The organism is Oligoflexia bacterium, assembly GCA_035326705.1.
Taxonomy (GTDB): Bacteria; Bdellovibrionota_G; JALEGL01; order JALEGL01; family JALEGL01; genus JALEGL01.
This window is the reverse complement of record DAOLES010000002.1, coordinates 126,950-171,659: the sequence shown is the minus strand read 5'-3', so window position 1 is coordinate 171,659 and position 44,710 is coordinate 126,950. Positions and strand designations below refer to the sequence as shown.

Annotated in this window: 41 protein-coding genes (1 of these 41 only partly in view); 21 read left to right on the top strand and 20 right to left on the bottom strand. The window is 34.7% G+C overall.

The annotated features are described in order from the left end of the window. Positions 1-70 precede the first annotated feature (70 nt). Complete coding sequence (gene mltG, locus PKC21_03925) at positions 71-1,084, top strand: endolytic transglycosylase MltG (protein HMR24486.1); 1,014 nt, start codon at positions 71-73, stop codon at positions 1,082-1,084. 133 nt (positions 1,085-1,217) lie between these two features. Continuing rightward, positions 1,218-2,039 carry a hypothetical protein gene (locus PKC21_03920; protein ID HMR24485.1) on the top strand — a complete coding sequence of 274 codons (822 nt, stop codon included), beginning with the start codon at positions 1,218-1,220 and terminating at the stop codon, positions 2,037-2,039. A gap of 100 nt (positions 2,040-2,139) precedes the next feature. Here PKC21_03920 and rimO read toward each other — a convergent pair whose 3' ends face one another. The 3 genes from rimO to PKC21_03905 form a co-directional block, all read right to left on the bottom strand. Beyond that, the gene (gene rimO / locus PKC21_03915) at positions 2,140-3,492 is read right to left on the bottom strand and encodes a 30S ribosomal protein S12 methylthiotransferase RimO (protein ID HMR24484.1); all 1,353 of its coding nucleotides are present in this window, start codon (positions 3,490-3,492) and stop codon (positions 2,140-2,142) included. Between the two features lie 104 nt (positions 3,493-3,596). Next, a complete protein-coding gene (gene lolA / locus PKC21_03910; GenBank protein ID HMR24483.1) occupies positions 3,597-4,448 on the bottom strand; it encodes an outer membrane lipoprotein chaperone LolA in 852 nt (283 codons plus the stop codon). Between the two features lie 46 nt (positions 4,449-4,494). After that, positions 4,495-6,927, bottom strand: a complete 2,433-nt coding sequence (locus PKC21_03905; GenBank protein HMR24482.1) for a DNA translocase FtsK 4TM domain-containing protein — start codon at positions 6,925-6,927, stop codon at positions 4,495-4,497. A gap of 145 nt (positions 6,928-7,072) precedes the next feature. On the opposite strand from PKC21_03905, the gene PKC21_03900 reads away from it, so the two are divergent. Beyond that, positions 7,073-8,311 carry a putative DNA modification/repair radical SAM protein gene (locus PKC21_03900; protein HMR24481.1) on the top strand — a complete coding sequence of 413 codons (1,239 nt, stop codon included), beginning with the start codon at positions 7,073-7,075 and terminating at the stop codon, positions 8,309-8,311. 1 nt (position 8,312) lies between these two features. Next, positions 8,313-9,095 (top strand): TIGR03915 family putative DNA repair protein, encoded by a 783-nt coding sequence (locus PKC21_03895; protein ID HMR24480.1) that lies wholly within the window; start codon positions 8,313-8,315, stop codon positions 9,093-9,095. A 15-nt stretch (positions 9,096-9,110) separates the two neighbouring features. Here the strand turns inward: PKC21_03895 and PKC21_03890 are convergent, their stop codons facing one another. The 6 genes from PKC21_03890 to PKC21_03865 form a co-directional block, all read right to left on the bottom strand. Continuing rightward, positions 9,111-10,778, bottom strand: coding sequence for a ribonuclease J (locus PKC21_03890; protein ID HMR24479.1), 1,668 nt, complete (start codon positions 10,776-10,778; stop codon positions 9,111-9,113). Then, on the bottom strand, positions 10,775-11,752 hold the full coding sequence (locus PKC21_03885) for an ABC transporter ATP-binding protein (GenBank protein ID HMR24478.1): 978 nt from the start codon (positions 11,750-11,752) through the stop codon (positions 10,775-10,777). The genes PKC21_03890 and PKC21_03885 overlap by 4 nt, the downstream gene beginning before the upstream one ends. A 57-nt stretch (positions 11,753-11,809) precedes the next feature. Further along, positions 11,810-12,586, bottom strand: coding sequence for a hypothetical protein (locus tag PKC21_03880; protein HMR24477.1), 777 nt, complete (start codon positions 12,584-12,586; stop codon positions 11,810-11,812). Beyond that, entirely contained in the window at positions 12,540-14,246 is a 1,707-nt protein-coding gene (locus PKC21_03875; GenBank protein ID HMR24476.1) for a tetratricopeptide repeat protein, read from the bottom strand. The genes PKC21_03880 and PKC21_03875 overlap by 47 nt, the downstream gene beginning before the upstream one ends. Positions 14,247-14,392: 146 nt before the next feature. After that, positions 14,393-15,133 (bottom strand): RsmE family RNA methyltransferase, encoded by a 741-nt coding sequence (locus PKC21_03870; protein HMR24475.1) that lies wholly within the window; start codon positions 15,131-15,133, stop codon positions 14,393-14,395. A 3-nt stretch (positions 15,134-15,136) separates the two neighbouring features. Next, positions 15,137-15,970, bottom strand: a complete 834-nt coding sequence (locus tag PKC21_03865) for an FHA domain-containing protein (GenBank protein HMR24474.1) — start codon at positions 15,968-15,970, stop codon at positions 15,137-15,139. A gap of 45 nt (positions 15,971-16,015) precedes the next feature. Between PKC21_03865 and PKC21_03860 the strand changes: the two genes are divergently transcribed. From PKC21_03860 to rpe, 9 genes are all read left to right on the top strand, one after another. Beyond that, positions 16,016-17,212, top strand: coding sequence for an anhydro-N-acetylmuramic acid kinase (locus PKC21_03860; protein ID HMR24473.1), 1,197 nt, complete (start codon positions 16,016-16,018; stop codon positions 17,210-17,212). A 31-nt stretch (positions 17,213-17,243) separates the two neighbouring features. Further along, positions 17,244-19,052: a TIGR03663 family protein gene (locus PKC21_03855; protein ID HMR24472.1), complete on the top strand. Its 1,809-nt coding sequence runs from the start codon at positions 17,244-17,246 to the stop codon at positions 19,050-19,052. Further along, on the top strand, positions 19,033-20,220 hold the full coding sequence (hemW, locus tag PKC21_03850) for a radical SAM family heme chaperone HemW (protein HMR24471.1): 1,188 nt from the start codon (positions 19,033-19,035) through the stop codon (positions 20,218-20,220). The genes PKC21_03855 and hemW overlap by 20 nt, the downstream gene beginning before the upstream one ends. A 101-nt stretch (positions 20,221-20,321) precedes the next feature. Next, positions 20,322-20,729, top strand: coding sequence for a hypothetical protein (locus PKC21_03845; protein ID HMR24470.1), 408 nt, complete (start codon positions 20,322-20,324; stop codon positions 20,727-20,729). Positions 20,730-20,894: 165 nt separating this feature from the next. Continuing rightward, positions 20,895-21,293, top strand: a complete 399-nt coding sequence (locus PKC21_03840) for a hypothetical protein (protein HMR24469.1) — start codon at positions 20,895-20,897, stop codon at positions 21,291-21,293. Positions 21,294-21,506: 213 nt separating this feature from the next. Continuing rightward, positions 21,507-22,190 carry a PilZ domain-containing protein gene (locus PKC21_03835; protein HMR24468.1) on the top strand — a complete coding sequence of 228 codons (684 nt, stop codon included), beginning with the start codon at positions 21,507-21,509 and terminating at the stop codon, positions 22,188-22,190. 80 nt (positions 22,191-22,270) lie between these two features. Next, positions 22,271-22,771, top strand: a complete 501-nt coding sequence (def, locus tag PKC21_03830) for a peptide deformylase (protein ID HMR24467.1) — start codon at positions 22,271-22,273, stop codon at positions 22,769-22,771. A 4-nt stretch (positions 22,772-22,775) separates the two neighbouring features. After that, entirely contained in the window at positions 22,776-23,732 is a 957-nt protein-coding gene (gene fmt / locus PKC21_03825; GenBank protein HMR24466.1) for a methionyl-tRNA formyltransferase, read from the top strand. Between the two features lie 69 nt (positions 23,733-23,801). Beyond that, the gene (rpe, locus tag PKC21_03820; GenBank protein HMR24465.1) at positions 23,802-24,461 is read left to right on the top strand and encodes a ribulose-phosphate 3-epimerase; all 660 of its coding nucleotides are present in this window, start codon (positions 23,802-23,804) and stop codon (positions 24,459-24,461) included. Between the two features lie 6 nt (positions 24,462-24,467). Here the strand turns inward: rpe and PKC21_03815 are convergent, their stop codons facing one another. From PKC21_03815 to PKC21_03790, 6 genes are all read right to left on the bottom strand, one after another. Continuing rightward, the gene (locus tag PKC21_03815; protein HMR24464.1) at positions 24,468-24,899 is read right to left on the bottom strand and encodes a hypothetical protein; all 432 of its coding nucleotides are present in this window, start codon (positions 24,897-24,899) and stop codon (positions 24,468-24,470) included. A gap of 96 nt (positions 24,900-24,995) precedes the next feature. Then, positions 24,996-25,994 (bottom strand): hypothetical protein, encoded by a 999-nt coding sequence (locus PKC21_03810; GenBank protein ID HMR24463.1) that lies wholly within the window; start codon positions 25,992-25,994, stop codon positions 24,996-24,998. Between the two features lie 49 nt (positions 25,995-26,043). Further along, the gene (locus tag PKC21_03805) at positions 26,044-27,018 is read right to left on the bottom strand and encodes a hypothetical protein (protein ID HMR24462.1); all 975 of its coding nucleotides are present in this window, start codon (positions 27,016-27,018) and stop codon (positions 26,044-26,046) included. 98 nt (positions 27,019-27,116) lie between these two features. Continuing rightward, on the bottom strand, positions 27,117-27,482 hold the full coding sequence (locus PKC21_03800) for a response regulator (protein HMR24461.1): 366 nt from the start codon (positions 27,480-27,482) through the stop codon (positions 27,117-27,119). Further along, complete coding sequence (locus tag PKC21_03795) at positions 27,475-28,893, bottom strand: HAMP domain-containing sensor histidine kinase (GenBank protein ID HMR24460.1); 1,419 nt, start codon at positions 28,891-28,893, stop codon at positions 27,475-27,477. Before PKC21_03795 ends, PKC21_03800 begins: the two co-directional genes overlap by 8 nt. A 44-nt stretch (positions 28,894-28,937) precedes the next feature. Next, the gene (locus tag PKC21_03790) at positions 28,938-29,678 is read right to left on the bottom strand and encodes an aspartyl/asparaginyl beta-hydroxylase domain-containing protein (GenBank protein HMR24459.1); all 741 of its coding nucleotides are present in this window, start codon (positions 29,676-29,678) and stop codon (positions 28,938-28,940) included. 154 nt (positions 29,679-29,832) lie between these two features. Here PKC21_03790 and PKC21_03785 point away from each other — a divergent pair, with 154 nt between their 5' ends. Next, entirely contained in the window at positions 29,833-31,023 is a 1,191-nt protein-coding gene (locus tag PKC21_03785; GenBank protein ID HMR24458.1) for a pyridoxal phosphate-dependent aminotransferase family protein, read from the top strand. Here the strand turns inward: PKC21_03785 and PKC21_03780 are convergent. Genes PKC21_03780 through PKC21_03770 form a run of 3 tightly spaced genes read right to left on the bottom strand, consistent with a single transcriptional unit; the run spans position 31,009 to position 34,134 of the window. Then, positions 31,009-31,986, bottom strand: a complete 978-nt coding sequence (locus PKC21_03780) for a lysylphosphatidylglycerol synthase transmembrane domain-containing protein (GenBank protein HMR24457.1) — start codon at positions 31,984-31,986, stop codon at positions 31,009-31,011. The genes PKC21_03785 and PKC21_03780 overlap by 15 nt on opposite strands. A gap of 10 nt (positions 31,987-31,996) precedes the next feature. Next, the gene (locus PKC21_03775; GenBank protein ID HMR24456.1) at positions 31,997-33,175 is read right to left on the bottom strand and encodes a GNAT family N-acetyltransferase; all 1,179 of its coding nucleotides are present in this window, start codon (positions 33,173-33,175) and stop codon (positions 31,997-31,999) included. Next, entirely contained in the window at positions 33,145-34,134 is a 990-nt protein-coding gene (locus PKC21_03770) for an NAD(P)-dependent oxidoreductase (protein HMR24455.1), read from the bottom strand. Before PKC21_03770 ends, PKC21_03775 begins: the two co-directional genes overlap by 31 nt. A gap of 77 nt (positions 34,135-34,211) precedes the next feature. On the opposite strand from PKC21_03770, the gene PKC21_03765 reads away from it, so the two are divergent. The 5 genes from PKC21_03765 (at position 34,212) to PKC21_03745 (ending at position 38,377) form a co-directional block, all read left to right on the top strand. Then, a complete protein-coding gene (locus PKC21_03765) occupies positions 34,212-34,454 on the top strand; it encodes a hypothetical protein (protein ID HMR24454.1) in 243 nt (80 codons plus the stop codon). After that, positions 34,451-35,956, top strand: a complete 1,506-nt coding sequence (locus PKC21_03760; GenBank protein ID HMR24453.1) for a capsule assembly Wzi family protein — start codon at positions 34,451-34,453, stop codon at positions 35,954-35,956. The genes PKC21_03765 and PKC21_03760 overlap by 4 nt, the downstream gene beginning before the upstream one ends. Before the next feature lie 55 nt (positions 35,957-36,011). Next, positions 36,012-36,695 carry a VWA domain-containing protein gene (locus PKC21_03755; GenBank protein ID HMR24452.1) on the top strand — a complete coding sequence of 228 codons (684 nt, stop codon included), beginning with the start codon at positions 36,012-36,014 and terminating at the stop codon, positions 36,693-36,695. Positions 36,696-36,718: 23 nt separating this feature from the next. Then, entirely contained in the window at positions 36,719-37,921 is a 1,203-nt protein-coding gene (locus PKC21_03750) for an ankyrin repeat domain-containing protein (protein HMR24451.1), read from the top strand. 102 nt (positions 37,922-38,023) lie between these two features. Continuing rightward, positions 38,024-38,377: a diacylglycerol kinase gene (locus tag PKC21_03745; GenBank protein HMR24450.1), complete on the top strand. Its 354-nt coding sequence runs from the start codon at positions 38,024-38,026 to the stop codon at positions 38,375-38,377. Between the two features lie 41 nt (positions 38,378-38,418). On the opposite strand, the gene PKC21_03740 is transcribed toward PKC21_03745, so the two are convergent. Then, positions 38,419-40,332, bottom strand: a complete 1,914-nt coding sequence (locus tag PKC21_03740) for an LTA synthase family protein (GenBank protein HMR24449.1) — start codon at positions 40,330-40,332, stop codon at positions 38,419-38,421. Between the two features lie 159 nt (positions 40,333-40,491). Here PKC21_03740 and PKC21_03735 point away from each other — a divergent pair, with 159 nt between their 5' ends. Together PKC21_03735 and PKC21_03730 are read left to right on the top strand one after the other, a co-directional pair. Beyond that, complete coding sequence (locus tag PKC21_03735) at positions 40,492-42,207, top strand: hypothetical protein (protein HMR24448.1); 1,716 nt, start codon at positions 40,492-40,494, stop codon at positions 42,205-42,207. 117 nt (positions 42,208-42,324) lie between these two features. Beyond that, positions 42,325-44,664, top strand: a complete 2,340-nt coding sequence (locus PKC21_03730) for an MMPL family transporter (GenBank protein ID HMR24447.1) — start codon at positions 42,325-42,327, stop codon at positions 44,662-44,664. 31 nt (positions 44,665-44,695) lie between these two features. Here the strand turns inward: PKC21_03730 and PKC21_03725 are convergent, their stop codons facing one another. Beyond that, positions 44,696-44,710 carry the final stretch of a glycosyltransferase family 4 protein gene (locus PKC21_03725; protein ID HMR24446.1) on the bottom strand. It continues 1,143 nt past the right edge of the window, so the window shows 15 of its 1,158 coding nt (coding positions 1,144-1,158); its start codon lies off the right edge, out of view — the gene reads right to left on this strand; its stop codon occupies positions 44,696-44,698.

The following is a 44,710-nucleotide window of genomic DNA, read 5'->3' as shown; positions in this document are numbered from 1 at the left end:
AAAGTTCTATAAGTTATCATCAACCCAAAACTGGCTAATTTTTCCTTTTTAATCTAATAGTATTCTACTGATGATGAAATTTTTTCAGTTGGCTGTTGGGGCTGTTGTTTTTGTTTGCGGTTTATGGTTTTTACAACTCATTTATTTATCTCCAGCACATCAAAAAAAACAAACGGTTACTGTTCCAAAAAATGCCTCTGCAAAAAGCATTAGTTATTTATTGGCTGAAAAGAATATTACATCCCATCCAAAATTATTTTATGCTTACTTACGCCTAAACAATATTGCTAAAAAACTTAAACCGGGAGAATATGAGTTTAAAGAACGTGAAAGCTTTCAAAAACTCAAAGATGCTTTACTTAAAGGTTCAGTCAAACTTTACAGTGTCACCATTACTGAAGGTTTAAACTCGTACGAAATCGCTGATATTTTAGAAAGAAATCAAATTGTCAGTAAAAAAGACTTTTTAGATGCCGTTTTTGATCCAGATTTATGCAAAATTTTTTCTATTCCAGGTCAAAGCTTTGAAGGGTTTTTATTCCCTGACACCTATCTGTTTGAAAAAAACACTCCCGTCAACAAAGTCCTGCACACCATGCACGACCAATTCAAACTCAACTTGCCTATACCTGACCAAGTCAAAGCCAAGCGCCTAGGATTATCCCTTTTAGAATGGATTACCTTAGCCTCAATCATTGAAAAAGAATCCAGCAATATACCTGAACAACCTATTATTTCTTCTGTTTTTCACAATCGACTTAAACTAAATATGCCCTTACAGACTGACCCAACCGTTATTTATGGAATTAAAGGTTTTGATGGCAACTTAACTCGCAAGCATTTAAAAACACTAACACCTTACAATACTTATATGATCAAAGGTTTACCTCCTGGTCCTATTGCTAATCCTGGCCTTACTGCAATCAAGGCAGCGGTGAACCCCGCAAAAACTGATTACTTGTATTTTGTGGCCATGGGCAATCAAAACCAGCATTATTTTTCAAAAACCTACCAGCAACATTTACATGCCGTAAAATACTATCAACTGAAAAAAGGTGCCCCTCCTCCACAAAATAATCTTTAAATTTCAATAACTTATCTTGAAATTGAAGGTTGACTTTAAAAAAAATAACATGTTATAATGCACTTTGTTTGTTGCGATAAACGCTGCATACTTATTTCACTAATCAAAATCTAAATGTAGGGGAAAAGAAAAAATGAATACTCATCTTTTAAAATTAAAACTTATACTACTTAGCTCTATATTGAGCATCACCTTAATAAGCAATATCGGTTATGCTCAGCAAGAAATCAGCTTGGATATGCGCGATGAATGCGTAAAACTGATCAGACCTTTTTATGGTGAAGCTTATAAATTATTTGTTTCTGGAACGTATAGAGACAATGACTTAGAAAGCTTACGTGGCTATTATAATCATTATCTTGAAACCTACAAAAAAACCGACTTTTCTAGTCTATACTCTGATGTGCTTCAAAAACTGCATGAATATACGGCAAAAACTCACAGACTGCATTATGACATATCAAACTTTCAAAACACTGATTCAAGATATTACCCCCTTCTTGACCGAACAGACTACAGAAAACCAGATATTACTGGTTTTAAAAGAGAAGAAGTAACCGATGATGCAGAAAGTGCCCATGGCGAACATGCACTTAATCTCCTTTGTGCTAACCGTCTAAATGTAGAAAAGATCCGTGTTTATTCAATCAAACGTGAAAATCTAGAAAAATATACTAGTGTAAAAATCAAGGGTGGAAATAGAGAAAGCAACTTTCTACACAAACATTCATTTGATTACATGTCTTCTGTTTACAGACTTTACCACCAAGCAAAAACAGATTTAACTGCTCAAAAAAATGAGCTTCAAAGTCATGTAGACTACATTAATAAACCTGAATATCAATCCTATTTAGAAAAAAATGATATTGATTTATCTGGTTTACTAAACTTCATGAACGCTAGAATTTCTGAACTGACTTCTGCTATCAATGAATTAACTGAGCTTGGTTACTAAAAAACACTTTATCAAAAATAGCGCTTAAGCTAATTATTGATTGATAAGTCAAATCATAAAAACCTCTTTTCAAGTATTACGAAGAGAGGTTTTTTTTTACTTATGCATACAAATCGTATTCACTGACTGCTTCTACTTCTACTTCTACAAAACTGCCAATGGGGTGACGTTTGCTGACAAAAACTTCACCATCAATATCCAAAGCCTGACTCTCTGCCCTACCCGCAGACAAATGCATGCTTTCTTGCGGTAAGTGCTTATCAATTAAGACTTTGATTTTTTTACCCAACATGGCTTCATTTTTTTTAGCCGAAATCCCTTGTTGTAAAGTCATGAGTTGATGCTTACGCTCTTGTTTAATGGCTTCATCAATTTGATTCTTCATTAAGTAGGCGCCAGTGTTTTCTTCTAAAGAATAGGTAAAAACTCCCAAACGATCAAATTCAAACTCTTCTACAAAGTTATACAGTTTTTGAAACTGAGCTTGAGTCTCACCTGGAAAACCAACAATCAGGGTTGTTCTTAGTGTTAAGTTGGGAATACGGTCTTGAAGCTTTTTCAGCAAATCACGTGTGGCTTGCTCATCTACTTTACGGCGCATGGTTGCCAACAATTCTGAATCTATATGCTGTAAAGGCATATCCAAATAGTTACAAATGCGTTTGGACTGAGCAATTAAATCAATCAAATCATCAGATATATGCTGAGGGTAGGCATACATTAAACGTATCCATTCTAAACCATCAATCTGGTCTAATTCTTTTAGCAAGCCATACAAACTGGTGCCATCGTTTCTATCAATCCCGTAAGCTGTTAAATCTTGTGCTAACAAGTGAATCTCTTTGGTTCCTCGCTCTGCTAAACCTTGGACTTCTTTAACCACAGAATCAATAGAACGGCTCTGTCCAGGTCCACGCAGTCTTGGAATGATACAAAAGCTACAGGTACGCGAACAGCCTTCAGCAATTTTGACGTAAGCAGTATGCTTGGGCAAAACCGCAACTCTGGGTGTTGCATAATCATAGGTGAATTTAGGTTTTGTGACCAGTGACCTAGCCATGGGTAACTCATCATCATTGGGCACAACAGCTTGAGCAGAACCAACAAAGTTTGCAATGCTTTCAAACTCACCCGTGCCTAAAAAGTGATCTACCTCAGGCATTTCTTGTTCAAGATCTTTGGCATAACGCTGAGATAAACAACCAGCCACAATCAGCTTTTTGAGTTTACCTTTGCTTTTTAACTGAGCCACATCCAAAATGGTTTCAATGGATTCTTGTTTTGAATCTTCAATAAATGAACAGGTGTTGACCACCATCACATCTGCATCATCTTGATTATCTGTAATTTCCCAGCCTTTATTTTTAAGATGCCCCAACATGACTTCTGAATCTACAAGATTCTTTGGGCAGCCTAAACTTATCATGCCTACTTTTTTAGTCTCTTTGCTCACAGCTCGCTTCTACTTGATTTACAAGACATTTGCAATGCTTGTTTAATGGAATAGTTATATATCCAATACCACTGTTAAAAAAATATTTTTTTGAATGACATTATTTATAAAGATAAATTATCTGTACTGACAATTTTTGCATTTTTTGGTTTTTTAAATTCAAAAACACTTGCACCAAGTTTAATATTGTTTTTTATATTGTTAAAGCGCATGGTGTTTTCGCCACCAAAAACATCTATCACTTTGCTTTCTTTAATAGTGTAAACCGAACCTCTTTCTAAAACCATTTGAATTTGCTCAATATTAGGAACAGATTCTTTGGGTGTTAGTTTTAAAGTTACAGTTTTTTTATCTTCTTTAATCATTTCTATATTAAACATACTGCTGGCATTTTTCTGCCCAAAAAGCAGTGCTAAACCTAGTGGTGCTTGATCTGGACTGGATTGTTTGCTTTGCATCACTTGCTTAAACTTTGGGTCATATAAGCTTAAGTGTTCACCATCCGCTAAAAAAAATTTTCCTTTTGGATCTGCATACTCCCATTTCATTTTACCGGGGCGAGAGATATAAACTTTTCCTTTAGCGGACTGCTCTTTTAAGCCCGCAATATATTCTTGTTCAAAATCTGCTTGCATGGTTTTGACTTGCTCATATGCTTGCTCTAATTTTTGGGCATACAGTTTACTTTTTTGGTTTATCTGTGAAGTTTGTTTTGTTTTTATAGCAACAGGCTCTGCTTTAACTTTTTTTCCTTGATCGTGAGTAGCTTTAAGTCCTGAACTTTTAATTAAAAGTTCAGTTTTCTTTTTTTGTGCCTCATCACTACATTCCACTTGCTTTGACTCAATAGAACATTTGGGTAGCTCTTGCGCTCCAGACAACATTACAAAAACAATACTGCTTAATAACACACAAAAAATACATCTTAAAACCATTGTTTCATTCCTTTTCTTCATTATGTACTTTCCAAACCATACTATCTAACTTTTCTTTTTGCTTATCTCAAACCATTCCTTCAAAACGGTTCATATTGAGTTCTTTTGGTTTTCCTGTATCTCCAGGGACCAAGTAACCTTCTTCTTCCATACGTTCAATTAAACGTGCCGCTCTGTTATAGCCTATTCTTAAGCGCCTTTGTATCATAGAGATCGAACCTGAACCGTGCCTTAACACCAATTCCAAGGCTTTGGGATATAGTTCATCATCTGGATCACTACCTTCATTCTCAGACTGTAGTATGCTTTCCTCAGCTGCTTGCAAAATTTCTTCTTTGTATTGTGGTTTTGCCTGCGCTTTCCAAAAATTAGTGACGCGTTCCACCTCTTTATCAGAAACAAATGCCCCATGAATACGCTGCAGTTTTGATGTTCCAGGTGGCAAATACAACATATCTCCTGAACCCAATAACATTTCCGCACCATTGCTATCAATAATGGTTCTTGAATCAATTTTTGAAGAAACCTGAAAGGATATACGTGAAGGCATATTGGCCTTAATTACACCGGTAATAACATCAACCGATGGTCGTTGCGTTGCTAACAATAGATGAATACCCGCTGCACGTGCCATTTGCGCTAAGCGGATAATAGACTCCTCAACTTCACGACTGGATACCATCATTAAGTCTGCCAGTTCATCAATCACAATTACAATAAACGGCAAAGTTCCTTTATGCTCTTGTTCCTTTTTTTCATAGACCGTATGATTGCTCTCATCAGCATCTCTATACGCTTGTTTTTCTTCTTCAATTCTTTTTTGCTCTTCAATAATATCCCAAACTTTTGCATTATATCCTTCAAGGTTTCTAACCCCGATATCTGCCATCAAACGATAGCGCCTTTCCATTTCAGCCACTGCCCAGCGTAAGGCGGCAGAAGCTTTTCTTGGATCTGTCACTACCGGTAGCAATAAATGAGGAATTTTATCATACAAAGACAACTCTAACATTTTAGGGTCCACCAAAATCATTCTGACTTGATCTGGGGTTGCTTTATACAGTATGGAAGTAATCATGGAGTTAACTGCAACAGATTTACCTGAACCCGTAGCCCCTGCCACCAACAAATGTGGCATTTTTCTCAAGTCTGCTGTAAACGCATTACCAGAAATATCTTTTCCTAAGGTCATGGTCAGCAGGCTTTGATTTTTCTGGAAAACATCTTCTTTGACAATGTCTTTTAAATAAACGGTTTGTCTTTTACTGTTGGCAACTTCAATACCCACCGCTGCTTTTCCAGGAAGCATATTAATTCTTACCGAAAGGGCTTTTAAAGCTAAGGTTAAATCGTCATTTAAGCGGATAATCTGATTCACCTTAACACCTGGAGCTGGTTCAAACTCATACATGGTAACCACTGGTCCCGGTTGAACTTCTATCACTTTACCTTTAACCCCAAAATCATTCAGCTTTGCTTCTAAGATTCTAGCATTTCTTAACAGCTCTTCTTTATCAATAACAAGTTCTTGATCATCCTCTTTGGGTGCCTCTAATAAGTTAAGATCAGGCAAGGTATACTTAATAGGATCTTCAGTTGCTTTAAAAACTACCGCTGACTTATCATCATAAAAGTCATCTTCTATGGGTACTTGATCATTTTCTTGTGTGTCTTCTTTATTTGATTTTTTAATTACAATAGGAATGTCTTCATCTAATTCCATTACTGCTAGGTCGGAAGCTTGTTTGGCTACATCCTGTAAAGTAATTTTTTTGCCCATCAATTTATTTTGATCAAAACGATCTTTATACTCTGGTTTTTGTTTTAATTTACTTTGACCACGTTTAAATAGTTGTCCTAATGTTAAAATCAATTTTTGACTCATAGACAAAACCGTTTGAACTGAAAAAACAATGCCATTTTTACACTGTAAAAAAAACTGCTTTACACTTAAACCGGTTATAAAAAAGATTGATGCAAAAAATGTAACCCCTACCAACAAGGCTGTTCCTGCAATACCTAAAAAAGATTGCCCATATTGGGCAGCCCAAAAACCTAAAGCCCCTCCCCAAGAGGATGGATAAGTTGTATCTTTATCAAAAAGACTTAAACATATGGCTGTGCTTAGCAAAAGTCCACAAGCTGAAAATACTTTTCTTTTTTGTAAAATTTTATTTTCTGTAAAGACCAATAAAATTGAAGCTAAAAAAAACAAGGCAATTAAAAGATATGAAGCATAACCCAAGGCTTGAATATACATATCCGCCAAATAGCTACCCACAAGACCACCAAAATTGTAGATACTGTGCTGACCTTCCACAATGGTTGTTAAAGAAGGGTCAACAGGATTATAACTAACGACAGCAATCAATGAAAATACTGCAAAGGTAAACAAAGAAAAGGCCCAAAACTCTCTTACTGCCCAATGGCTAGCATGATCATCTTTGGTCACAGATTTTACAGTTTTAATTTTTGCATTTTTGGTTTTTTTCTTAGGCATTGCTGGCCAAGTATAACGCTTGATTCGCAATGCAGCAAGCCATGTTTTGATAAATAAAAAAAGTCTTGATGAATTTCATCATTAATCTTTATTAAAAAATTTGATTTCTGTACATTTTTCAAATTATTTTTTAACTTATTTTATTATGGATCATAATAAAATTAAAAAAAAGCTCAAAATTTTAGCTGATGCTGCCAAATATGATGCTTCTTGTGCTAGTAGCGGCTCAAACAGACCAAAAAAACAAGATAGCGCTTCTATTGGTAATACGCAAGGCATGGGAATCTGTCATAGTTATACACCGGATGGGCGCTGTATTTCACTATTAAAAATTTTAATGACCAACTATTGCATTTACGACTGTAAATTTTGCATTAATCGAGTGTCTAGCAATGTTCAACGCGCACGTTTTTCCCCACAAGAAGTTGTAGAACTCACTCTATCTTTTTACAAACGCAACTATATTGAAGGACTTTTTTTAAGTTCAGGAATTATTAGAAGTTCAAATTATACCATGGAATGTTTGTTAGAAATTGTTAAATCTTTGCGGACCAAACACCATTTCAATGGTTATATCCACCTTAAAGTAATCCCAGAAGCTTCTCAAGCACTGATCCAACAAGCTGGTTTGTATGCTGACCGACTCAGTGCCAATATTGAGCTTCCAAGTAAACAGGACATCAAACTACTTGCTCCTGAGAAGAACATAACAACACTTAAACAGCAAATATCTGGCATACGTGATCATATTACTGAATCAAAACATGATTATAAAACCAAAAAAAAATACAAGCTTCCCATGTTTGCTCCCGGCGGTCAAAGCACTCAAATGATTGTTGGCGCCACACAAAGCAATGATCGTTCCATACTAAAAACATCTTCTTCCATGTATAAAAATTATAAAATGCGCCGGGTATATTACTCTGCATTTAGCCCCATTCCTGATGCCCACAGTTTGTTAAAATTGAAAAAACCACCGTTGATTCGCGAACACCGACTGTATCAAGCAGACTGGTTATTAAGATTTTATGGTTTTGATGTTGATGAAATTGTTCCCGAAAATATTCCTGACCTTGATCTTGATCTAGATCCAAAAACAGCCTGGGCATTAAACCACAGAGATATTTTTCCCATTGATATCAATAAAGCAGATAAAGAACTTTTGCTTAGAATTCCGGGTATTGGTTTAAGAAGCGTTCAAAAAATAATGCTTATCCGTAAACATCACCAACTTAGACATGATGATTTGAAAAAGCTGGGACTTGCTTATAATCGAGCAAAGCACTTTGTTAAAACCTATGACCATTCAAAATTTATCCTGCTTGATCATGAACACCTTAAACACCATCTAAGCACAGACTCTAAACAGTTGGAGCTTTGGTAAAATGTACCACGTCAACAATATCAATGATTATGACCAATGGAAAAGGCTTGCTCGTAGTTTTATTTTTAACAAGATTCAACCAAGAGATATCCTCTGGAATCATACTGGTCAACAAGCTCTGTGGTCCAACTCTAATTTATTGGAACCGGCAGAAAAAATTACGGTACCCAAACATTTTATTGATTTAGCAAAAACCCTTGCTTGCCATAAAGATCCTGAAAAATGGGGCTTGCTGTATAGAATACTTTATCGCATACAGTTTGAAAAAAAACATCTGTTAAAAATGCATCATGATCCAGATGTAAAAAAACTTTTTCTTATGCTTAAGGCCATTGCTAGAGATTGTCATAAAATGAAAGCCTTTGTCCGCTTTAAAGAAATCAAAGAAAAGTCTAATTTTTACATCAGTTGGTATGAACCTGATCATTATATTTTAGAACGTACTGCATCTTTTTTTAAAAACCGCTTTTCTAATATGCATTGGTTGATTTTAACTCCTTATAAAAGTGTTGCCTGGAATAGAACCCATCTATCCTGGGGAGGGCCTGGTAATGCAGAACTCTATACTCAGCTAACTGATCAAACTGAAGAGCTATGGGATATATTTTATTGCTCAATTTTTAACCCTAACAGGTTAAAAATCAAAATGATGAAATCAGAAATGCCTATACGTTTTTGGAAAAACTTACCGGAGAGTAAAAATATTCTGTCGCTTATTCGCAATGCTCAACATGAAAGTTTTAAAATGCTTGAAAGATCAAAAAAAACCGCAGCTAACCCTTAGCTCTTTGTTTTAAAATTACACCTGTAAAATAATAGGAATAACTTGTGGTTTTCTACCAAGATTTAAATCTACAAACTTTTTTGCGGCTCTTTCAATACTTTGCATAGCATTAAAACGCTTTTGCTTTTTTAAATCATCAAAATAACGATTCTCTATGTACGCTGCCATTTTATGTTTCATCTCTTTTTCTTGTTCTTTAAAAAAGACGCCAGGTGCCTGAATATCTAAATCGCTTTTCCACATCCAGTTTTTTTGATCCACCACCAAAGACAAGACAATCATCCCGCAATAGGCCATTTTACGGCGTGTTTTACAAAAACTTTCACCCATTTGACTGAGTTGTTTATTCATAACCAAGATAGGTTCTAATGATTCAATGCGCTCAACATGACTATTATTTTCTGTGATATGCGCACACTCACCATTTTCTACTACCAAAGCACTTTTAACGCCTTGTTCACGAGCCAAGTCTGCATGCTTGAGTAAATGTCTATACTCGCCATGGATTGGAATAAAATGTTTGGGCTTAATAAGATCTAAAGCCAACCTTAAATCTTCTTTGTACGCATGCCCAGATACATGAATGTCTGAACCTTGGTTGGTATGAACATTGGCCCCGGTTCTATGCAACTCATTGATAATTTCGTAAATTGCTTTTTCATTGCCTGGTATAAAACGAGAAGACATCACCACGTCATCTTTTTCTTGTAAAAGGTAGCTTCTATGTTCATCATAAGCCATTTTTGCCAGTGCTGCTCTGGGCTCACCTTGTGTGCCCGTAGATAATAATGTTAATTTTTTCCGTGGCAAAAGCACAGCTTCATCTTCATCTACTAAGGTATTATCTTCAAACTGTAAATAACCTAAGTCTTTAGCCAAATGTACATTATGCACCATCGATCGACCAATCACTGCTACTTTACGACCATGAGCTTCACTTAAATCAATCACTTGTTGTATTCTAGGAATGTGTGAGGCAAACGATGCCACAACAAACCAACCCTGACACTCTTTCATTAGACTGCTTAAGCCATCTTTAACACTACTTTCAGATTTACTTTTTCCTGGTACTTCCACATTGGTGCTATCTGAAAGCATTAATAAAACACCTTCTTGACCCAGCTGGCCAAATCTTTCTATATTGGTTTTTGACCGTGGATCTGATTCATCAATCTTAAAGTCTCCGGTATGAACCAACTTACCCATGGGCGTATCAATGGCCAAAGCAAATGCATCTACAATAGAATGGCTTACTTCAATAAACTCAATATTAAATGGACCCAAATCATAAAAATCCCCATTTTTTACTTGGTGAAGCTTGTGTTGCTTTAAATCCAAGCCGTGCTCTAAATATTTTTTCTTTAACAATTCCAAGGTAAACCTAGAACCAATAACAGGTAAATTTATATTTTTTTGTACAAAAGGAACAGCACCAATATGATCTTCATGACCATGTGTTGCAACAATACCATGCACTTTTATGTCACTTTTAAATAAAGGTAAAAATGGTGGTAAAATTAAATCAATGCCAGGGTAATATTCATCAGGGAACATAACACCGGCATCAATGATAATAGCATCTTGTTCATGTTGTATGACCAACATATTCATGCCTATTTCACCTAGTCCTCCTAAAGCATAAATTTGAATTGCAGAGGATGAATTATTTTTTATCGTTTTCATTGGGCCTTGATACATCTTGCCCAATGATTTTCATTCAGTACAACTTTTTTCATATCATAACTTAAACAACTTGCTTCACTTTGACGACAACGCTCATAAAAACGACAATGCTCTGGATAATCTTTTAATGACGGCACAGTTCCTGAAATAAAAGGCAGTTTTTTTCCTTTGTGTTCATTTTCTAAGTTTAAAACTGATGCGATCAGTGCCTTAGTATAGGGATGTTTAGGGTTTTTCATTAGAGTTTGTATATCCGCATACTCAACCATTTGTCCGGCATACATAACTGCAACGTCATCTGCCATTTCACAAACAACACCAAAATCGTGCGTAATAAATAATATGGCCATGCCATGCTGTTTTTGCATGGCTTTTAATAAATCTAAAATTTGTGCTTGAATGGTTACATCCAATGCCGTTGTGGGTTCATCAGCAATCAATACATCTGGCTCACATATCAAGGCATGCGCAATCAACACCCTTTGCAACATCCCACCACTTAACTCATGTGGGTAGGCATCATAACGGCGTTCAGGAGCAGATAAGCCTACCTTTTTAAAAAAGTTTATAACCCGTTCTTTAGCTTGGGTTTTGTTTTGTGGAAAGTGTAAAAGGTAAGCTTCTTCAACTTGTTTACCTACTTTCACCACTGGATTGAGCGCCTCAAAAGGATCTTGCGGAATAAAGCCAACATGCTTTCCTCTAATTTTTGATTTTTGCTGATCACTTAAGGTTAATATATCTTTATTTTTAAAAAAAACTTCCCCTGAACCATACTTAAATTGTGCCAATTTTTGTTGGGCAAAAATACCTTGCGCTGTCACTGATTTACCCGAGCCTGACTCTCCAACCAAACATAAAGTTTTATTGGGTTGAAGCTGAAAATCAATATTTTCACACGCCAGATGAAATACTCGGTTGACATTAAAGCCTACGCTTAAATTTTTAACCTCCAGAATGTGATTCTTTTCCATTTTCTCTCCAGTTCACGTTACCCTAGCACTTATCTTTTCCAGCTATTACCTTAATTGTCACTCAATTGACATAGATTTTTTTTCTAACAGTTTCAAAAACTTTTTTTCAAAATTTTGCCATTTTTTCTCGTTTAGCTCCTGTTCAAAAATTTGATTAAGCTGTAATTGAACTGCTTTATTTTGATAATTCAACTCAATTAATTTTGGCAACATTTTTTTTGACGGCAATTGTATATATTTCTTAACATGAATTTTTAAATCATCTTTATTCATCTCAGATTGATACAGAAGACAAGTCTTCTTTGTTATTTTATGAGTAGCTGAATCAGCTTGAAAAGAAATATGTTTTTTACTGCTCTTAAGGTTTAGGACCTGCTCTTCTTTCCAATTGATGTAAAAAAATTGTATAATATTTTGCATTTTTAGCGGCACCCCAAACATTTGCTGCATACCCTCTTCTACTGAACCCTGCCATATGTTTTGTTGTTTTGCTTGCCAAAGGTACATATGTTCTTGATCAATTACGGCTAAGGCAATATTAAAGCCGAGCTTATCAACACTCAACATCATTTTTCCTTGTGAATTGAGTTGAAAATCTGCTAACAATTGGATTTTTTTATGATCTTCAGTCAATGCAGTAACTTTTAGCCCACCATGCAAGTCAGCCTTTTCTTTTTGGGAGTACCTTGCATGCTCAATACACTGTTGTTGACTATAGTTTTTATAAGGATTAATTTTTTTAGCGCATGCGCTAAAAAAAAAACTTAAAAAACATAGCCAAAAAAAATTATAGCTCAGCCAATTTCTCTTTAATTCTTTTTTGATCTTCTTCATTGGAATTCATTTTAAGGACCTTTTTATACCATACTTTAGCTTTTGATTTTTGTTTCATCTGCGCATAGGTATCAGCAATGTGCTCTTGAATAATTGATTCATCAGAACGATTGCTATGGGCCTTTTTCAAAAGCTCTAAGGCTTGTGCGTATTGTCCCTTTTTGTAATGAGCCCAACCAAGACTATCCATAATATAAGGATTGTCTGGCGCAATAGCATGTGCTCTTTGAACATAAACAAAGGCATCATCTATGTTTTTATCTCTCTCTAGCATAGAATAGCCTAAATAGTTTAAGGCCCTAGCATGATCAGGATTTTTTTCTATCACTGAGTATAAAATCTTTTCCATTTCATTAAACTTCTTTTGCTCTTCTAAGATTTGTGCATAACTAAATAAATATTGTATGTTTTTACCTTCTTTGGATAAATACTTTTTTAAGATCTTCTCAGCATCATCTAGTTTACCTTCACTGACATAAAATCTTCCTAGGGCTCTTATAAATCGATCACTGTAAGTTTTTTTATTTGTGTCAAGCAAGTGCTTTTCAGCCTGCTCTTTTTTGTCTTGATCAAATAAAATCTGTGCCAAAACCAAGTTTGCATCTACATAATATTCATTCTTTTCTTTTACTTTTGAAAAGCTGGTTAAGGCTTGATCATAATCCCGGGTTTTTTCTTGTAGCAGTCCAAGATAATAATAAGCAACATCATATTGGGGATGGTTTTCAAGCAATTCATTTAAATATCGTTTACTTTGAGCATATTCATCTAAATAATAATGATTAATTGATAACTTACTCAGATATGTTGCATTTTTGTTATCTTTTTCATACAACTTAAAAAAATGTTTTTTAGATTGCTTGTATTTCTTCTGACTTAAATACAACTCAGCCAAGTGTAAGCGCATCAAATCATCCTCTGAATCAATTTTTAAAGCTCTTTCATAATACTTGTATGCTTGGTCATAATTACCTTCATACTCCTCAAGATAACCTAAGGCTTTAATATTAGGTAAATACTTTGAATCATATTTTTTTGCTTTAATAAAATTAGCTCTGGCTTTAGAAAAATCTTGTTGCTCAGAATAAACTCTTGCTTTGTAAAAATACACAATATGCTTTTCTTTAAATTGCTTCTCAGCTTTATTTAAAACTTTCATGGCCTCATCATAGTTTTTTTCTAACATGTATACATGACTTAAAGTCATTGCATCTTCAATGGTGGCCGTTTGCTCTTTATCTAAAAGGTCTTCATATATTTTTTTTGATTTAGAAACATCCCCTTTTGATAAATATAAACTGGCTAACAATCTTTTTGCGTTGTTGTTTTCTGGTTTTAGTTTAGCAATGGTTTCTAGTTTTTTTTGGGCTTTGTCTATTTTCTGATCTTGGATATATAAAATTGCCTGCTTTAACATTATTGTATCGTCTTTTTGATTATTTTTGTGCTCTTGCGCATAATATTCCAATGCCTTCTTTACATCTCCTGAAAACTTTTCATTGATCTCATTGACCAATTCAATCTGAATTATCTCCATTTGATCTGCTTTAGGTGTACCTTTTTTTAATGAAAGATCTCCATGTCTTTTTCCTGCACATGCAGTTAAAACAAAAACCAAGCTAAGCAGCAAAGTTAGATATATATATTTTTTCTTCAACATAATTTCCCTTAATCCAAGCCATACACAAAAAGCAGACTACTGTTCTATTGATTATTTATTATTCAACACCAATATTTTCTATTGTAGTATAGTTTACTTATTTTATCCAAAACTTATTCATCCTTACAAAATTGACATGGCATTTATTACTTTTTATTTTCAGGACTGTTATTTACGTTACTCAAGGCAAGTACTTGTGCTGCTGCTACTATTGCTGCAGTTTCAACTCTTAAAACATTTGGTCCCAATGATACAGACTCAAAACCATGGTCTAAAAATTGTTGTTTCTCAACTCTATCCCATGAAGCTTCTGGCCCAACTGATACAATGACGCTTTCTTTTGAACTCAGCTTAGGTAAGGACAAATAACATTCAATTTCGTTTTCATTTAGAAAAAATTTATATGCTTGTGCAGCTGTCTCATTTAACAACATTGATAAGCTTTTATGCATGTAAATTTTTGGTAAGTATGGATTACCGCACTGCTTAATTGACTCTATTGCCTTAATTTCTAATTTTTCTTTATGTTTTTTTTCATCCAAGATTTTATTACTTCTTTTACTTTTAACAAAATGAATAGACGCTGCACCTATTTCTGTTAGTTTTTCTACAATCAATTTTGCTTTATCTAAAGCAACCATTGCAATGTAAAAATCCATTTGGCATAGTTTTCTTGTGTGTTGCTTAAATGAAATAACTTCACATGCATTACCGTTTAATCTTACTTGCGCAACTCCTCCATTGCCATTAAGAGCCTCAAATGTATCGCCATCATTTTTTCTTAATACACGTTTTATCCAGTGTGCTTGATTTTTATCTAACCCCAACTCTGAACTATCTTTATTTAGTGTTTCAAAATGCAATCTAAAAGTTTGTGCCTCAAACATAATTTATATATTTCTTTGACTAACAATACTCTCTTTTGAGCGCCTACAAGCTTCTTGAAGATAGCCAAATGCATTGGCCATCATCAAATCTGCATCCGTCAATTGATGATTTTGAGAAGTACTGATACCCATATTAATTTGTACCTTAGAACCATAATTATCTAAAAAATTATTGCTTAAACGTTTTGCAAACACCAATGCATTGTCTAAAGCAGTATTTTTCAAAACTAAACAAAAAATATTATCTTTATAGTGACTCAACAAATCATAACTTCTAGAACTCTTTTGAATAAGTTGTATATATTGTTTAATGTCTTTATCAAAAGAATCAACATTTATACTTAGCATAGCGCAACTAACTGTTTGCTCTATTTTTTTAGCGTACTCTATCTCTTTAGTTAATTGTTGCTTTAAAAAGTCTTTTTTTAACAATAGGCCAGAGGCATCTAACATGTTTTTTTTAATACTAAACTCATACATACTTAATTCATTATGCGTTTTAAAAACCAACTCCAATTTTAACTCACCAATTTGAATTTGATCGCTCGCTTTAATACTGGTTTGGTTAATGATTTGGCCATTAATAAGCGTAGGATAGTTATTAGAGTAATTACTCAAAGTAATATTTTTTCTATCTACAATATCTAAACGAGCATGCATATCATCAACACCTTGACCTCTTAAAACGATATCATTAGTCTTCGTTGACCCAATACTCATAGATTGTTGATAAATATGAATCATTTTCCCTGTATCAAATCCATTGAGAACATAGAGGCAAGGTTGCTGATCAAAATCAGAACTACGTTGTGACGACTTTTTATTCTTATTTAACATTGTTTTTTGCATTTATCGGCATAGTATAGCATGTTCTTAGGGCATATGAAGCCTTTTATAACAATTGGTTTAATGTCTGGAACCTCAATGGACGGTATGGATGCTGTTTTGTTTTCTTATCAAGGCGTTGAAGACAATAACCCCGCTAATATAGAGATTATCGCTTCTCATCAAGCTCCCTACAGTCAATCATTTAGACAAAAGCTATTGGATTGTATTGATCAGCGTGACCTAGAAAAAAGCTGTGAACTGAGTTCATATTGGGCGCAACTGGCCATTGAAACTGTGAATGATTTATTAAAGAAATCCAAACGACGCCCACATGACGTAGATGTAATTGCAAGCCATGGACAAACTTTACTACACCACCCAGCAAAACTACCTCATCTTAACTTTGGCTATACCTTGCAAATTGGCTCTCCAAGCTTTATTGCTCAGCACACTGGCATTACCTGTGTAGGTAACTTCAGACAAACTGACATAGCTCTTGGTGGTCAGGGAGCTCCGCTACTTCCAACTGGACATGCTCTTTTATTCAAGCCTGAAGAAGGATACAGAAGTATTCATAATTTGGGTGGAATTAGCAACTTAACCTTACTATCCAATCAAGGTATTGTTATGGCCTACGACACTGGCCCAGCCAACATGTGGATAGATGCTGCTTGCAGACATTATAGTAAAAATGAATACAGTTATGACCCACATGGCCAACTGGCAAAAAAAGGAACTTCAGACCAAAGCATGATTAAAGCTTTACTCAAACACCCTTATTTTAAAGAAAAAGCCCCAAAATCAACGGGCTATGAAACTTTTGGCAAACACTACCTTGAAAACATATTTAAAAAATTTAAAGATCTAAGTCTAGAAGATGCGTTAGCCAGTGTTACAGAGGCAACCGCTATCAGTATTGCTTACTCTTATCAAAAAGACGTGTTTCCAAACTTTTCCCCCCTCAATGAAATTGTATTCAGTGGTGGGGGTTGCTACAACTTAACCTTGATTGAAAAAATACAACACTACCTGGGAAAAAAAGTCATAATTCAATCTACTCAAGAATACGGCTGCGCACCCAACTTAACTGAGGCAGTTGGATTTGGGGTTTTAGCTGTTGAATTTTTGCGCGGAAGACCTAACATTTATAAAATTGTTACCGGTGCAGAAAAAAACTCAATAGGCGGCGAGCTTGCTTGGGGATCAGATCCAAAACATATTGACAGATTAAAAAGCAAATTGCTAGTGTAACAGTAACGCTTGATTATAACGTAACAAATACATGCTTAAAGAAATTATCACTCAAATAAAAACAAGAAAATTGGTTGGTATTTTTATAGCCGCTATTTTTTTATTTTTATGTTTCACTAGACTCTATCAACTGGGAGATAAACCTTACCATCATGATGAGTCTTTGTATGCTAAATACTCTTATGACTACGCTACACAAAACTTTTACCGTTTTGATCCTATTCTTCATGGACCTATGCTTTTTACTATACAAGCGCTTTGCTTTAAAATTTTTGGCGACACAGATTTTACTGGTCGGCTCACCAGTGCAATATCTGGGATACTCTTGGTTTACCTATGTAGCTTCTTACTGTTTTTGATTTTTAAAAACTTAAACCCGGTTTTATCTTTTGTTACATTAACTGCTCTTTCCCCAACCTTAACTTACTTCTCAAGGTTTTTAGGTATGGATATGTTGCTGTGCTTACTTTTTACAGCTAGCCTATTAAGTCTCTACCAGTTTTTATATTCCAAAAAGTCTTTTTATTTGTTTAATAGCCTTATCTTTTTATCATTCATGGTGTGTACTAAACTGAACTATTTATTTTACTTCTTTTTTCTAGTTACTTTTCTTATGGTGTTGTTTTTTTTCAAGCGAAGTCGCTATACCTATATTACTCAGGCTGTAAAAGACTATTTTGTGCGTTATAAATATTTAAAAATAACTTTATTATTTATAACCCCAGTTTTAATTTTTTCCCTGTTGTATTCTGGTTTTGGTCAACATTGGCCAGGAGTCCTTGATGGTCTGTATCGTAAAATGTTGCCTTATTGGATCAACCAGCACAAAATTCAAAGAATTCGTGGGCCTTTTGATTATTACCTTCCTCTTCTTGTTCAATACGAATTACCTATTGTTTTGGCCATAATATTTTATTTAATAAAAATTCTTCGCTCTTCAAAAAACTATCTCCGGCAAAGCTTGTATGTTGCTGTCCTAAGTTTTGCTGCATTCATTGTGGTGAAAGCTTTTTGGATCAACACCTTTTCTTCTTTGTTAAGCATTTTTCATTTTAGCCGTCCTTATCATTTTTTAATTTTAATTTTTTATATCTTTGCCGGTGTTCGTATGACGCTGTATCATTTAAAACATAATGAATATTTTCATGCGTTTAGTATTTTTTGGTTTTGGGTATCTTTAAGCTTATACAGCTATGCTGGAGAAAAAGTACCGTGGCTGTTGGTTCATGTTATTTTCCCTGCCTTCTTATACCTCGCTCCACAACTGAGCAAAACAGTTCAAGCCAGCCTTAGCCACACTCTACATAAAAGAATTTTAGGTTTGGGACTTGTTATCTTGATCAGCTGGCAGTTGATCAACGTCTATCGGACAAACTTTATTTTTAATGCTCGCCCAAAAAATTTATTGGCATTCACACATACGTCTTGGGAAACAAAACAGATGGCACATAAACTGTTAACATGCAAAAAAGTATACCCAAACATGAAAATTGAAACTTTAAATGCTGCTGCTGCAATTTGGCCCCTATCTTGGTATCTCAGACACTATCATGGTTGGTATACCATTAATAAAAACCCAAGTTTAGATAGCCTTATTTTCATTCAAGATTGGGACCGACAAAGCAGCATTGAACATCCTCAATTAAATCAATACACCCCATATCGCTATAAACTTAGAGAGTGGATGGTCCCTGACCAAACCCTGTCCAGTTTAAGTGCATATTTACAATATATTCTTTTTTGGCAAGCAAAAGATCCTGAAGGATCTATGGATAGCATTGTTTATGTCCATCCAAATGCTTTAGACTGTTGGATTAACAATGACCATTACCAACTCTAAGCCTTTTAGTATTTACATTCACATTCCCTTTTGTCGTTATAAATGTCCCTACTGTGATTTTTTTGTTTTAGCCAATAAAACTCAAAGCCAACATAAAGAATATGTCAATTACCTTCTCAAAGAAATTGAAATGTTTGAACATTTATCTTTTGCAAAAGACTCAACCCTTCAAAGTATTTATTTTGGTGGCGGAACCCCCAGCTTAATCGATACTCAACTGATCAAAAATATTTTGCATGCCCTACAAAAAAAATTTCAATTTGATCACAACAATATTGAAATTTCTCTTGAAGCCAACCCTGAAGACATTAGCTTGACCAAAGCCAAGGCGTGGAAAACAATGGGCATTAATCGTGTCACTTTAGGAATTCAAAGTTTAGTTGCAGATGAACTTCAATTTTTAGGACGCCAACATCAACATACACAAGCACTAAATGCAATTGATCTCCTTAATCAAGCCAATTTAACCAACATTGGTGTGGATTTAATCTATCAACTGCCACAACAAAACTTAGAGGTTTTTAAAAACACCCTAGATCTACTGTTTACGCGTTCTTTTACCCATCTTTCTTTATATGGCTTAACCGTTGAGCCTAAAACACCCTTTGCTAAACAAGTAAAAGCAAAAACTTGGATACCTTTAGCCGAAGAACCTTGTGAACAGTTGTTTTTGCTGGCAAAAGAATATTTGTTGCAAAAAGAATTTGTGCAGTATGAAATTTCTAATTTTGCCCTTAATGGTTATGAATCTAAACACAATCAATGTTATTGGCAACAGCAAGCCTATTGGGGCTTAGGAGCATCTGCACATTCATATTTACCTAAAAATACAAGGTCTACAGCTCAACGCTGGTGGAACCCAAAAAATTTAAACCAGTATTATCATGCCCTTGATCAAAACCACTATCCTTATGAGCAGGAATCTCTTGATGCAAAACAAAATTTGATAGAATATATTTATACGCATTTAAGAACGGATGGTCTTAGCATGGAATACCTCAATCAATATTTATGCACACCGCACGCCTACTCAGCTTGGCAAACACTGGTTAAAGACTTACAAACGCAACACTATCTTGAACAACACTCTTCAAGGCTTGTTTTAAACTCACAAGGGCAAATGCGTTCAGATTGGATTTGCCAAGAAATCATTGCTGTACTCATTTGAATAATTAAATTGATTAATCATTTTAAAAAAATTATTAATTTAAATTAATCTCTATCTCATGCTATGCAAAACTTATGTTAGGGAGAAATTTTCTGTTTTTAATGATATTCTGTTTTTTTTCAAATTTTGTGCAAGCTCAGTCTGATTATAGCCATTACCCAAGTTACCTTGAAGATATCTATAATCATGGAACAGTTAAACGTTGTTTTGATATCATTCCAATTGAAAATTCATCTCCTCAACAAGCCCGTATTTTAGATTTTTCATGCCCCAAAGAACTTCCTTGTTATCAATGTTCTTTTACAGGAGCCCTGTTTAGAATTGAATCCTTAGCCTATTACAATGGTTACAGCAAAACTGTCTCTTATCTTGATGGTGAACTGCGCATGGATGAAAATGGGCTTTGGGAATACATTATACTACCTCCTTACGATGATGAACGCATGTACTATGACCCAACTTTCCAAGAAGAGGTTGCTAAAAATTTTTATGATGGCTCTAAATATTAAATGTTTGCTTTAAAAAAGCTAAACAATACTCAACTGTCCTATGTGCATAATTACAACTAATAGTGAGTTTAAAAATGTTAATTATTATGCAATGCAAAACAATGCTAAGGTTCATTCATAATGCTATTCAATAAAAAACTGACCCTATTTTACACAATACTTCTGATGAGCTACACGTTAAGCTTTGCTCAAAAAAACACTGCTTATCAGGACTACTTGCTGCGTGTGCAAATAGCCTCTGGCATGTCTGAAAAAAGCTCCCCTAAGCGTTGTTTTTATGTTCAAGAATTAAATACAGGTAACCCTGCAAAAACAATTCTGCTGGTTGATGACTATTATTGCCCTCATATTCATTCTTGTTTGGAAGAATGCAGTAAAGATACTGCTCTTGAATCCTATAATTCCACCGTTGAACTCAATTTATCTGATGAAATAGAAGATTACAAATCAATGCACATTTCATATTTTGGAGAAATACTATTTTACTCTTATGTTTCTGGTGAATGGTATTTAAAAAAAGAGTTTGTGTCTCCAGACTATCCTTATGACAAGGGTTATCGATAATCATCAGAACTATAGATATCTCACTGGTAGTCATCTAAGCATCCGCAATGAAGGCATATGATGGTAAAAAAACTGACTTAAATTGACTTAATGTATATAATGACTCCGATGTTTTTAAAAATTGACCCAAAAATCATTGCTATTTCAATATTTGCTCTATGTATTGTAGCTTTGTATTCTTTAATCAATGTACTTTTCCCCATTTTTTAAGATATGAAAAAAGTAAAAGAAAAACGCAGTAAACCTCGCATTGAAGCCAAAGTTCAAGTCATCTTGCAAGGGGAAGAGCAAATTCACACTGTAACAGGTGATTTAAGTAAAACAGGGATTTTCTTAAAAACTTTATTTCCTTTTGCAAAAGTCGGAGAAAAACTGAGCTTAAAAATTGCTTTGGCCGAAGACGATCAATTTTTCAAATTAAAAGGTGTTGTGGTTAGAGTAAACCCCATGAATCAGATGGACAAACCCGCTGGACTTGCCGTGGCATTCAATAAAATTGATCCCCGATACTCTAAAAATTTTGAAAGCATGCTTTTACAACTGTTTAAAGGCAAAGGCTTAGGTTGTCGTAAATATCCTAGAGCACAAATAGACTTAGACATTGAGCTCTCCTCCAAGGACTACTCTCATCAAGCTTTAACCCATAATATTAGTATGGGAGGCTTGTTTATCAAAACTGAGCACCTCAATGACTTTAATTTGGCTGATAAGGTAAAAATCAACATCATTCATCCTTCTACCAAAAGAAAGTTTTTGGTTCATGGGGAAGTGGTTCATTTAAAACAATCTGAACATCTCAAGGGTGTTGGTATAAAATTGATTAAACTTTCTGATAAGCGTAAAGAAGATTTATTACTCTATTTCAAAAGCATTCTGAGCTATCAAAAAAGAAAGTAGCCGCCTTTGCTGCCTCAGTTATTCACCTAAAATTAAATTAGGGTCGTGTAAATGCTCACTTTTTGTGATACATAGCCCGCATGGCTTTACGAGAAGTATTAACATTTCCAAATCCAACTTTATTGAAGCGCTCACAAGATGTTGAGGTATTTGATGAGGAATTACAGATCCTTGTAGAAGACATGCACGAAACCATGTTGCATGAAAATGGCATTGGTTTAGCCGCCCCACAAATAGGTATTTTAAAACGCTTGATTGTCATTCAAATCCCTGAAAGTGAAGAAGATGAGGGTGAGTTTTTTGCTTTTTGCAACCCCGTCATCAAAGAAAAGCGTGGAGAAGCCAAAATAGAAGAAGGCTGTTTAAGCTTGCCTGAATTTTATGTTGAAGTTGATCGAGCCAAAGAAATCACCCTAGAAGCCTATACACCACAAGGAGAAAAAATCATCCTTGAAGCCGATGGTTTGTTTGCCATTTGTATTCAGCATGAAATTGATCACTTGGACGGTAAATTGTTAGTCAACTATGTCAGTTCCATGAAACGCGACTTGTACAAAAAACAAGTCTCCAATAAGGTATAATTCTTTGCATCCTAAAACTCAACGCATTGTATTTTTTGGGACTCCAGATTTCGCTGTCCCTTGCTTACAGGCTATTATAGAGTCTGGCAGGGATATAGTTCAGGTCATCACTCAGCCAGATAAACCCAAAGGCAGAGGCAAGCAATTGGCAGCTCCAGCAATTAAAGTGTATTGCCAACAGCAAAACATTCCTTACCTTCAACCCAAAAAAATTAAAACCGAAGCTTTTTATACTCAGTTGGAGCAATTTAAAGCTGATATCTTTGTTGTTGTTGCCTTTGGTAGAATCTTTACATCAAGACACCTAAGTATTTGTCCTTATACCCTCAACGTTCACGCTTCTTTACTGCCCAAATGGCGTGGAGCTTCCCCTATTCAGAGATCTTTACAATATGGTGACCAACAAACAGGCATCTCTATCATGCAATTGGTAGAAGAATTGGATGCTGGTGATGTCATGTATCAAGCTGCTATAGATATCGGTCCCAACATGCGTTTTGAAGACTTATCACAGCAACTGTCTAGCCTAGGCGCAGAGTCTATTGTTAAAGCCCTAGACTTGATTGATCAGGACAAGGCTCATTTTGAACAGCAAAACCATGCTCAAGCCAGTTTTTGTCCGCCAATTAAAGTTGAAGAAGCACAAATTAATTGGAAAAAACCCAGTTTGGATATTCACAATCTTATTCGCGCTTTTCATCTTTGGCCCGGTGCTTTTTGCTCTGATGGCCAGAATAGAATTAAAATTTTACACAGTCAGTTATCTGATCCCCCTGAGCATTTATTAACCCAAAACAATTATACCGGTGGCCAGCTTATTTATGGTAAAAAACAACTCTGGGTTAAAACGGCTGATGCTTGGTTGGAAATCTTAGAAGTGCAAATGCCGGGTAAAAAACAAGTGCCCATTCAAGCCTTTCTTGCCGGATACAAAAACAAAAATATAGATCGTTGGCAGTAGTTGTTAAAGATCCGCTTATCCGGTCAGTGAAAGCTTTAATTTTTTTCAGCTTCGTAGTATGTAAAGCCCATGTCCAAACAAGTTCTTATTGCCCCTTCTATTCTATCCGCTGATTTTTCTATTTTAGGCCAAGAAATCAAAGCCGTTGAAGAGGCTGGTGCGGATTGGCTACACATTGATGTCATGGACGGTCATTTTGTTCCCAATTTAACCATGGGTCCCATGATTCTTGACTCCATTAAACAATGCAGTGATTTGTATTTAGATGTGCATTTAATGGTAAACCAGCCAGAACAATGGCTTGAACCTTTTGCCAAAGCTGGTGCAAATGGCTTGACCATTCATGCTGAAGCCACCCCACATATTCAACGCTGTTTACGCGCTATCAAAGACTTGGGCCTAAAGGCTGGCGTATCCTTAACTCCTTCTACACCACTGTCCTTTATTGAACATGTGATGGACGATTTAGACTTATTATTATTGATGACCGTAAATCCAGGTTTTGGTGGTCAGAGTTACATTCCTGCCATGACCCAAAAAATTGCAAATGCAGCAGAGCTAATTAAACAAAGTGGCAAAAACATTATTTTGCAAGTGGATGGTGGTGTAAACATTGAAACAGTTGCTCAAATAAAAAAAGCCGGCGCCCAATGTCTGGTAGCCGGCTCAGCAGTTTTTCATGATAAACTTCAAAACTATTCTAAAGCGATACAAGCACTAAAAGTTTAACTGATTTTAGTTTTTTTCAAGTCTTAATGTCCTTGGGTATTGCTCTTTTTCTGACTTTTTCTTAACGCATTGCAATGTATTGAACACTGCACCTCTCTCATCTCCAGAAATAAAAGTTTTTTGTAGTGGAAACAAATTAACTATATGATATACTCCTTGATTAAAGGAAAAATCAATTTTATCAGAATCTGTTACTAGCAAAACTGGCTTATTGTTAACTCCGATTTGCCGTAAACAAGCTAAAAGATCGGCATGAATATTATGACTTTCAAAATCTTTATATTCAATATCTAAGATCGATATCACTTCAGCCCCACAAAAAAACTCCACATTTTCTTGTCTGCCAATGATATGATCCGAACAATTTACATATTCACCGGCCTGGGTTGCCCCAAAATAAACAATCATCAAACCAAAAATTAGTTTTATTTTTTTCATTTTCCCTCCATATATATTAAAAATTATTATCTTTATATAACACTCTATATATATAAATAATAATTTATCAAGTAAAATTTTTTAGGAAATTAAGCCTTAGAAAGATTGTTTAAAGCCTATATAATAAATAGAACGGTCATAATTCAGCTGCTGTGAGCTTAAGTCATTGGAAAAACTGGTGTATTTTAGCTCTAAATGCTGTTTGGGAGACATATGATAACTGATTTTGCCTGCATAAGAGTTGAAGGTTTGCCCTTCTGACTCAGTCAATAAAAAACGCTGTCCTTCATCGTCAAAGTCAAAAACGCTAGGAAACTTGTTCCACTGAACAATACCAGAAACATAAATACTTACATACGGAATCCCACTAGGCCGCTCACCCAAATCATAAAATAAACGAAACATCATTTGATGTTTTACAAAAGAAAATCGATCAATTGAAGAGTTTGAATCAGCAAAAGTATAACTTAATTTTAAGTTGGGTTTGAACGGATACTCAATAAAAAAACCTATATCATGATTGCTATCTTGACGGTCAACATCTAAAAACTGCTCCAATGAAAAGAGATAGCTAGCACCTACATGAAGATATTGATTTAAACGATGCTCTACTGCCAACCTTAACCATTCACTGACATTGCTAAAATCATCATTGGCATAAAACTGAAACAGCCTTACTCCTGGTTCAAAAATATATCGGGTATTATTATGTTTATACATGGCACGCATGTGCAATGCTGGCAGAACATAGTTTTCTTCAATATCGTACGCGTTAGATAACTCTGATTTACGTTCAATCAAAACTTTTAATGATGGTCGCCATTCAAAAGTAAAATCATTTTTCTCATATTGCGTTGATAAACTAAAAGATTGAATCAATTGATCTTGATTTTCTTCCTGAATGAATTTTTTGACCCCTTGCTGATAATGAAACTGGCCTTGAAAATTTTCTTTATTGAAAATTTTCTTTCTAGACATGTAATGTCCTCTTAAAACAAAATCATCTTTTTTTGACCCAAAATTTTTATACACATTGGAATCATATTCAAAGCCAAATTGAACAAACTGTTCATTGGCCATACTTGTATTTTGCAACAGAAAAACGCTTAACAACAGACACACAGAGCAAAATATTTGCTTGATTTTATTGTTTATTAAGCTCATTAAGAATTTTTAGGCGTTCCGCTTGTAGAAAGATCAACTTAGACTCTAAGGCTTCAATGCTCTGGTTTAACAAAGCATCATTTTGTGAAAAATTTTGTTTTTGTGTCAATCGCTTTGCTTCAATGCTGCTGATATCTCTTTGACTGCTATCATTCAGCAAGGTGTCTGGAGTTTCTGGATTGTTGCCTGGGTTTTGCTGATTATTTCCTGAACCATTTAATGCATTTACTCCAAAGACATCAGAACGATCTTGATTACCAGAATGGATAAATTGGCTTTCAGAAAAAAAAGACTCTTCTTCTAAGGTGTCCATCAGGGATGTATTGATAAATTGCTTGCGACGAATATTTTTTAAACTACTTTCAACCATAGCAATTTTCTTATTCATTCCGGCTAATAAATCTTCAAGGGCTAAAACGCTTTCTGGGTCTAAATCATCAGGAATGGCTATGGGTTCTTCATGATTTAAACCAATATCTTTTTTACTGTAACGCTCATACAATGCTGTTAAGATTTTGACTTGCCCCTGGGTTACATCTTTGGCTTTGACCTGGGCGCGTTTGCTATCATTAAGTTGCAGGTCAATACTTTCTAATAACGCATCTCGCTGTTCTTCTAAAGCTTGTTTGGCCAGTTTCTTTTTGTTTCTGAGCTCTTCTAAGCTCTTGGCTTGCGCTTGAAAAATTTGATATTGGTGATTAAGTTTAATAGTGGAAACAATGTCAGACGCGTCTTTGAGTTTTTTAATGGCTCTATGGTAATGCTTAAACACCTCTTCTTCTTCATCCAATACTTGACAGTGTTTTTCATATTTTTTTTGTCTTAACTCTAGTTCAGCTAACTCATGTCTGACTGACGTGGGAAGTTGTTCAGTGACAATAGTAGGTCCTTGCGCCATACCAAGCGTAATGGCAAAAATAATGTTCAATAGAGTGATTTTATAAAAATAAACCATAAACTTAACCTGTACTTATCTATTTTATCATAAAAAAGCCCAAAGCTACAGATTCATTCTTATTTAGAAAAGATTGAAAAGCCAATATTTTCAGTAGTTTATTCTTTTTTTTGTGTGTATTCAATTACTTTTTCACGCAAAACATTGGGTGTAAATGGCTTAGGGATAAAATCATAGGCACCTTTTTTAATGCATTCTACAGCAAGCTCAATATTGCCAAAGGCCGTAATAAACACAAACTTAGCTTTGCTCTTACTACTTTGGTGCTCAGCCAACACCTCAAGGCCACTCATGTCTGGTAAGCGCATATCACAAAAGATAAGATCATATTGATGGCGTTTAATTAAAATAACTCCTTGTTCCCCTTGATACGCTAAATCTACAAGATGCCCTTCTTTTTGTAGAATTTCTAACATACCTTCACCCATGGTACTATTATCTTCAATAATTAATATCTTAGCCATGTTTGGGTAAACTCACTTTCACCACAGTCCCTTCTTCATACTCAGACTGTATATCAATAATACCGCCATGTTTTTCAATGATTTTTTTACAAAAGGCCAGGCCCAAGCCCATACCTTGTGCTTTACTGGTAAAGAAAGGTTTGTATATCTCATTTAAGTTTTGTTTTAAGATCCCCTTACCGTTATCTTCAATTGTAATATACAAAGTGTTTTTTTCTAACTTTGAATCAACAACAATCTTCCCTTTCTCAGGCTCTACAGCATCCAGAGCATTTCTCATTAAATTGAGTACAACACGCTTGATATAATGTTGGTCAAAGGTCCACTTGTAGCCATGGGGGTTAACTTGCATAACAATTTTTTTCTCTTTAAGTTCACGTTCAAAAGATTCACTGCATCTCAACAAAAACCCATCAACATCGTGCTCCCCTACATCTAAAACAATCCCTCTGGCAAAATCTAAAAACTCATCCACAACACGCTTCATGGCAGCTGTCTCTTTGCCTATTTTTTCTACGGACTTTAAATTGTCTGCATTTTTTAAATCACTGGATAAAATATCCACATATAAATCTATGCCACCAATTGGATTTTTAATTTCATGCGCAATCCCCTTAAGCATCATATCTCTTTCTTGATCTCTTTGTTTTATCTTGCAGCGCATATCTTCCAAAGCGTTAGCCAAATACTGCAATTCACCATCAGCTTTAATTTTAATTGGATTACTTAAAACACCTTCACCTATTTCTTTGGCTTTTCTTACTAACTTTTCTATAGGCTTAACAATTCTAGATGAAACAATACTGCTCACAACAACAATCATTAATAGGCATATAAATGTAAAATAGCTCAAGCTCTTACGTAAAATATTTAAGCTTGCAAAAAATAAAACATCTGCTTTTAAAACAATAACCGATTGAACTTGTCCTTGGTTGATAATTGGCACAAAGGCATATTTTTGGATAGACCCTAAGTCTGAAACATATAGATTTTCAGTACTGGCTTCACCTGCCAAAGCATTGGATATTCTTTTTTGAAAAATATCCAAGCCAACATATTTTACACCTAGCTTATATCCTGGGCGTGAATCAACCAAACTATTTCCTTCTGCATCTATAAGGTACATATAAGCCAAATCATTGCTCTCTACAATCTGCGCTAAACGTTTATGTAAGCGTAAATGTGTTTTACTGCTTTCACCTAAATCTTGTAGAGCCTTAATTTGTAATGCATCAATTTGCTGGCTTAATGTTTCCCCTAAATGGATAAGTCGTAAATTCATTTCATAATCTAAACTTTTTTTAGCGACACTATAAAAATACCATGACGAACCGGTCAACAAGACTGCAATTGGAACCAGATAATAAATAAATAATCTGGCCCTTAGGGTTTTGGTCATTAATGTTTTCATTGCTTTTATGCTTACAGCACTCTAAAAAAAAAGCCAATTCAGTACTACTGAAATATTTTTTTTAATTTTTTTTCCCATGCTGCATTGTTTTGCTTGGCTTGCTGTACATAAGAAGAACGACCAATTAAAAAGATCACACATCTATTTAACCAGGATATTGGCCAATAAAAAGGCCGAACAATATCCAAAAATAAAACGACCCTGTCTTCATTAGTATTGTTAATGACTTCATGTTCATAGGTATCATCAAAAAGTATGCTTTTTCCTTGTTGCCAACTTAGCCAAGTCTCCCCCACTCTAATTTTACAATTTTTGTAGTCTTGAGGAACTTTTAAAGCCAAGTGATAGCGTAAAACCCCTTTGTATGGGCCTCTATGCGGTGGAATAATTTTACCTGGAGATAATATAGAAAACATGGCTGTAGTCATCCCAGGAATTTTACTTAAAATTTCTGCTGTTATGGGACAAACAGCACAATTAAAATCTGTCTTAAAACCATAGCCATAAAATATAACCGTTTTCCAATGATCATCTTGAGTAATGGCTGTTTGATCCTTTGATATATCCTGAAAGTTAGGCAATTGTTGCCAATGTTCAAGTAAACGGTCTAATTCTGCTCTAATTATTTGCCATTGATCTTCTAGTCCTTTTACCCAAGGCAATATATAAGGATCATAGAATGCTAGTAATTTAAACTTTGAAGCTCTTTCCATGCGCTTTTCCAGCCATTGAATGATCTTAAATCCATATTTTTTTGTCCAATAATGTAAGTTTTCTTTCAACATACCTTGCATCCTAATTTATATGTGAAATTCATTGTAAACTACTAGAAAAATAACATTTTATACTTTCTTAGATCCCTAGCAGTTCATTTAGTAATCAACACATACTTTTTGAAAATCGCTTGCGTTAATAGGCTTATTTCGCTATATGGGGTTGATGCATCTTCTGGAAAGATTGAAAAAATTCACGCACTCGCACGCGATGAAAGAAGCCGGCATATACCCATATTTTAGACCAGTCAACAAAAGTGATGGTGTTCATGTTGAAGTCAATGGAGAAAAAAAGCTTCTGGCATGCTCTAATGATTATGTCTCATTGTCCACCGATCCACGCGTGATTGAAGCTTCTGATCAAGCACTAAAAAAGTATGGCACTTCTTGTAGCGGCTCACGTTTTCTTAATGGCAACACCATTATACATGATGAGCTAGAAGAAACTTTAGCCAACTTTCTTGGTTATGAAAGTTGTGTGGTTTTTAGCACCGGTTTTTTTGCCAACTTAGGCAGTTTAACAGCTTTGTCCACCAAAAAAACTGTTATTTTCAGTGATAAAGAAAATCACGCCAGCATAGTTGACGGCAACAACCTTTCATTGGCTAAAGTTTGTCGCTACCACCATAACGATATTGAACGATTAGAATCTCTATTAAAAAAACACGAAGATACCCAAGAAAAAATTATTGTTTCTGATGGTGTATTCAGTATGACTGGCGAATACGCCAGACTACCCGAGCTTGTAGAACTCTCTAAAAAATACAATGCTTTTTTATACATTGATGATGCACATGGAATTGGAGCTGCTGGGAAAGAAGGCAAAGGCACAGAACAACATTTTAATATGTCTGGTAGTGTTGATCTTAACATGGGTACATTCAGTAAATCTTTAGCCTCTATTGGTGGTTATGTTGCCAGCAATAAAGATGTCATTAACTATATTAGACACCATGCTAGAGCACTGATTTTTAGTGCCAGCATACCTCCTGCCAGTGCTGCTGCTGCATTAAAATCTTTACAGATTATTCGTGATGAGCCTGAGCGTATCAGTCGGTTGCATAAAAATACTGAGTATGCTCGTCAATTGTTTAATGAATATGGTTTTAACGTACCTGAACATGGTGGACCTATTATTCCTATTATTTTGGAAGGTGAAAACGATATGACTTTTACCTTTAAATTCAATCAAGCCTTGTTTGATCATGGAATTTTTTGTGCGCCAGTCCTGCCCCCAGCCGTACCTATGGGAACAACTTTAATCAGAACCAGCTATATGCACAACCACACCTTTGAGCAAATAGAGTTCATAGTAGAATGTTTTAGAAAAGCAGCCAAAGACCTAGGTGTCTTTTAATTGTTTGCTTTTTAACGATCTGATTAAAAGTACGCCCGCTCCATTAATCATATAAATATAGTAGGTGAAGAATCGCCATAAAAATAAACTAACTGCCATATCTTCTATGGGTATCTTACTTTTATAAATCAGCACAAATGCTGCCTCAAAGGAACCGCCACTGATCGGCAATGGTGTTAAGTGTAAAGAGTTAAACATAAGAAACTGAGGAATATAAACATCTGCAGGCAACAACGAATAGCCAAGCATCAGCGCAATCAACCATAATATACTGAAGCGATTAAACCACCATAGAAAAGTTATCCCTACATAAGCAAAAAAACGCAATTTCCCATAGTTGAGAATATTTAAAAAATAAGCACGTGCTTGAATATATTTCTTAGCTAAATTAATTTTTTTAAACTTTCTCTGTACACCAACCAAAAAAGAGTAAGTTAATTTTTTACTAAAAACCATCAAAAACAAAATAATACAAAAAACTGTAAAAAAGACTTTAATTAAACCTGACAATCTATCTTGTAGTTGATCATATTGAGTTTGAGAAAAGTACAGTATCAGCGAGATTGAACAAATTAAATAAACAAGATCGATGGTATTTTCTATACCTATGATTGAAGCTGCTTTGACTTTTGGAATATTAAATTTTTGTAAATAATACCAGCGACTGGGTTCACCCGCCATTCTTGACGGCGTTATGCTGGAGTAAAAATCCCCTAAACTTGCTACCTGAAAGGTTTTAAACACTGTGATTTTTTCTTTTAATAGTGACGCTACTTGCCTTAGCCTGAAAGCTCTTAGCCATAAATCTAAGACAGCTAAGAATAACAAAAAAATAAGATAACCCCAACGTAGTTCAGACAGTTTACTTTGATCAACAGGAAATTTACGAAACACATAAACCGTAATTGCAAGCAAACTAACGGCTGCAAAAACATACTGAACTATTGTGAGAAAACGTTTCATTGATATCTTGTTAACAACTACCCGAATAAATGCGGTGAGTTTTATAATGTACTCCCTTAGAACTTTCAATGGTTCCTAAAATAAGTTGATTGTCTTCATGCACCCAACCTACTTCGCATTGTGAAAAACCACAGCCACTTAATTTTTGTTGCGCATGTGACAAGAGGGCTGCTTCTAATCCCTTTTTACGGAATTTTTTTCGAACTCCAAATGCCATTAACCGTGCACTTTTAATCCTGCTCTTTTTAAAGAGAAGATTCAATATTCGGTATACATCACTTTGTCCAAAACTATTATCTGTTAGTGCTAAGACTTCATTTGCATTTGGAATTAAGCCTGAGACCCCTATAGGTACACCGTCTTTTTCAGCAAATAAAAACATCTCAGGTATGATAATGGGCTTAATGCTGTCCGCTATAATGTCTGCCTCTTGCTCACTCAATGGAACAAAAGTCCATAAATCTTCCCAAGCTTCATTGTAAATATCTACAAAAGTTCTGATATCTTGCTTAAAGTTTTTTAACGATACCGGCCTAATGGTGATTTGATTTCTTTTTAAAATTCTTTGTGCCAACTTCGAGTAACGTGCTTCTCTAGATTGCTCAACCACTGGCACATGAAATGAAAGCAAGTCTTTGGCTTTTTTAAGGCCAACTGAATGTAATAACGCATCGTAATAATCAAAATTGTAGGTCATTTCAACATAAGGACTGAGATCAAAGCCTTTGACCAACACGCCACAGGTATGGTTGTACGTAAAATTATAAGGTCCTATAAAAGAATGAATCCCTTTTGTTTTTAACCATGCTTTTGCATGCTCAAACAGGAATTGCGCAACCTTAACTTTATTAACACATTCAAAAAAACCAAAAAATCCAACATTCTGTTGTTGGTAATCATTGTAAGTATGATTGATAGAAACGGTCATGGTTGCCAAAATCTGATCTTCTTGCTTAACCATCAAAAAAACTGTTTCTGCATCTTGATGGAATGGGAACTGTTCTTCGAACATGCCAACTTTTCCAAGCAAACTTGCACCCAAGTAGTCCATCTTAAGCTTAGGTACCCAGTGCTTTTCACCTTGGTATAACTTAAATGGAAACTCTACAAAATCTCTAAGTAAAACTTTATCATTTAGACTAAACTCAATAATATCCATCATTTTAACAACCTCTGTTCCTGATACCATTGTATGGTTTTTTCAAACCCTGCTTGCAAATCATACTGACACTCAAAATTATGTTGATGCTTTATCTTGTTGGGAGAACACGTCCATGCTTCTGCTAACATCTCTCTATATTTATCTGAATTATATGGCTGAGGCTTAGAAAAAATATTTGCAACCCCGTCTGCAGCTATGGCTATTACTTTAAAGAAAACTTTAGGCAGTTTTAAGACTCTGATTTTTTTAATGTTTGCTGCCTTTTGAAAATGATGGATAATATCTTGCATGCTGTACAATTGTGGGTCAGCAACATAAAAAATATTCTCTTTCTCTACGTTTTGGGCATCAAGCATGCATTGGATTGCCTTACAGAAATCTTCAACAAAAACCATACTATAATACTTTTCTTTGCCCTGCATTTTTAATGCAAGACCTTTGCTCAACAGCTTAAATAAATCCAACAATTGATAGTCATGCGGTCCATAAACAATAGGTGGCCTTAAGATCACTTTTTCACCAGAGTAGGCATGGGCTAAAAAAACTTTCTCAGAACGATGCTTGCTCTCACCATACATGCTGATGGGCTGGTTTATCTCATTTTCATGCTTACAATCTAAAATATTCCCTGATCTTGCCGGCCCAGCCGCCGCCAAAGACGAAATTAAAATAAACCGCTTTAAACTTGGATTCTTATCAAGCACTGCATCCAACAGCGTTTTAGTCCCCTCTACATTCACATGATCAAAAGCTATTTGGTCTTTAGCTTTAACACAACCAGCAAGATGCACAATCATATCCTGTCCAACAACAGCTTGTCTTAAAGCATCCTGATCATGTAAATCGCCAATAATTTGCTTGATAGAGGTATTATTGAATTTTTTTTGTTTACGATTAAGAATAGTAATTTGATATTGAGCTGAATCAAGATACTTTAATAAGTTTTGCCCAATAAAACCGGTACTCCCTGTAATCAAGATCTTCACATAAGGCTTATAGCCAAATTAACACAAAAAACCATGTTTTTCTGCCCTAAAAATGATATTGCGCTAGCATGCAGGCCATGGCTTTTGTAAAAAAATCTGTTTGTTTTTTGATTGTTATACTTATGATCAGCTCTAGCACACTAAAAGCTGAGTCATTTAAAGGCGGTAGAGATATCGCGATGGTCTCAGCCGGTATGATAAATTTGTCTTTATTGATTATGGTGATCCATCAATCCAGTAAAAAAAATAAGAAACCTTCTATAAAAAAACCCATCCCACTCAACTCAAACACTGAACAAAGTACAAAGAATACCCCATGAAAAAAGCGACACGTTTATACCCACTACTTTTTTTAAGCTACCTTTTCCTTGTAAGCAGCAGTTATGGACAAAGTTTCCTAGCCAACGACGATTTTAGATATATCCTCATTAAAAAATACGCAGACATGCAACCCCTACCTGGTTTTAACTTAAGAGGTCAACACAGCTATAGCGAACAGACCCTCAATAATCTTATCAACAGCTCATCACCAGATGCCAAGGGTTATGTTTTTTTTCCTAAAGGTCACTTATCAAACATTTATGCACAATTTTCTTTGAACAGCGGACTATTTCATAGCTCAATACCGGATAGAGCTATCATTGACATTGATGCCACAAAAAATCACCTGTTGGATAACTCACCTTTTTTTGATCAAGACAAGAAACTGCATGATGGAAGTAATGTATTTTTTGATCCCTATCTGCATTTAAGTTTTGCTAACACATTAGAAATCAATGCTGGAGCTTATTTCAATTTAAATGAGCAATCCAAAGATTTTAGCATGGATCTCTACAATGCTAACATCCTGCTAAAGTTCTCCAAACTGCGTATTTTGCTAGGAAAAAGTTCTATCCAATGGAATTTAGGACGAATTAACAGCTTTAATTTATCCAACAACACCCCTCCTTTATGGGCAATCCGTATTTTCAATGATGAAGAAATTGAGTTCTCTAACTTCTTAAAGTTTTTGGGCCCTGTAAAGTACGAAACTTTTATATCTGTGCTTGATGCCAACCGTAATCGTGAAAATCCAATTTTTGTTGGGCATAAATTGTCTTTTGCGCCCAACAAACGCTTGGAATTGGGTATGAGTTATACTGTTCAATTTGCTGGTAAAAGTACCCAAGATCAAAATCCTCTAATCTATTTTGGTGATGTTTTTTCTGATTATTCTGGCGTCAGCAACCGTAATTTTATTTTTGATGCTCGTTATCAGTTGTTTCCAAAAAAAGTAGAAGCCTATGCTGAGTTCCTGGTTGAAGATTGTTGTGATAACATCCCCATCAACGCTCGTGATTTTCAAAGCTTGCTAGGTTTACATATTTACCAACTGTTTGGAACACCAAAAATGGATGCTAGTTTTGAATTTGCCAAAACCAGCTATATTGCTTACAGACATGGAAACTTTAAATCAGGCTTTATCAACCAAAATAAAGTCCTTGGCCATCCCATTGGACCAGATGGACTTGGCAGCTATGCCAAGCTTAATTATTTTTGGTCAAAAAAACTATTGTGCTCTGTGCAAGCAGGCTTTGAATCCAGCGGCACTGCTGATTTTAAAAATAAATTTTATGGCAACACAGACCCTAATGTTGAAAGCTCAGAACATGCTTATCAAACCGGTTTACAATGTTTTTGGAATCAGCAAAACGCCGCCAACAAAGCTCTATTTTCTCTTAATGGCAATATCACTTATCAACATACACAAAACTACAACTATATTGAAAACAACAATAGAGACGATGTATTTGTAGGCCTCAGTGGAAAATATGTTTTTTAATATCTTATTCAAATCCACCTTGACAAAAACCAAAAATAATGCGATGCGCTATATTATGGGGAAACATATTTTACTTACATTTATTTTATTATTACCTTTTCAAAACAAATCACATGCCCAAAATTTGGATTGGGGCAACTGCTTAAACGGTGACATATGGTTACTTGTAGATACTTCAGGAAGCCTCAATGGCCGTGAAGAAACTCTGTACAGTGCTGTTCAAACGATAGCAAGTAAATTAATTCAATGGAACCCTGAAACAAGGGTTGGTTTATGGGAGTTCCCAATAATCACAAACAATCGCCAAACTGAAGATGAGAGTGTCTTAAGAGTAGATCTAACTAGAGATAAAGAAGCTTTTAATGGCTTTTGGTCTAAGGGGTATGGTAACGAAAATATTGCCAAAGCGTTAAGCAACGCTTTCTTCTATCACAATAATACAGTGACAAAAGATCGAGAAGAGCAAGAAAATTATCAAAAAATACTGATTCTAATCAGTGATGGTGTTGATGGTGATAATCACCAAAGGGCTCAATCGTATGCTCAATACATCAAATCTCAAGGCATGGGTATTATTTCTCTACACCTTGTTACCGAAAAAGCATCACAACATAGTACTGATATCAATCAATTTATGCGTTCTATTTCGGGTATTCCGGATAAAACAGAGGAAGCCTATTTTCAGACCAATCTAGAAAACTTAGCTCAATTTTTCTCAGCAACATTTGGTTGTCATTAAATTTAGTTACAAGGAATTTTCCAATGGTTAAAAAAATCATACTTACATTACTGTTATTTTTTGGACCTTTATTTGCTCAAGTCCCTGATCAAAATGACTTTTTTGACAGCGAAAAATTTATGGCTTGTTCAATTGCTTTACCTGAAAAAAATGACTGGTGTACATGGTTTGCTTCCTTTCAATTTTCCCCGGATGAGCCTTACAGCGATGAAGATTTTAACAACATGCTGCTTATGGATAAAAATAAATCTTCAGATTTTTATCCTCTAGAATTGGTTTTACATAGTCTAAAGAATGGTAATATTGATCTAGCAAAAAAACTAATCGAAGCTGGGGCAGATCTACATGAAGAAGGAGAAACTTATGAGTTTATTCCTTACCCAATATTTGCTGCTATTGAACTAAATAATATTGAAATATTAGACCTAATGATTAAGCATGGCGCTAAACTAAATATAAAAAACCCATATTCTGACAGTAGTCCATTAATTTTTGCTTCATACAATGAGGAAAATCTTAAAGCGGCTTTACACTTATTGAATGTAATTAATAACTCTGAAAACCCCTTAAGTTTATTGAATATGCAGGACTATGAAGGAAAGTCTGCTTTATATTATGCTAGTCAGTGGAATGACAAAAAATTTGCCTTAGACTTAATTGATTCTGGTGCAAACATTAACTTGACTAACACTAAAGGCAACTCATTGATTATGCTTGCTGCAAAATACAGTTACGATAATGAAAAACTATTTAATTGCATTCATTTTTTACTGCTGCAAGACAATATTGATATTAATCACGTCAATAATAACAATGAAAATATTCTCTTCCAGTTATTTTTTGGCCCTTATTATGAAGACAACTTGGTCATAAAAGAAAAAACGAAAAACTTAATTGAGCTATTAATCAATGATCATGAAGTAAACATTGAGCAAACCAACAAGAAAGGCGAATCTATTTTATTCTCTCTTGTACAAAAAGAAAACAGTGAACTGTTAAACCTTTTTTTAGAACATGGCATGGATATTAACAACGTTAACAATGCTAATGAAAACCTATTGATCATAGCAATAAAAAGACAATCAACATACATGATTGACTTCTTATTTAATCATGGCATAAAAAACAGTCACAAAAAGAAAGCTATGCAATATGCGCAAGGGTTAATAGACACTGACTCTAACTATGAATCAATAACAAACTATCTCAAAAGTAAAATGAAATAGTATTAAACTTTATAAGATAATTTTTATTCAACTTCAGTCTAGATAGTATAAAAATATACATAGAATCTATCTTATTATATAGTTTTTCAGAATAATTGGCGCATGAAAAATCAGCACTTACATAAAAAATTGTTTTTCTCGTTGAATGGTCTCAAACATGCTTTTAAACTTGAGCATAGTTTAAAAATAGAACTTTTCTGCTCTATTCTTCTCATTGTATTTTTTATCTACTTTGATGCAAGTATTACTTGGTTTGCGTTAGGAATAATCTCCTCATGCATTATGCTGTCAGCTGAGCTTATTAATACTGCATTTGAGGCTTATCTTGACCACTTTCACCCACAATTTGACCGGGTTGTAGGACTCATCAAAGATATATTGTCTGGCTCAGTTTTTATCACCCAAGTGATGACTTTTATTATTTTTATGCTATTTGTCGTGTCGCAAGTGTTTTAGCAATCAAATTCGCTGTGTCCGTACTAAAGACTAAAGTTGATTTACTGAACATTTAAACTTAAACCACTGCTATTATGACTCTTAGGAAAAATTCTATCTTCTTCAATCAATACCTGATTTTTTGAAATCTTAATAACATCTTGTCTAAAGCTTTGTAAGATAATGCTATCTTGCATTTGACCAATAATATTATGTTTTTCATCTGGATCTTCTAGTAGGTTATAAACATATTGTTCTCCTGTACTTCCAGAGTATACATATTTGTATGGCATCTTGATTGAGATAAAGTAGCCCCCATCATAAGGTTGAAACATAATAGATCTATTGTTGGGCAATACTTTAGATTGTTCAAAAATAGGAATCACCCTTCCATTAAAATGGCTTAAGGTATTTATATTGGTTAATTCTAAAATGGTTGGCGCTATATCAAGCTGTGTATACGCTTCATCATGCAATGCCTTACTTTTTATTTGTCCTGGCCAATACATCACCAATGGAATTCTGAACAATTCATCACTGTAAGTCATTTCATTGCTGGTGTTTTTATTTCTCCCTGTGGGAAAGCCATGGTCCCCAGTAACAATCAATAAGGTATCTTTTGAAAATTTTGGATGGGCTTGAAGTTTTTCAATAAATGTCCCTAAATATTCATCCGCCAAATGCAAAGAAGACAAGTAACGCTCCCTAAAGTTTTGAGGATCTGTATACAGCTTTAACTGGTCTTTAGGGACTTCATTGAATGGCTGATGGTGTGAAATGCTGGCTAAGGTAATAAACAGTTTGCTATCAGGATCTTTTTTAAAAATTGAGTCTGCGTGGGCAATTGTTTTTCTGTACAGCTCACTATCTTGTGGACCCCAACCCCATATTTTACTAGGCGGGCTTGCATCAACAAAATTGTGGTCATTGCCATACACTTCATCAAAGCCAATTTTGCGTAAAAACTCGCCCTCATTGTCATAAATTAAAGAGTCATCGCCTTTAATGGCAATGGTGTGGTAGCCTTGTTTTGATAGAATTTTTGGTAAGCAATTGAGGCCACTATCTTGATACCGAGTCATGATTTTTTGTCTGAAACTTGGAATTAAGGAACACAATGAAGCCACATGACCTCTGGCTGTCTGTACTGAGGCAGAGTAAAAGTGATTGATGTATAAACCTTTTTTTGCCAAAGCATTGAGATGAGGGCTTATTTCTTTTCCATTGGGCGCATACTTAAAAAGCTCTAAACCAGAAAAAGATTCTAACATTAACAAGATAATATGTTTGGGAGGAGTGTTCTCTATAGCGTCTTTGTGCTCATATACATACGGGTATTGTTTACCCTCAAGATCACTTTCATGCTTGACCAGCGACATAAATGGATCATTAAAGTAACGCTTTGCCGACCATGCAAAACTAAACATTTCTTGATGATTCTTTGGAAAGGCTAAAAATACAAGCCCATTGAACAGACTGACAATAAGTAAGGTTGAAGCTACTTTTTTTAAACTCGTAAAAGGGCCCGATATAACTTTAAATTTTAATTCCAATAAAATAAAACTTATAACAATAAGCGCAAGAGCTACAATTTCGGATTGTCCCAAAGACACTGCAATCTCACGAATACCATCATAGGATAAAAACTCTTGGATATTGGTATACAAAAGAGAAAAGTCCAATGAGGCGCCTCTCACTTTTTTATAAACAATTAACATGGCCCAAAAAAGCAAGCCAAAGGATGTTACTAAAAACCGCAGCCAACGCGCCGGAATTAAGGATACCATCAATAAAAACCAGAACGTACCAGAAAAGGTTGATAACAATAGCAGAAAACCATAAGCAACGTATTGATCCGCTAAAATAACCTTTTTAAGGCAAAAAATTACAAACACAAGTGTATGAATGACTGCGATTAAGGCACTAAACTGTATCTGCTTTTGATAGCGGCTGAATGTATTAAGCAAAAATTTCATAATTTTTATAAACCCTACACCTGTAAAAATAGAACAAGTCCAAAATTTTACATGCAAGAGAAACCATCTAATATATATTCTGCGCTTATACAATATAAAAATAAACCTTATGTGGATTATTCACTAAAATAAACCATTTTTATGGTAGGTGAGCAGAACATGTTTGTTCAAATGTATAAAAACAAGCCTATTTTTGGCCTTCAAATAGCTATAAATCTTATATTCATCCTCTTTTCAAATATGCCTGTATATGGCAATAATATACCCAGCATAAACTTTTCTTTAGCCCCCATCTATGAGACTTCAGCTCAAGTTCTTGGAAAAAATATGCTTGCTTTGGATGCTAGACAAAGAATTTACAACGACATCTCAAAAGTAGATGGCAAAGACACCCCATTTTTTTTGGGTGCCTCAATTATTTATGGCTTAGGTCATAAAACAGACCTCCAACTGGGGGCTCAGGTTTTTGACAGTTCTTATTTAACTGATCTCAATGGACGTATAAACAATGGAAATTATGAGTTCACCTTGGGACTAAAACATAATTTTTTTACGGATCAAAGCCAGAGGCATATGATTAGTGCTGGTTTTTGGCTTTCTGGCTATCAAAGAGGCGCAACTTTTTTCTCTCCGCCTCAACCTGAAATTGATGGTAGCGGCATCATCCCAAAAATCAGTGCCCAGTATTCCTGGGTCAAAAAAAAATTGAGCTTTTCTATAGCTCCAACAGCAGTTTTATATAAAAAAAATAGCGCTAGCTTTTTACCCAGTAATCCTTATGACTTTGAAGCTTTTGGGCCTTTATTAGGCTTTGGCTCCGCTGTCAGTTATAACTTTCACAAAAAGCTTGGGCTTTGGTCCAGTGTTTTTCAAGCTGTGTATGGGAGTAACAGCCTTAATTTTTCACCTCATGAACCTAAAAAAACTTTACGTTATGATATAGGGCTACAATACCGAGTCAATCCCTATATCAGCACAGATTTATTTTTGAGTAATGGCTTAGGAAACATTGGTGCACTTAGTCCTTTAGCAGAGTCCCGCGTTAATGGCTTGGGCCTGGCTATGACGGTATACCCTAATTTTAAAAAAGCTGATTCTAGTCAATCCCGCTACTCTAGCTCTATCCATCACCCTTTTACTGTCTCCTCTAGCATCGCTAGTAATTCTCAACATCTATCCTTTGAGTATGAATTTGTTCCAGACTTAACCGCATTTATCTACATCAATTATGTTTTTGGACAAACCGATGAATCTGAGCAAGGTATAGGAGGAAAACTTACGTTGCTTGAAGTGGTTAATGCTCAACAAAAAGCATTTCGAATAAGCCTTATGCCTACAATGGCCAGAGGCAACAATTTGCTTGAAAACTTTAGACAAGAAAATAGAGACCTTTTTATTCAAAGTCCCGTCAAAAAAAGAATTCCTTTTATATTAAGTGGCGACCATGAAGGCCCAGGAGATTTAAAAACTCTATGGATTATATCCAGTGCTCTCCCTATAGATATAAGCCTTTTAAATCGAACTCATGTTCAAATTGCACCTGCAGTAGGTTATGTTCAACGACGCGGGCTGGTTTTTTATGGTTTACAAAATGCTTTAGACTACTTTTTTATAAAAAATACTGCTATATACCTGCAAAATACAATTAATTTCTCAAATAATGAGAATACTTTTGTGGGTAGCTCGCTAAAAAAGAAACTCCCAATGGAGTTTGGTGTAAAAAGGAATTTTGTACTTTCTAACAATGCAATTTTGCAAAAGTTAAACGCATCTGTTTTTATAGGAAATACTTTGGGACCAACAACTTGGAATAGGTTTAGAGTCAATGCAGATAATAAGTTCTCATTTGGGCTTAGATTGAAAGCGAATTTTTAAACTGTCATGATATATAAAATAATTGTTCATCACTTTTATAAAAAAAAGATCTTAAAATATATTTTAAGACACCCTATTAAATATAGTCTTTGGCTAATTTTATGTTTGGTGCCAAGTTTGATTTTAGTTCAAAAACTAAAAATCAATAGTGATTTCAAATTTTTACTCCCCCAAAACAAACCCAGTGTTCTAGCAATGGATCTTTTACAAGAACGCAGACAAGAAAGCACACAGCTCTTATCTATAGTACTTGAAAGTGATGATAAAGATCTTATTGTGGACAGCATTGACACCCTGGTTCCAGTACTTAAGCGTATTGACTCAACACTCATTAAGAAAGTCAATTATACAATATCAGATGCTAAAGATTTTTATGATAAAAACAAATACTTATATCTAGATCTAGAAGACCTAAAAACCATTCGTCAACGCCTCAATGCAAAAATAAGATACGAAAAACTTAAAAACAACCCCTTATTTTTTGACCTAGAAGACAATGAAGTTGAGTTTGATATTTCTGATATTGAAGAAAAATACAAAAACAAAGACTCTCAACAAAATAAATACTCCCCAGACCAATTTTACAAAGGTTACTTTTTTTCTAAGCAACAAGACTATGCAATTATCATCATTCAACCTAGCTCATCCATCAGTGGCATAGCATCCAATGAAAAATTAATTAAAAAAGTAGATGAGGTCATAGAACAAACCATTCCAAAAACCAAACATAAAAACTTAAGCATTAAACTGTCTGGTTCTCTCTATGAAACTGTTTTTGAGTACAAGACACTTATACGAGATATGTTATCTACTTTGACTTTGTGTTTATCTTTAGTTTTTTTAATTTTGTTTATTTACTTTCTTAATGTTCGGATTGTTTTATTCTTAGTCATCCCACTGGTATATTCTGTCTTAACCCTTATGGGCATTGCTTACTTTTGCTTTGATTACCTAACTTCAATCACAGTTTTTTTAATGAGTATAATTGTGGGTAATGGGGTTAACACGGGCATACTTTTATTATCAGCTTATTTTTCTTTTTCTAAAAATCATACATCTAAGTTTAAAGCATTTTTAAAAGCTACAGATAAAACGGTTTTTTCTACATTTTTCTCTGCAATCACAACTTCTTTGGCATTTCTATGCTTATATTTTTCAGAAATTAATAGCTTAAGACAATTTGGTATTGTTGGTTCAATTGGTATTTTTCTGGCTTGGGCAGCAAACTTCATGATCTTGCCTCTATTTATATTCAATAGCTCTACTTCAAATATCCAAAGTAAAACCAGATTGTTTTTTACAAATATCGCTCACACTGTAAGTGACGCTTTTGCTAATTTAATTCAAAAACGTCATGTTATTCTAGCAGTAATATTAACCCTGTTTCTTTTATCAACCATTAAACCCATTATTAACTATTTACCCAACTCTTTGGAGTATGATTTTTCTAAACTCAGAAACAAAACCAGCAATCCTATCTTTAAAAAAGCCAACAATATTTTTAAAGAGGTTAATCCTACGGTTGCTCTTTTTGATAAAGACAATCAGGCATTTTGTGACGATATTAGCAATAGTATTGATAGCAATGATCCTGATAATTTATTAGACCGTTGTGAATCTATTTATTCTTTTCTTCCCACTCAACAAGATGAAAAACTCGTTGAATTAAAAAAAATAAAAACCTTACTCAATGATAAATCCATTAATTTTTTAAATAAAAAAGAAAAAAAAGATCTTGTTGAAATCAAACAAAATTTATCTAACATTAAAAAAATTGCTGCCAAAGACTTACCAGAACTGATTAAAAGTAAATTCAAAGAAGATGAAAACACTTATAACACCATTGCTTACCTTTATCCTATTCGTTCAAAACTGGGACACGATTCAAAAAATCTTGTTTTATATACTCAAGACATAAAACAAAGGGCTGCCAAAATTGGTGATGCTATTGTTGCTGGACAAAGTTTTATTTTAGCTGACCTTATCGCTGCAATCAAAAAAGATGCACCAAAAACAACTTTGCTTTCTTTATTGGTCATTTTATTCATTATAATCGTTTTTTTACGGCGTCAGCTTATTATGTACATGGCAATTTCAGTCGTCTCATCATTTTTGCTTATGCTCTTTGCTCAAGTTATGTTTGATATAAAATTTAATTTTATTAATTTCGTTGCTCTGCCCATTAGCTTTGGAATAGGTATTGATTATGCTATCAATTTCTTTTATCAATTATCCCAACGTCAATCTAACTTATCACAAATTATTCAAAACACGGGATCAGCAATTATTGTTTGTTCTATGACCACCATTGTCAGTTACTTATCTTTAATCAGTGCCAACAGCCAGGCACTTGCCTCTTTTGGTAAATTGGCTTTAATAGGTGAATTTGCTAGTTTATTTGTTGTTTTTGTTGCTTTGCCCTCATATTACTTTCTGCTGACAAAAAAGAAGCAATAGTTACACTTTGTTGGTAACTTGATAAAAAAAATTAGTAGCTTATGAT

Coding starts and splice junctions, on each gene's coding strand:
- mltG (HMR24486.1), top strand. CDS start 71: ATGATGAAATTTTTTCAGTTGGCTGTTGGGGCTGTTGTTTTTGTTTGC.
- PKC21_03920 (HMR24485.1), top strand. CDS start 1,218: ATGAATACTCATCTTTTAAAATTAAAACTTATACTACTTAGCTCTATA.
- lolA (HMR24483.1), bottom strand. CDS start 4,448: ATGAAGAAAAGGAATGAAACAATGGTTTTAAGATGTATTTTTTGTGTG.
- PKC21_03905 (HMR24482.1), bottom strand. CDS start 6,927: ATGCCTAAGAAAAAAACCAAAAATGCAAAAATTAAAACTGTAAAATCT.
- PKC21_03900 (HMR24481.1), top strand. CDS start 7,073: ATGGATCATAATAAAATTAAAAAAAAGCTCAAAATTTTAGCTGATGCT.
- PKC21_03895 (HMR24480.1), top strand. CDS start 8,313: ATGTACCACGTCAACAATATCAATGATTATGACCAATGGAAAAGGCTT.
- PKC21_03890 (HMR24479.1), bottom strand. CDS start 10,778: ATGAAAACGATAAAAAATAATTCATCCTCTGCAATTCAAATTTATGCT.
- PKC21_03885 (HMR24478.1), bottom strand. CDS start 11,752: ATGGAAAAGAATCACATTCTGGAGGTTAAAAATTTAAGCGTAGGCTTT.
- PKC21_03880 (HMR24477.1), bottom strand. CDS start 12,586: ATGAAGAAGATCAAAAAAGAATTAAAGAGAAATTGGCTGAGCTATAAT.
- PKC21_03875 (HMR24476.1), bottom strand. CDS start 14,246: ATGTTGAAGAAAAAATATATATATCTAACTTTGCTGCTTAGCTTGGTT.
- PKC21_03870 (HMR24475.1), bottom strand. CDS start 15,133: ATGTTTGAGGCACAAACTTTTAGATTGCATTTTGAAACACTAAATAAA.
- PKC21_03865 (HMR24474.1), bottom strand. CDS start 15,970: ATGTTAAATAAGAATAAAAAGTCGTCACAACGTAGTTCTGATTTTGAT.
- PKC21_03860 (HMR24473.1), top strand. CDS start 16,016: ATGAAGCCTTTTATAACAATTGGTTTAATGTCTGGAACCTCAATGGAC.
- PKC21_03855 (HMR24472.1), top strand. CDS start 17,244: ATGCTTAAAGAAATTATCACTCAAATAAAAACAAGAAAATTGGTTGGT.
- hemW (HMR24471.1), top strand. CDS start 19,033: ATGACCATTACCAACTCTAAGCCTTTTAGTATTTACATTCACATTCCC.
- PKC21_03845 (HMR24470.1), top strand. CDS start 20,322: ATGATATTCTGTTTTTTTTCAAATTTTGTGCAAGCTCAGTCTGATTAT.
- PKC21_03840 (HMR24469.1), top strand. CDS start 20,895: ATGAGCTACACGTTAAGCTTTGCTCAAAAAAACACTGCTTATCAGGAC.
- PKC21_03835 (HMR24468.1), top strand. CDS start 21,507: ATGAAAAAAGTAAAAGAAAAACGCAGTAAACCTCGCATTGAAGCCAAA.
- def (HMR24467.1), top strand. CDS start 22,271: ATGGCTTTACGAGAAGTATTAACATTTCCAAATCCAACTTTATTGAAG.
- rpe (HMR24465.1), top strand. CDS start 23,802: ATGTCCAAACAAGTTCTTATTGCCCCTTCTATTCTATCCGCTGATTTT.
- PKC21_03815 (HMR24464.1), bottom strand. CDS start 24,899: ATGAAAAAAATAAAACTAATTTTTGGTTTGATGATTGTTTATTTTGGG.
- PKC21_03805 (HMR24462.1), bottom strand. CDS start 27,018: ATGGTTTATTTTTATAAAATCACTCTATTGAACATTATTTTTGCCATT.
- PKC21_03800 (HMR24461.1), bottom strand. CDS start 27,482: ATGGCTAAGATATTAATTATTGAAGATAATAGTACCATGGGTGAAGGT.
- PKC21_03795 (HMR24460.1), bottom strand. CDS start 28,893: ATGAAAACATTAATGACCAAAACCCTAAGGGCCAGATTATTTATTTAT.
- PKC21_03790 (HMR24459.1), bottom strand. CDS start 29,678: ATGTTGAAAGAAAACTTACATTATTGGACAAAAAAATATGGATTTAAG.
- PKC21_03785 (HMR24458.1), top strand. CDS start 29,833: ATGCATCTTCTGGAAAGATTGAAAAAATTCACGCACTCGCACGCGATG.
- PKC21_03780 (HMR24457.1), bottom strand. CDS start 31,986: ATGAAACGTTTTCTCACAATAGTTCAGTATGTTTTTGCAGCCGTTAGT.
- PKC21_03775 (HMR24456.1), bottom strand. CDS start 33,175: ATGGTATCAGGAACAGAGGTTGTTAAAATGATGGATATTATTGAGTTT.
- PKC21_03765 (HMR24454.1), top strand. CDS start 34,212: ATGGCTTTTGTAAAAAAATCTGTTTGTTTTTTGATTGTTATACTTATG.
- PKC21_03760 (HMR24453.1), top strand. CDS start 34,451: ATGAAAAAAGCGACACGTTTATACCCACTACTTTTTTTAAGCTACCTT.
- PKC21_03755 (HMR24452.1), top strand. CDS start 36,012: ATGGGGAAACATATTTTACTTACATTTATTTTATTATTACCTTTTCAA.
- PKC21_03750 (HMR24451.1), top strand. CDS start 36,719: ATGGTTAAAAAAATCATACTTACATTACTGTTATTTTTTGGACCTTTA.
- PKC21_03745 (HMR24450.1), top strand. CDS start 38,024: ATGAAAAATCAGCACTTACATAAAAAATTGTTTTTCTCGTTGAATGGT.
- PKC21_03740 (HMR24449.1), bottom strand. CDS start 40,332: ATGAAATTTTTGCTTAATACATTCAGCCGCTATCAAAAGCAGATACAG.
- PKC21_03735 (HMR24448.1), top strand. CDS start 40,492: ATGTTTGTTCAAATGTATAAAAACAAGCCTATTTTTGGCCTTCAAATA.